Consider the following 56,719-nt stretch of genomic DNA (forward strand, 5'->3'; position numbering starts at 1 on the left):
CGCCCGGTTACATTCCGAACCCGGAAGCTAAGCCTTTCAGCGCCGATGGTACTGCAGGGGGGACCCTGTGGGAGAGTAGGACGCCGCCGAACAATATTTCAGGACCCCTGGTCCCAGCGTTCACGCTGGACCAGGGGTCCTTTTGTTTTTGCTTGATTTTCCCGATGCGCGGCAGAGTGCCGGCTGCGCGAGAATGACTGCAGTACCCGAAGACAGGAGTCACCCACATGTCCACCAACTCTCCCGACGGCCGTCCGGAGCGCGAGCCGCGTCGCAACGACGGTGGCGGTGGCGACCGGGGCGGCTTCCGCGGGCCGCGCCGTGACGACAACCGGGGCGGCGGCGGTGGCGGCTTCCGTCGCGACGACCGGCCTTCCCACCAGCGCGATGACCGTCGTGGCGACAGCCGTGGCGACAACCGCGGTGGCGGTACCGGTGGTGGCTTCCGCCGGGATGACAGCCGTGGTGGCGGTTCCGGCGGTGGTTTCCGTCGTGACGACAACCGTGGCGGTGGCACCGGTGGTGGCTTCCGTCGCGATGACAACCGCGGTGGCGGTTCCGGTGGTGGTTTCCGTCGTGACGACAGCCGTGGCGGTGGCACCGGCGGTGGCTTCCGTCGTGACGACCGTCGCGATGACAACCGTGGTGTTGGTTCCGGTGGTGGTTTCCGTCGTGACGACAACCGTGGCGGTGGCACCGGTGGCGGTTTCCGTCGCGATGACAACCGTGGTGGTGGCGCCGGTGGCGGTTTCCGTCGTGACGACCGTCGCGATGACAATCGCGGTGGCGGTTCCGGTGGTGGTTTCCGTCGTGACGACAACCGTGGCGGTGGCACCGGTGGCGGTTTCCGTCGCGATGACAACCGTGGTGGTGGCGGTTCCGGTGGCGGTTTCCGTCGCGACGACCGCCGCGATGACAATCGCGGTGGCGGTTCCGGTGGTGGTTTCCGTCGTGACGACAACCGTGGCGGTGGCACCGGCGGTGGCTTCCGTCGCGATGACAACCGTGGTGGTGGCGCCGGTGGCGGTTTCCGCCGTGACGACCGCCGCGATGACAATCGCGGTGGCGGTTCCGGTGGTGGTTTCCGTCGTGACGACAATCGCGGTGGTGGCGCCGGTGGTGGTTTCCGTCGTGACGACAACCGCGGTGGTGGCGCCGGTGGTGGCTTCCGTCGCGATGACAACCGTGGCGGTGGCGGCTTCCGGCGTGATGAGCGTCGTGACGAGCGGCCTCCCTTCCGTCGTGACGACCGTGACAACCGCGGTGGTGGCGCCGGTGGTGGGTTCCGTCGTGACGAGCGGCCCTCCTCCTTCCAGCGCGACGACCGCCGTGACGACAACCGCGGCGGCGGGGGCGGCTTCCGGCGTGAGGAGCGTCGTGACGAGCGTCCCCCCTTCCGTCGCGATGACCGTCGGGACGACAACCGTGGCAGTGGCACGGGTGGTGGGTTCCGTCGTGACGAGCGGCCCTCCTCCTTCCAGCGCGACGACCGCCGTGACGACAACCGCGGCGGCGGTGGCGGCTTCCGGCGTGAGGAGCGTCGTGACGAGCGTCCCCCCTTCCGTCGCGATGACCGTCGGGACGACAACCGTGGCGGTGGCGCCGGTGGCGGCTTCCGTGGGCGGGACGACCGGCGTGACGGCGACCGTGGTGGGTTCCGTGGGCGGGACGACCGGGGTGGCTACGGTGCGCGTGACGACCGTGACCGGGACCGTGGCGACCGTGCGCCGATCAAGCGCCTGCCGATCCCGCCGGAGGTCACCGGTGACGAGATCGACCCGGACGTGCGTCAGGAGCTGATGAGCCTGCCCAAGGGGCTGGCCGAGGAGGTCTCCCGCAACCTGGTCATGGTCGCCCAGCTGATCGACGAGGAGCCGGACCGGGCGTACGAGTACTCCCGGGTCGCCCTGCGGCTCGCGTCGCGTGTCGCGGCCGTGCGCGAGGCGGCCGGCTTTGCCGCGTACGCCACGCAGAAGTACTCCGAGGCGCTGGCCGAGTTCCGCGCGGCGCGGCGGATGAGCGGTGGCGTCGAGCTGTGGCCCGTCATGGCCGACTGCGAGCGTGGCCTGAACCGTCCCGAGCGCGCGCTGGCCATGGCCGGCGAGCCCGAGGTGCAGAAGCTGGACAAGGCCGGGCAGGTCGAGATGCGGCTCGTGGCCGCCGGCGCCCGTCGTGACCTGGGTCAGCTGGACGCCGCCATCGTGACGCTGCAGAGCCCCGAGCTCGCGTCCGGAGCCGTTCACCCGTGGACCGCGCGCCTGCGGTACGCCTACGCCGACGCGCTGATCGCCGCCGGTCGCGAGAGCGAGGCGCGGGACTGGTTCGCCAAGGCCCTGGAGGCCGACAAGGACGGCGTCACGGACGCCTCGGACCGGCTCGCCGAGCTGGACGGCGTCGAGTTCGTGGACGCTTTCGACGACTCGGAGGACGAGGTCGAGGACGAGGCCGTCGAGGGTGGGCTCGTCGATGACGTCGAGGACGACGTCGAAGACGTTGACATCGACGTTGATGTCGAGGGCGATGAGATCGATGACGCCGACGTCGTCGACGGCGACGACCGCTGATCCGGTGAACATGTGAGAAAGGGCGGCACCCCTCGGGGTGCCGCCCTTCTTCGTTTTCCGGGCTTCAGTCCAGCGCGAGGCTTCTCAGGACCAGGCCGGTCGCGGGCTTCGGGCCGAACGAGGTCGACTTGCGGGGCATCGTCACGCCCTGCCGCGCGAGGTCCCGTACGACCTCCTCCCGCACCGGATGCATGAGGACCGCCGTACCGCCGCGGCGTTCCGCCTGGGCGACCGCGGCCTGCGTGTCGTGGATGTAGGCGATGTCCTCGGGGGCGTCCGGGATGTGCCAGACGTGGTCCAGGAGAGTGGAGTGCAGGACCGTCGCGTCCAGGGTGCGCCAGGCCTCCGGGCGGTCCGTGCGGATCGTCCGGTCGAGGAGCGTGGGGTCCGGGTGGTCCAGGAGATGGAAGGCGCCGTCACCCGCGAGGAGGAACGCGTTGCCTTCGGCCGCCGCGGTGGCCAGGGCCTCCAGGGCCACCGGCAGGGCGCGCTCGATCCGGCGTACCCGGAAGGAGTCGCCGAGGGCCGCCAGGGCGTCCGCGACCGGCAGGCGGTTGAGGAGACGGTGGATGGCGCGGACCCGCAGGGGGTAGCGGGCGGTGTCGATGAGGAGGACCAGGCCGTAGTTCCAGGGGCCGGGAGCGGTGTGCTCCTCGCGCAGCCGCAGATACGTCGCCCAGCGGTGGTGGCCGTCGGCGATGAGGGCCTGGTGGCGGCGGAGTTCCTGGGCGACGGTGGCCTGGTCGGCCGGATCGGTGACCGCCCAGAGGCGGTGCTGGAAGCCGTCCTCCGTGGTCGTCGAGAGCAGGGGCTCGCGACGGACGGTCCGTTCGATGACGGCGTCGGCGCCGCCGTCGTCCTCTCCGACGTACGTGAGGAGCAGCGGTTCCAGATTGGCGGCCGTGGTCCGCATCAGGGCGGCGCGGTCCTCGACCACGTGCGGCATGACGTCCTCGTGCGGGAGGACCACGCCCTCGTCCGGGGTCGAGAGCTCCAGGGCGCCGATGATGCCTCGCTGGAGGATGCCGTCGCCGTTCTGCTCGTACACGTAGAGCGCGGGCTCCGGGTCCGGGGCGAGGACGCCGTCCGCGAGCCAGCGGTCGAGGGTGACGGCGGCCTTGCGGTGGCGGGTGCCGGCGGTGATCGCCTGCGGGAGGATCAGCCGGACGATGTTGTGGGGGTCGGCCGACTCCAGATGGAGAAGTCCGTCAGGTCGTACGACGACGTCGTAGGGCGGGGACGTCACGGCGGCGAGGCTGCCCACCCGTTCGGGGACGTAACGGAGTCCACGGAACGGGGCCAGGCGCAGCCCTGCGGCGTCGTCGCGGACAGCGTCGGCCGCGTGACCTGAGGTGTTCATCTCGACATCGTATGTGTGCACGGGCATGAGCGATGATCGGGGGAGCGGAGGAATTCCACCCGGCGAGGCGAGGAGAGTACGCGGTGACGGTGCGGATCGGGCAGGGGCGGCAGGACGGTGGCGGCAGGGCGCTCCCTGGGAGCAGCGCGGTGCCGCTGAGCGCGGCGTACGACACGGCTCTTCTCGACCTGGACGGGGTCGTGTACGCGGGCGGGGAGGCCATCCCGTACGCCGTCGAGGCGCTCGGGGTGGCACGGACCGGCGGGATGCACCTGGCGTACGTCACCAACAACGCGCTGCGGACGCCGGAGGAGGTGGCGACGCACCTCACCGAGCTGGGCGTGCCGGCGGTGGCCGGGGACGTGGTCACCTCGGCGCAGGCGGTCGCGCGGCTGATCGCCGACGAAGTGCCGCCGGGGTCGCGGGTGTTGGTCATCGGGGGTGAAGGGCTGCGGGTGGCGCTGCGCGAGCGGGGTCTCGTGCCGGTGGAGTCGGCGGATTTCGAGCCGGCGGCGGTCGTCCAGGGGTACGGAGGGCCGGACCTGCCGTGGGGGCGGTTCGCGGAGGCCGCGTACGCGGTGCAGCGGGGGGTGCCGTGGTACGCCTCGAACACCGACCTGACGATTCCGGGCGCGCGGGGGATCGGGCCGGGTAACGGGGCTGCGGTGGAGGTCGTACGGATCGCGGCCGGGGGGCGCGTGGAGCCGAAGGTCGCGGGGAAGCCGCTGCCGCCGATGCACCGGGAGACGGTGCTGCGGACGGGGGCCGAGCGGCCGCTGGTGGTGGGGGACCGGCTGGACACGGACATCGAGGGCGCGTTCAACGGTGGCGTGGACTCGCTGCTCGTCTTCACCGGGGTGACGGATGTGGCGCAGCTGCTGAGGGCGGCGCCGGAGCACCGGCCGACGTATGTGGCGGCGGATCTGCGGGGGCTGCTGGTGGCGCAGCCGGAGGTCGTCGCGGAGGCCGGGGGAGTCGTGGCGTGTGGGGGGTGGCGGGCGTCGGTGAGCGGGGGTGAGCTGGTGCTCGAGGCGGCTGCGGGAGCGGATGTGATGGACGGGGTGCGGGCGTTGTGCGGGGCCGCGTGGTCGGCCGCGGGCGACGGGGTGTGCGGGGCTGATGCCGGGAAGGCGTTGGCGTCGTTGGGGTGGTGAGGTTCCCCGCGGGAGCACGATAGTTGGGTAGGCTAACCTAACTCCGTGTTGGTTGAGAGTCCCTCCCGAGCGAGCGCGGAGCCGACGTCCGCCGCCCAGTCTCCGAAGCGCCGGAACTCCGTGCGTGCCGTCGGGTTGGTGGTGGCCGTCGCGGTCCTGCTGCTGGTCTGTGTCCTGAGCATCATGATCGGTGCCAAGCCGGTGCCGCTCGGGGACGTGTGGCACGGGCTGTTCCGGAACAGCGGCGTCGGCAACGACGTCGTCATCCATGACGTACGCGTCCCCCGTACTCTCCTCGGGCTGCTCGTCGGGCTCGCCCTCGGGCTCTCCGGGGCCGTGATGCAGGGGCTGACCCGTAATCCGCTCGCCGAGCCCGGACTGCTCGGGGTCAACGCGGGCGCCGCCGCCGCCGTCGTCACGGCGATCGCGTTCCTCGGGGTGTCCGACGTCAAGGACTACGTCTGGTTCGCCTTCGTCGGAGCCGCCGTCGTCGCCGTGGTCGTCTATCTGCTCGGGGGCAGCCGCAGCGCCACTCCCGTGCGCCTGGCGCTCGCCGGGACCGCCGCCACCGCCGCGCTCTACGGGTACGTCAACGCCGTCCAGCTGCTGAACTCCGCCGCCCTCGACCGGCTGCGGTTCTGGACCGTGGGGTCGCTCGCCTCCGCCGACATGGCGACCATCCGCCAGGTCGCCCCCTTCATCCTGGGCGGCGCCGTCCTCGCGCTCCTCATCGCGCGGCCGCTGAACGCCATGGAGATGGGCGACGACACCGCCCGGGCGCTCGGCGCGAACATCAACCGGACGCGGGTCATCGCCATGGTGTCCGTCACCCTGATGTGCGGAGCCGCCACCGCGGCCTGCGGGCCCATCGTGTTCCTCGGGCTGATGGTCCCGTACATGGTGCGGGCGATCACCGGGCCCGACATGCGCTGGATCCTGCCGTACGCGGCCGTCCTCGCGCCCGTGCTGCTGCTCGGCTCCGACGTCGTCGGGCGGCTCGTGGCCCGGCCCTCCGAGCTCCAGGTCGGCATCGTGACCGCCCTCATCGGCGGGCCCGTCTTCATCCGACTCGTACGCCGCAAGAGGATGGCCCAGCTGTGACCACCAAGACCCTGCGGGCCGGCGGCGGACTCTCCGTACGGTACGAGCCCCGGGCCGCGCTCTCCGTCCTCGGCCTGCTCGTGGTCGCCGTCGCCGTCGCCGTCGTCCTCATCGGCACCGGGGACTTCCCGATGACGCCCGGCGAGGTCGTCGACACGCTCCTCGGCAAGGGCACCGTCGTCCAGGAGTTCGCCGTCATGGACCTGCGGCTGCCGCGGGTCCTCGTCGCCGTCTTCGTCGGCGCCGCGCTCGCCGTCGGCGGGGCCGTCTTCCAGTCGGTGTCCCGCAATCCGCTCGGCAGCCCCGACGTCATCGGCTTCGGCCAGGGCGCCACCGTCGGCGCGCTCACCGTCATCGTCCTCTTCCAGGGCAGCGCCGCCGCCGCGGCCGGCGGGGCCGTCGTCGGCGGGCTCGTCACCGGTGTGACGATCTACCTGCTGGCATGGAAGAAGGGCGTGCACGGCTACCGGCTCGTCCTCGTCGGCATCGGCGCCGCCGCCATGCTCACCTCCGTCATCCACTACCTGATCACCAAAGCCGATCTGGTGGACGCGACCCGCGCCACCGTGTGGATGACCGGTTCCCTCGACGGGCGCGACTGGTCCCAGTTCTGGCCGCTGTTCGCCGTCTGCTGCGTCCTGCTGCCGCTCGTCCTCGGCCACGGCCGGGCCCTGCGCATGCTGGAGATGGGCGACGACGCCGCGTACGCCCTCGGGGTGAAGGTCGAGCGGACCCGGATCATCCTCATGGCCTCGGCCGTCCTGCTCGTCGCCGTCGCCACCTCCGCCGCCGGGCCGATCGTCTTCGTGTCGCTGAGCGCGCCCCAGCTGGCCCGTCGGCTGACCCGGGCACCCGGCCCCAACCTCGCCGCCTCCGCCCTCATGGGCTCGGCGCTGCTGCTCGGCGCCGACTGGATCGCCACCAACGCCTTCGGCGAGCGCCAGCTCCCGGTCGGCGTCGTCACCGGCATCCTCGGCGGCTGCTATCTGCTCTGGCTGCTCGTCACCGAACGCAAGGCGGGCCGGATATGACCAACGAAGACAAGAGGAGTACGGGTATGGGCGGTCGGCAGAAGCAGCGTCTCAGCGCGGAATCGGTCACCCTCGCGTACGAGCAGCGGGTCATCGCCCGCGACCTGTCCGTCGAGATCCCCGACAACTCCTTCACCGTCATCGTCGGGCCCAACGCCTGCGGCAAGTCGACCCTGCTGCGCGCCCTCTCCCGGATGCTGAAGCCCGCCGAGGGCCGGGTCCTGCTGGACGGGGCGTCGATCCACTCCCTGCCCGCCAAGAAGGTCGCCAAGACCCTCGGCCTGCTGCCCCAGTCCTCGATCGCCCCCGACGGCATCACCGTCGCCGACCTCGTCGCCCGCGGCCGCTACCCGCATCAGGGGCTGCTGCGCCAGTGGTCGCCGGAGGACGAGCGGATCGTCCAGGAGTCGATGGCCTCGACCGGCGTCGCCGAACTGGCCGACCGGTACGTCGACGAGCTCTCCGGCGGGCAGCGGCAGCGCGTCTGGATCGCCATGGCGCTCGCCCAGCAGACCCCGCTGCTGCTTCTCGACGAGCCGACGACGTTCCTCGACATCCAGCACCAGATCGACGTCCTCGACCTCTGCGCCGAGCTGCACGAGACGCAGGGCCGGACGCTCGTCGCCGTGCTGCACGACCTCAACCACGCGGCCCGGTACGCGACCCACCTCATCGCCGTCCGCGGCGGCGAGGTCGTCGCCGAGGGCCCGCCGTCCGAGGTCGTCACGGCCGAGCTCGTCGAGCGGGTCTTCGGACTGCGCTGCCAGGTCATCGAGGACCCGGAGACCGGTACGCCGCTGGTCGTGCCGGCCGGGCGCAAGGCCCGGGCCCGGAAGGCCGAGAGCGTGCCCGTCCTGCGGAAGTAGGGCCGTCGGAGCGGCGCTACAGGAGCGAGCGCAGCTTCAGCAGGTCGCGGAAGCCGGCCTCCAGCCTGACCCGGCCGGAGGCCCAGGCCTTCGCGAAGTTCAGCTCGCCGCCCACCATCGCCACCAGGTCGTCGCCGGTCATCGCGAGCCGGATCTGCGCCTTCGCCGGCGGCGGCCCCGGCACCGTGTCCACGACCTCGATCCGGCCGTCGGCGAGACGGCCCGTGAAGGTCGTGTCCAGGTCCGTGATGTGGCAGCTCAGGGTGCGGTCGAGCGCGGTCGCACCCCGCACGTCGCCGTCGGCCCGCGCGAGATTGTCCGAAAGTCTGTCCAGTGCGCCACGGCACTCAGTGATCGTCGCCATCGCCGTCGACCGTACCGCAGGGCTTCGCGATAGCGTCGGGGGATGAGCGATGCGACGACGGAGCCGGCACCCATCGAGGCAGAGGACACGGAGGTCACGGTGGACCACGAGCCCGCCGCGCCCGCGCCGCTCGGCGTCGCCCGGGAGCTCACCGGCCACGCCGCCGTCGACGCCCACCTGGCGCGTCTCGGCGAGGTGGACCACCTCCCGGCGGACGGACACCTGGAGGTGTACGAGGATGTACACCGTGGACTGCGCGCCGAGCTGACCTCGCTCGACGCGCACCCCGCCCCCCGTCCGCACGACAACAGGAGCTGAACCGAACGTGGCAGGAGTGGCACGCCGCCGTCTCGACGCCGAGCTGGTACGGCGCAAGCTCGCGCGCTCGCGCGAGCACGCCAGCCAGCTGATCGCCGCGGGCCGGGTGACCGTCGGCAAGACCGTCGCCACCAAGCCCGCCACCCAGGTCGAGACCGCCGCGGCCATCGTCGTCGTCCAGGACGACGACGACCCCGACTACGTCTCGCGCGGCGGCCACAAGCTCGCCGGGGCCTTCGAGGCCTTCGTCCCGCAGGGACTGCTCGTCGAGGGCCGGCGCGCCCTGGACGCCGGGGCCTCCACCGGCGGCTTCACCGACGTGCTGCTGCGCGCGGGCGCCGCCCACGTCGTCGCCGTCGACGTCGGCTACGGACAGCTCGCCTGGTCGCTGCAGAGCGACGAGCGCGTCACCGTGAAGGACCGGACGAACGTCCGCGAGTTGACGCTCGAGGCGATCGACGACGCCCCCGTCGACCTGGTCGTCGGCGACCTGTCCTTCATCCCGCTCGGCCTCGTGCTGCCCGCCCTGGTGGCGTGCACGGCGCCCGACGCCGACCTCGTCCTGATGGTGAAGCCGCAGTTCGAGGTGGGCAAGGAACGGCTCGGTACGGGCGGGGTCGTGCGGAGCACCGAACTCCGGGCCGACGCCGTGAAGAACGTGGCCCGGCGCGCAGCCGAGCTCGGACTCGGTGTCCTCGGCGTCACCGCCAGCCCGCTGCCCGGCCCGTCCGGGAACGTCGAGTACTTTCTGTGGCTGCGGGCAGGCGCACCCGCGCTCGATCCGGCGGACGTCGACCGCGCCGTGGCGGAGGGACCTCGTTGAGCTCAACGGCAGCACCATCGGGAACATCACGCACCGTCTTCCTGCTCGCACACACCGGCAGGCCCGCCGCCGTGCGCAGCGCCGAACTGGTCGTCCTGGGGCTGCTGCGCTGCGGCATCGGCGTCCGCGTCCTGGAGGCCGAGGCCTCGGACCTGCCGCTGCCGCCGTCCGTCGAGAAGGTGCCGGAGGCCTGCTCCGACGCCCTCGACGGCTGTGAACTCCTCGTCGTCCTCGGCGGCGACGGCACGCTGCTGCGCGGCGCCGAGTTCTCCCGGGCCTCCGGGGTGCCGATGCTCGGCGTCAACCTGGGCCGGGTCGGCTTCCTCGCGGAGGCCGAGCGGGACGACCTCGACAAGGTCGTCGACCGGGTCGTGACGAAGGCGTACGAGGTCGAGGAGCGGATGACGCTCGACGTCGTCGTGTACGAGAACGGCGACGTCCTGCACCGTGACTGGGCGCTCAACGAGGCGGCCGTCCAGAAGGTGTCCCCGGAGCGGATGCTGGAGGTCGTGCTCGCCATCGACGGCCGTCCGGTGACCGGCTTCGGCTGCGACGGGGTGATCTGCGCGACACCGACCGGCTCCACCGCGTACGCCTTCTCGGCGGGCGGACCGGTCGTCTGGCCGGAGGTCGAGGCCCTGCTCATGGTCCCCATCGGGGCGCACGCCCTGTTCGCCAAGCCGCTCATCACCACCCCCGAGTCGGTGCTGGCCGTCGAGGTCGAGCCGCACACCCCGCACGGCGTGCTGTGGTGCGACGGGCGGCGGACCGTGGAGCTTCCGGCGGGTGCGCGGGTCGAGGTGCGGCGCGGTGCCGTGCCCGTCCGGCTGGCCCGTCTGCACCACGCCTCCTTCACGGACCGGCTGGTCGCCAAGTTCGCCCTGCCGGTGTCGGGGTGGCGGGGCGCTCCGCACTGACGCGCTCCCCGCGCTCTCTCGGCCGGGCTCCCGTGCTTTCCGGTGCCTGAACGATCGGGGCGCCGGAGAGTTACGGCCGGGGCGATGTCGCATCGGACCAGGGAAACCTCGTATGGTCTGGGGCGTGCTGGAGGAGATGCGGATACGGTCGCTCGGGGTCATCGACGACGCGGTGGTCGAGCTGTCGCCCGGCTTCACCGCGGTGACCGGTGAGACCGGCGCGGGCAAGACCATGGTCGTGACCAGTCTTGGCCTGCTGCTCGGTGGACGGGCCGACCCGGCCCTGGTGCGGATCGGCGCGGCCTCGGCCGTCGTCGAGGGACGGATCAGCGTGCCCCCGGGCGCGCCCGCCGCCCTGCGCGCCGAGGAGGCCGGGGCCGAACTGGAGGACGGGGTGCTGCTCGTCAGCCGTACCGTCTCGGCCGAGGGACGCTCACGAGCCCACCTCGGCGGGCGCTCCGTGCCCGTCGGGCTGCTCGCCGAGCTCGCCGACGAGCTCGTCGCCGTCCACGGCCAGACCGACCAGCAGGGCCTGCTCAAGCCCGCCCGGCAGCGCGGCGCGCTCGACCGGTACGCGGGCGAGGCCGTCGCCGTGCCGCTCGCCGCCTACGGCGAGGCGTACAAGCGGCTGCGGGCCGTCACCGGCGAGCTGGAGGAGATCACCACCCGGGCCCGGGAACGGGCCCAGGAGGCCGATCTGCTGCGCTTCGGGCTCACCGAGATCGAGGCCGTCGCCCCGCGCGCCGGGGAGGACGTCGAACTCGCCGCCGAGGCGGAGCGGCTCGGCCACGCCGAGGCCCTGGCCTCCGCCGCCGCGCTCGCGCACGGCGCGCTCGCGGGCAACCCCGAGGACCCCGAGGCCGTCGACGCGACGACCCTCGTCGCGGGCGCGGGCCGGGCCCTGGAGGCCGTACGGTCCCACGACGCGGCGCTCGCCTCGCTCGCCGACCGGATGGGGGAGATCTCCATCCTGCTCGGCGACGTGGCCGGGGAGCTCGCCGGATACGCCGACGACCTGGACGCCGACCCGCTGCGGCTCGCCGCCGTCGAGGAGCGGCGCGCGGCCCTCACCCAGCTCACCCGGAAATACGGCCAGGACATCACGGCCGTCCTCGCCTGGGCCGAGGAGAGCGCGGCCCGGCTCGGCGAGCTGGACGGCGACGACGACCGCGTCGAGGAGCTGACCGCGGAGCGGGACCGGCTGCGCGACGAACTGTCCGTCCTCGCCCAGGGGCTCACCGACGCCCGCACGGAGACCGCCGACCGGTTCGCCGGGGCGGTCACCGCCGAGCTCGCCTCGCTCGCCATGCCGCACGCGCGCGTGTCCTTCGCCATCAGCCAGACCGAGGACCCCGAGGGGGTCGAGGTCGGCGGCCGGCGGGTCGCCTACGGCCCGTCCGGGGCCGACGAGGTCGAGCTGCTGCTCGCCCCGCACCCCGGAGCGCCGCCGCGGCCGATCGCCAAGGGCGCGTCCGGCGGTGAGCTGTCGCGCGTGATGCTCGCGGTGGAGGTCGTCTTCGCGGGGACCGACCCCGTGCCCACGTACCTCTTCGACGAGGTCGACGCGGGCGTCGGCGGCAAGGCGGCCGTGGAGATCGGGCGGCGGCTCGCCAAGCTCGCCAAGACCGCGCAGGTCGTCGTCGTCACCCACCTTCCGCAGGTCGCCGCCTTCGCCGATCGGCAGCTGCTCGTGGAGAAGACCAACGACGGTTCCGTGACCCGGTCCGGTGTCACCGTCCTGGAGGGCGAGGAGCGCGTACGGGAGCTGTCCCGGATGCTCGCCGGCCAGGAGGACTCCGAGACGGCCAGGGCGCACGCGGAGGAGCTGCTCGCGACGGCCCGGGCGGACGGGTGAGGCGTCTCGTCTCCTTCGGGGTCGCCGCCGGGGTGACCCGGGCGGTGTACGAGGGGCTGCGGGGGACCGTGGGTGGTGCGCGGTGGACGCGGGTCAACCATGCCGGGCGGAGCGTCGGCCTGTACGCCGGGCCCGCGACCGCTCTCGGGGCCGCGGCCGGCAGCGGCAGCGGGCCGGTGGCGTTCGCCGTACTGGCGGCCGGGACGTGCGGGGCGTACGACGATGTGAAGGGCGATCACCGGCGCGGTTTCCGGGCGCACTTGGCGGCCTTGCGCGACGGCGAGGTGACCAGCGGGACCGTCAAGCTCCTCGGCATCGGCGCGGCCTCGCTGGCGGCCGGGGCGCTGCTCAAGGAACGGCCCGTGGACAAGGTTCTGGCCGGGGTCGTCATCGCCGGCTGCGCCCATCTGGTGAACCTCGTGGACGTACGGCCGGGGCGGGCGGGCCTGACCGTGCTCGCGCTCGGCGCGCCCGGCCTGTTGCGCGGGTCGCTCGCCGCCGCCCCGATGGGCGCGGCGGCGGCGGTCCTCGGCGAGGACCTCGGGGAGCGCACGATGCTCGGTGACACCGGCGCGCACGCGCTCGGCGCGGCCGTCGGCGGCGCGATCGCCGCGGGGAACGGGCGGTTCGGTCTCGCCGCGCACGCGGTGGGGCTCGTCGCCGCCGCGGTGTGGGGGGAGTGCGACGCCGCGTCGCGCGCTCACCCACGTGGGTGAACCCTGGGGTGGGTCGGGACGGCGGACGCCCTCCGTACAAGGGAACGACGCCACTTCGGTGCCGGAACGTGCGTACGGTCGGCGGTACGGGCTGGCATCCTTGGGCGCGTGACACAGCTCCGTACGGTCCAAGTGCTGGGCGGCGGCAGCGCGGGCAGTAGCTCCCACGTCCGATCACTCGCCTCGGGGCTTGTGGCGAGGGGCGTGCGGGTGACCGTGTGCGCCCCGGCAGAACTCGACCGTCTCTACGACTACCTCGGCGCCGGCGCGCACTTCGTGCCCCTGCCGCGCCTCGGGGACCCCGCGACCGTCACCGCGCTCCGTAACGCCTGCATCGGCGCGGACGTGGTCCACGCGCACGGGTTGCAGGCCTCCGTGCGGGCCGCGCTCGCGCTGTCGGCGCCGTGCGGGGGTCGGGCTTCCGGGGGGTCGGTGTCCGGTGGGACGGCCTTCGACGGGCCGGCGTCCGGCGCGTCGGCGTCCGGCGGGGGGCGCACGCCGCTCGTCACGACCTGGCACAGCCGGAACCACCTGGACGGGGCGCGGGGCGGCGTACAACGGCTCCTGGAGCGCAGGACCGTACGGGCCGCGTCCGTCGTCCTCGGCACGTCGTCCGAACTCGTCGACCGGGCGCGGCGGCGCGGGGCGCGGGACGCCCGGCTCGCGCCCGTGACCGTGCCGGCCGCGCGGGGGCCCGTCTGCCTCCACGACGGCAAGGCCCGTGCCGAACTCGGCGCGGTCGACCGGCCCTTGCTGATGGCCGTCGGGGCGCTCGAACGGGGACGCGGGTACGGGACGCTGCTCGACGCGGCGCGCTCGTGGCGGGACCTCGACCCGCAGCCGCTGCTCGTCATCGCGGGCGAGGGCCGCGAACGGGCCGCGCTGCAGCGGCGGATCACCGCGGAGGGGCTCGCGGTACGGCTGATCGGGCGGCGCGACGACGTGGCGGAGCTGCTGGCCGCGGCGGACGTCGCGGTCCTCCCGTCGCGCCGGGAGGCCCGCTCGCTGCTCGCGCAGGAGGCGCTGCGGCTCGGCGTGCCGCTGGTCGCGACGGCGGTCGGCGGGGTGCCGGAACTGGTCGGGGACGCGGCGGAGCTGGTGCCGTACGGAGACGCGGCGGCGCTCGCGCGGGCGGTACGGGGGCTGCTGGAGGACGCGGACCGGCGGATGGACCTGGCGGCGGCGGGGCGGGTGCAGGCGGGGACGTGGCCGACGGAGGACGAGACGGTGGCGCATGTGCTGAGCGTGTACGACGAGTTGGCGGGGCGCTGACGCGGTGGGGTGGGGCGGGGTTGTTTCCCCCACCCCGCCCCTTCCCGAAACTCTGACGAGACCGGGGGCTCCGCCCCCGAACCCCCGGGGCGGCGGCTTCGCCCCGCCGGGGGAGGGACGTGGGGCTTCGCCCCCGCCCCCAGGCGACGGCCACGCGCGGCTGACAAGGGAACGCCGGGCTCTGCCCCCGGCCGGCTCCGCGGCGGCTTCGCGTCGTCCGGTGGGTTCCCGGATCCCTGCCCGCTCCGCGGCGGCTTCGCGTCGCCCGGTGGGCTCCCGGATCCCTGCCCGCTCCGCGTCGGCTTCGCGCCGTCCGGTGGGCTCCCGGATCCCTGCCCGTTCCGCGGCGGCTTCGCGTCGCCCGCTTGTGGCGTCTGCCTAGGGCGGCCGCGGTGTTACGTCGTGTGGCGGCGGGCTCGTAGGGCCAGGGAGAGGGCCAGGACCGTCTGGGGGTCGTCCAGGTCCGTGCCCAGGAGATCGGAGATGCGGGCCAGGCGGTTGTAGAGGGTCTGGCGGTTGAGGTGGAGTTCGCGGGCCGTCTCCGCCTTGCGGCCCGCGTGGGCCAGGTACGTCTCCAGCGTCGGGAGCAGCGGCGGGCGGGAGGTGCGGTCGTGGTCGCGGAGGGGGCCGATCGCCCGGTCCACGAAGGCCGCCAGGTCAGGGTGGTCCCGTAGGCGCCAGAGGAGCAGGTCGATGTCCAGGCGGCGCGCGTCGTACCAGGGACGGTCCGACAGGCCCTGCGCGGCCGTCGCCGTCTCCGCCGCGTGCCGCAGGCCCGCCGACGCCGCCGCCCAGCTTCCGGCGACGCCCACGACGACCACCGGCGGGTGGACGCCCGCGCGCTCCAGACCGGCCCGCTCCACGCCCGCCCGGAGCGCCGCCGCGACCCGGTCCGCGACGGCCGTGCGCTCCGACTCCGAGCGCAGGCCCAGGAGGAGCGGGACACGTCCCTCGACCGGGCGGACGCCCAGGAGGACGGGGACGCCCACCGAGGAGAGTTCTTCGAGGACCGCTCGGGCCAGGAGGGCCCAGTTGCCCGACGGGGAGAGTTCCGATGCCAGGCGCATGACCACCGGCAGCAGCGGGCCGTCGCCCGGTTTGAAGCCGAGGACCCGGGCCTGGGCGGGGGCGGCCTCCGCCGTGATCCGGCCCTCCGCCAGGTCCGTCAGGAAGTCGCCCCGGCCGCGCGCGGCCAGCTCCTCCTCCTGGCGCGCCTGCATGAGGACCACCGCGAGGATGCCCGCCGCCCGCTCGGCCGCCATCCGGTGGACGGGGGAGAGGGCGCCGGAGACCGCGAGGAGGACCAGGCGGGCCCGTACCGAACCCGTACCGGGGCCGCCGCCCGGCACGTCGACGAGGACCGTACCGGTCGGTGGGCCGGATTCGCGGGCCGCGCGCTGGCCGCGCAGCCCGTCCCACACCTGGAGCGGGTCGGCGGGGCCGGACTCGGTGCCCGCCGCGTACAGGAGCTGGCCGTCGGCGGTCTCCAGGAAGACCGGGTTCGCGGCGAAGTCGGACAGGATGCGCAGGACCTGCGGGATCCCGCCGCCCCCGAGCAGGGCCTCCGTGCACTGCCGGTGCACCTCCTCGGCCTGGCGGAGGAGCGCGTAGTGGCCGTTGACGATCTCGGTGTGGATCTCCTCCGTGACCGCCACGAAGGGGACCTCGCGGTGGAGCTGGACGAGGGGCAGCCCCGCCGCCCGCGCGGTCTCCACTATCGTCGCCGGGAGGCGGGCGAAGCGCGGGCCCAGTTCGACGACGAGCGCCGCGATGCCCCGGTCGGCGAGCCGGCGGACGAAGGCCCGCTGCTCGGCCGGGCGGGTGCCCAGACCGAGGCCCGTCGTGAGGAGGAGTTCGCCGCCCTTGAGCAGCGACGCGATGTTCGGCACCTCGCCGGCGTGCACCCAGCGCACCGTGCGGTGCAGCCGGTCCCCGCCGGCGACGACCTCCGGGAGCCCGCCGCGCAGCCCCGGGAGTTCGAGCGCCCGCTGCACGGTGATCCCGCCCTGATTGTCCATGGGCCCGGACGCTACCCCGCGTCCGCGTTCCGGTGACATCACCGCTCGGTTACGGGACCGGACACTTCGTACACCGGGGCGACAACTCGTCGCCCCATGGCGGGAATTGTGCGACCGCATGTCGATTGTGGCCTGCATCACACGCGAGGATGCTCTCGCGCCATGGCAAAGAACTCCACCCCAGAGGTCCACCGGCTGAAGGCGAACTCCGTCGGTCTGGTCGGCGTCGTCTTCATGGCCGTGGCCACCGCGGCCCCGATCACCGCGATGACCGGCAACCTCCCCATCGCCGTCGGCTTCGGCAACGGCACCGGCGCACCCGCCGGCTATCTCTTCGCGACGCTCGTCCTGACCGTCTTCTCCGTCGGCTATGTCGCCATGGCCAAGCGGATCACGGCCGCGGGCGCCTTCTACGGCTACATCTCGCACGGTCTCGGCCGGATCGCCGGCATGGCCTCCGGCATGCTCGCGGTCCTCGCGTACATCGTCTTCGAGGCCTCGATCGTCGGCGTCTTCGCGTACTTCGCCCAGACGACCGTCGCAGATCAGCTCGGCGTCGACATTCCGTGGATCCTGTACGCGGCGGTCATGCTGGCCGTGACGGCCGTCCTCTCGTACTTCGACATCAACCTGACCGCCAAGGCGCTCGGCGTGATGCTCATCGCGGAGATCGCGGTCCTCTTCGCGGTCGCCACCGCCGTGCTGATCGCCGGCGGCGGACCCGACGGCATCCCGGTCGAGCCGATCAACCCCGTGAACGCCTTCACCGGTACCTCGGCGGGGCTCGGACTCTTCTTCGCCTTCTGGTCCTGGGTCGGCTTCGAGTCGACCGCGATGTACGGGGAGGAGTCGCGCGACCCGAAGAAGGTCATCCCGCGCGCCACGCTGATCTCCGTCATCGGCGTCGGTCTCTTCTACATCTACGTGTCGTGGATGACGATCGCCGGAAACGGCCTCGCCGGGTCCGTGAAGCTGTCCGCCTCCGCCTCGCCGCTCGACCTGTTCTTCGCCCCCACCCAGTCCTTCATCGGCGCCTGGGCCGTCGACGCCTTCCAGTGGCTGCTGCTGACCGGCTCCTTCGCCTGCGGCATGGCCTTCCACCAGTGCGCCTCGCGCTACCTGTACGCCATCGGACGCGAGGGCTTCCTCCACCCGGCGCTCGGCCGCACCCACGCGCGGTACGGCTCGCCGTACATCGCCTCCTACGTGCAGAGCGCGCTCGCCGTCGGCCTCGTCGTCGCCTTCTGGCTCACCGGCCAGGACCCGTACATCCACCTCTACACGCTGCTCGCCATCCTCGGCACGATGGCGATCCTCATCGTCCAGACCCTCTGCTCCTTCGCCGTCATCGGCTACTTCCGCAAGAACCACCCCGAGGACCGGCACTGGTTCAGGACCCTCACCGCCCCGCTCCTCGGCGGCATCGGCATGATCGCCGTCGTCGTCCTGCTGGTCGTCAACATGGAGACCGCGGCCGGGCTCGCCGCCGACTCCCTCTTCTTCAAGGCGATTCCCTGGATCGTCGGGCTGGTCTTCTTCGGCGGCCTCGGCCTCGGCTTCTACCTCAAGGCCAAGCGGCCCGAGCGCTACGAGATCATCGGCCGGATCGTCCTGGAGGACGCTGCCGAGCGCCCCGCCGAGGCAGCCCCCGCTCCCGCCGCCGTACCCCAGGGCTGAATCCCCGCTGTACGCCGGAGCCGAACCCCCCGTCGTACCCCAGAGCCGCATCACCGTCGTACCCCAGAGCCGCATCACCGTCGTACCGCAGAGCTGATTTCCCCTCCCCCTAGGAGCGCTCCATGGCACGCACCAACCCGATGCACCTCCTGAAGCGCCTCGTCGCCGAGCGCGCCGACGCCCGGCGCCTCGCCATCCCCGTCGACGAGCTCAGAGGCATGAGAGCTGACGCCTTCGGGCGCCGCTCCCTGCTCACGTACGCGGCCGCCGCCGGTCTCGCCGTCGGCGCCGCCGGGGCCGCCGGCCTGGGCGGGGCCGTCCCCGCCCGCGCCGCCACCCCGGACCCACCCGTCAAGAGCACCGCCAGGGTCGCCGTCGTCGGGGCCGGGATATCCGGCCTCACCTCCGCACTCACCCTCCAGGACGCCGGCCTGAGCCCCATCCTCTACGAGGCCGACCCCTCGCGGGTCGGCGGCCGCATGTGGACCCAGCGGAACCACTGGGCCTACGGCCAGACCTCCGAGATCGGCGGCGAGCTGATCGACACCAGCCACAAGAAGATCCTGGAGCTCTGCCGCCGCTTCGACCTCGACGTCGAGGACTTCCTCGGCGGCGGACCCAACGGGGCCGAGGAAGTCCTCTGGTTCGACGGCGCCTACTACCCGCGCCACCAGGCCGACGAGGACTTCAACGGGGTCTACCAGGCGCTGCGCCGCGACCTCTCCGAGGCGGGCGAGGTCTTCTGGAACCAGACCACCCCCACCGGCACCGCCCTCGACGACATGTCCGTGTACGAGTGGATCGAGACGCGGGTCCCGGGCGGCCACTCCTCGCCCCTCGGCAAGTTCATCGACGTCGCCTACAACGTCGAGTACGGCGCCGACACCACCGATCAGTCCTCGCTCGCCCTCGTCCTGCTCATGGGCTACCAGACCAATCCGGGCAACTTCAACATCTGGGGCCTGTCCAACGAGCGGTACCACATCGTCGGCGGCAACGACCGGCTCCCGAACGCCATCGCCGGGGCCCTCACCCCCGGCACCCTGCGCCGGGGTTGGTCCCTGACCGCCGTACGGGCCAATGCCGACGGCACGCTGACGCTGACCTTCACCGAGGCCGGCGCCACCCGTACCGTCACCGCCGACCACACGATCCTCTGTCTCCCGCTGCCGATCCTCAAGCAGCTCGACCTCTCCCAGGCGGGCTTCGACCCGCTCATGCGGAACCTGCTGCGGGACGCCCGCATGGGCCACTGCACCAAGCTCAACATGCAGTTCGGCACCCGCCCCTGGCGCGGCACCGGCCCCTGGCCCGGGGTCTCCGCCGGAGACTGCTTCACCGACAGCGAGGTCCAGCAGACCTGGGACACCACCAAGGTCCAGGGCGGCACCGGCGGCATCCTCCTCCAGTACGGCGGCGGCAGCCTGGCCCGGAACCTGAACCCGGCCGGGCCGTTCTCCACCGAGTCCGACCCGTACGTGCGCGGCCTCGTCACCCGCTACCTCGCCGGCATCGACGCCTTCTTCCCCGGCACCTCCCGGGCGTACACGGGCCGGGCCCAGCTCTCCGCCTGGCACAAGAACCCCTACGCCCTCGGCGCGTACTCCTGCTGGCCCGTCGGCTACCTCCACAGGTACGCGGGCTACGAGGGCACGGCGCAGGGGAACGTCCACATCGGCGGTGAGCACTGCAGCTACGACTTCCAGGGCTTCATGGAGGGCGGGGCCACGGAGGGCGAGCGGGCCGCCAGGGAGGTGATCGACGTCCTGAGGTGAGTCTCAGGCGGCCGGTGTGATGTTGTGGTTGAAGCGGAAGACGTTGTCGGGGTCGAAGGCGGCCTTGACCCGGGCCAGGCGCCGGTAGTTCTCGGCGCCGAAGCCCTCGACCACCCGCTGTTCGCCCTCGGAGCCGATGAAGTTCAGATACACGGCTCCGGTCGACCACGGCCTCGCATCGGCCCGCACGTCCCTGACCCACTGGATCGCCCGTTCGTCGTCGGCCGGGTCCACCCAGGTCGCGAAGGGGTGGACGACCCAGGGCGCGGAACGCCACGGGATCGGGTCGTCGGGCCGGCCGGCCGCCACCGCGCCGCCCAGCGGGAACAGCACGTGCTGGCAGGAGGTGGGGGGCGGGATCAGCTCCGCACGGGCGCAGTAGGCGTCCACCGCCTCGTCCGGCAACGCTCTCAGGTACTCCGCCGACCAGTAGTTCCGGAGGCCCGGCGGGTCGTCGAGCATGCACTGGAGATCGGCGTAGGCGATGTCCGTGACGATCTCGATCACGGGCTTCAGCGCGAACAGCGGCGCCGCGAGCTCGCGGACCTCGGCGACGGGACCGGCGTACGTGAACAGCGTCCCGCAGACCAGCTCGCCGACGAGGTGTTGGGGGACGAACGGTTCGGGCGGCGCGGGGAGGTAGATGACCCCGCCGCCGACGTCGTCGGGGGCGGACGCGAGGAGGTCGCGGAAGGTGCGTGCCGCTTCGGGCGCGGCCTCCGGCATGAAGAACAGCATCGCGATGCTCATCGCCGGCAGCTCGTGCAGCCGCAGGGTGAGCGAGGTCGCGACCCCGAAGTTCCCGCCGCCGCCGTGCAGGGCCCAGAAGAGTTCCGGGTTCCGCTCCGCGTCCGCGTGGACGTGCTTGCCCTCGGCCGTGATCAGCTCCGCCGCGAGGAGGTTGTCGCTGGCGAGGCCGAACTTCCGCTCCAGCCAGCCCGAACCGCCGCCCAGCGTGAACCCGCCGACGCCCGTCGTGGACACCCGGCCACCGGTCGTGGCCATCCTGAAGGGCTGGGTCGCGTGGTCGAGATGGCTCATCGTCGCGCCGCCCTCGACCCGTACCGTCATGTGCTCGGGGTCGGCGACGACCGCGTGCATCCGGCGCAGGTCGATCACGAGGCCGTCGTCGACGACGGACGTGCCGGCGACACTGTGCCCGCCGCCGCGCACCGCGATGGGCAGACCCGTCCCACGGCCGAAGAGGATCGCGTTGGAGACGTCCTCCGGGGTCGCGCACTGGGCGATGACCGCCGGCCGGCGGTCGATCATTCCATTGTGGATCGTCCGGGCCTCGTCGTAACCGGGATCGCCGGGGACGAGCACCACACCGGCGAGATCCTCCCGGAGCCCGGTGAGAGCGGCCTGCGGGACGCTGTGCGGGGGAGCCATGGGAGGGCCCCCCTTTCCTCGGGGGGGGGACAGGACCCTCTCAGGGTATTCCGGCGGGCCGCGCGCCGCGTCTCAGCCGCCGTACGCCCCGCTGGCCGTCAGGCGCAGCGCGGTGTCGATGAGCGGGACGTGGCTGAACGCCTGCGGGAAGTTGCCCACCTGGCGCTGGAGCCGCGGGTCCCACTCCTCGGCGAGCAGTCCGAGGTCGTTGCGGAGGGAGAGCAGTTTCTCGAAGAGGGTGCGGGCCTCGTCGACCCGGCCGATCATCGCCAGGTCGTCGGCGAGCCAGAACGAGCAGGCGAGGAACGCGCCCTCGTCGCCCTCCAGGCCGTCGACGCCGGCCTCCTCGCCGGCCGTCGGGTAGCGCAGCACGAAGCCGTCCTCCGTGGACAGCTCCCGCTGGATCGCCTCGATCGTGCCGATGACCCGCTTGTCGTCCGGCGGCAGGAAGCCCATCTGCGGGATCAGCAGCAGCGAGGCGTCCAGCTCCTTGGAGCCGTACGACTGCGTGAACGTGTTCCGCTCCGGGTCGTAGCCCTTCTCGCAGACGTCCCGGTGGATCTCGTCGCGCAGGTCGCGCCAGCGCTCCAGCGGGCCGTCGGCGTCCCCGGACTCGATGAGCTTGATCGTGCGGTCGACGGCCACCCAGGCCATCACCTTGGAGTGGGTGAAGTGGCGGCGCGGGCCGCGGACCTCCCAGATGCCCTCGTCGGGCTGGTCCCAGTGGGTCTCCAGGTACCTGATGAGCTTCAGCTGGAGCAGCGAGGCGTAGTCGTTGCGGGAGAGCCCCGTCATGTGCGCGAGGTGGAGGGCCTCGGTGACCTCGCCGTAGACGTCCAGCTGGAGCTGGTTGGCGGCGCCGTTGCCGACCCGGACCGGGCCGGAGTTCTCGTACCCCGGGAGCCAGTCGAGCTCCGCCTCGCCGAGCTCCCGCTCGCCCGCGATGCCGTACATGATCTGGAGGTTCTCGGGGTCGCCCGCGACCGCGCGGAGCAGCCAGTCCCGCCAGGCGCGGGCCTCCTCGCGGTAGCCGGTGCGCAGCATCGAGGAGAGGGTGATCGCCGCGTCCCGCAGCCAGGTGTAGCGGTAGTCCCAGTTGCGGACGCCGCCGATCTCCTCGGGCAGCGAGGTGGTCGGCGCGGCGACGATCCCGCCGGTCGGCGCGTACGTCAGCGCCTTCAGGGTGATCAGCGAGCGGACGACGGCCTCCCGGTAGGGGCCGTGGTACGTGCAGTGCTCGACCCACTCGCGCCAGAAGTCGGCGGTCGCCTCCAGCGAGCCCTCCGGGTCCGGCAGCGCGGGCGGCTCCTTGTGGGAGGGCTGCCAGGAGAGCGTGAAGGTGATCCGGTCACCGGGGGAGACGGTGAACTCGGAGTACGTGGTGAGGTCCTCGCCGTGCGTCTCCGCGTCCGTGTCCAGCCACACCGAGTCGGGCCCGGCGACGGCGACCGTGCGCTCGCCGACCTTGTGGACCCAGGGCACGATCCGGCCGTAGCTGAAGCGCATCCGCAGCGCGGAGCGCATCGCGACGCGGCCGGAGACGCCCTCCACGACCCGGATGATCTGCGGGGCTCCGTCGCGCGGGGGCATGAAGTCGGTCACCCGGACCGTGCCGCGCGGGGTGTCCCACTCGGACTCCAGGATCAGTGAGTCGCCCCGGTAGCGGCGCCGGTCGGCCGGGGGCGGCTCGGCGTCCTCGGCCACGGTGGGGCCGACCCGCCAGAACCCGTGTTCCTCGGTGCCGAGCAGGCCCGCGAAGACCGCGTGGGAGTCGAAGCGGGGGAGACACAGCCAGTCGACGCTGCCGTCCCGGCAGACCAGGGCGGCGGTCTGCATGTCCCCGATGAGTGCGTAATCCTCGATGCGCCCGGCCACGTGCTTCACTCCAGTCGAACGGCCACGTCCGCCCCGTGGGGCGCTTGCTCGGATGCGCCGGCTGGGTGTCAGCCGGGTCTGGTTGTCTCAGCGGTCAAGGGATCGTCGACGAGCGCTCGCGCCGGCCGAGGTGGCGGGGTGGTGCCGCCGGCCGGTCTGCTCGGCGGGCAATGTCCGAGCAGAATACGTCGCACCCTAGTGACCCGGTGATCACGCGGGTAACGTCGCTGCTCCGATCGGGTGAACAGGCCCGTGACCCCGTCGATGCCCCACCCTACGGCCCGCCCCCACCCCCTTCCGTAGCCGTCCGTGTACACCCGACTGCCGCGTGTGGCCGGAAGCGGCCTCTCGATGTCGCTGATACCCTGGTACCCCGTGGACCGGTGGGAAACGGCGACAGCCGAGGACCCCGAAACCGCAGCGACGGCACCCCCCGATTCTTCCGGAGGGGACGCCGGTACGCACCTCCAGAACGCGACCACGGGAGCCCCCTCTTGGCGATGCCGCCCAACACCACGACGACCAAGCACATCTTCGTCACCGGGGGTGTCGCCTCCTCCCTCGGCAAGGGACTGACCGCCTCCAGCCTGGGTGCGCTCCTCAAGGCCCGAGGCCTGCGGGTCACGATGCAGAAGCTCGACCCGTACCTGAACGTCGACCCGGGCACGATGAACCCCTTCCAGCACGGCGAGGTGTTCGTCACCAACGACGGCGCCGAGACCGACCTGGACATCGGCCACTACGAGCGCTTCCTCGACGTCGACCTCGACGGCTCGGCCAACGTCACCACCGGCCAGGTCTACTCGCAGGTCATCGCCAAGGAGCGGCGCGGCGAGTACCTGGGCGACACCGTGCAGGTCATCCCGCACATCACCAACGAGATCAAGTCCCGGATCCGCCGCATGGCGACGGACGACGTGGACGTCGTCATCACCGAGGTCGGCGGCACCGTCGGCGACATCGAGTCCCTGCCGTTCCTGGAGACCGTCCGCCAGGTCCGCCACGAGGTCGGCCGCGACAACGTCTTCGTGGTGCACATCTCGCTGCTGCCCTACATCGGCCCCTCCGGCGAGCTGAAGACCAAGCCGACCCAGCACTCGGTCGCCGCCCTGCGCAACATCGGTATCCAGCCGGACGCGATCGTCCTGCGCGCCGACCGCGAGGTCCCGACCGCCATCAAGCGCAAGATCTCGCTGATGTGCGACGTCGACGAGGCCGCGGTCGTCGCCGCCATCGACGCCAAGTCGATCTACGACATCCCGAAGGTCCTGCACACCGAGGGCCTGGACGCCTACGTCGTCCGCAAGCTCGACCTGCCGTTCCGCGACGTGGACTGGTCCACCTGGGACGACCTGCTGGACCGCGTGCACAACCCCGACCACGAGGTCACCGTCGCGCTCGTCGGCAAGTACATCGACCTGCCCGACGCCTACCTCTCGATCACCGAGGCCATGCGGGCCGGCGGCTTCGCCAACAAGGCCCGGGTCAAGGTCAAGTGGGTCACCTCCGACGAGTGCAAGACGCCGGCCGGCGCCAAGAAGCAGCTCGGCGACGTCGACGCGGTCCTCATCCCCGGCGGCTTCGGCGACCGCGGCGTGAACGGCAAGATCGGTGCGATCCAGTACGCCCGTGAGAACAAGGTGCCGCTGCTCGGCATCTGCCTCGGCCTCCAGTGCATCGTCATCGAGGCCGCGCGGAACCTCGCGGACATCCCGGACGCCAACTCCACCGAGTTCGACCCGGCCACCGCGCACCCCGTCGTCTCCACGATGGAGGAGCAGCTCGCGTACGTCGAGGGCGCCGGCGACCTGGGCGGAACGATGCGCCTGGGCCTGTACCCGGCGAAGCTCGCCGAGGGCTCGATCGTCCGCGAGGTCTACGACGACCAGCCGTACGTGGACGAGCGCCACCGCCACCGCTACGAGGTGAACAACTCCTACCGCGCGGAGCTGGAGAAGAAGGCCGGCCTGGTCTTCTCGGGCACCTCCCCGGACAACAAGCTCGTGGAGTACGTCGAGTACCCGCGCGAGATCCACCCCTACCTGGTCGCCACCCAGGCGCACCCGGAGCTCCGCTCCCGCCCGACCCGCCCGCACCCGCTCTTCGCGGGCCTCGTCAAGGCGGCCGTCGAGCGCAAGACGGGCAAGCCGGCCAAGTAGCCACGGGCGTTAACGTTGCCGGGGTACGGGTCCTCACGGACGCGTACCCCGGCTTTCGTATGTGGGAGGACAGCACATGCAGTTGCAGGACACCCCGGAGGAGTGGCGGGTCGCGGCGACGACGACCCCCTTCCAGGGAAAGAAGACCAGTGTCCGCACGGACGACGTGGTCATGCCGGACGGTACGGTCGCCCGCCGCGACTACCAGGTCCACCCCGGCTCGGTGGCCGTCCTGGCCCTGGACGAGCAGGACCGGGTCCTGCTGCTCAAGCAGTACCGGCACCCGGTGCGGCAGAAGCTGTGGGAGATCCCCGCGGGGCTCCTCGACGTGCCCGGCGAGAACCCGCTGCACGCCGCCCAGCGCGAGCTGTACGAGGAGGCCCACGTCAAGGCCGAGGACTGGCGGGTCCTGACCGACGTCTACACGACGCCCGGCGGCTGCGACGAGGCCGTACGGATCTTCCTCGCGCGGGACCTCGCGGAGGCGGAGGGCGTGCGCTTCGAGGTCTCCGAGGAGGAGGCCGACATGGAGCTCGCGCGGGTGCCGCTCGCGGAGCTGGTGCGGGGGGTCCTCGCGGGCGAGCTGCACAACAACTGCCTGGTGGTGGGCGTCCTGTCGCTGGCCGCCGCGCGCGCGGGCGAAGGCGTCGAGGCGCTGCGCCCGGCGGACGCGCCCTGGCCGGCCCGCCCGTTCGAGTCGTAGACCGTATCCGGACGAGGCCTAGGGCCTGTCCGACCCTGATCCGCCGGACAGGCCCTGGCGGTGTGACCATCGGCTGATCCGATCGGGGGACGTGCCCGCCGCGCTCCACCGGGTCCGTGCCGCGCCCTGAACTACGCTCGGAATCACCCGTGCGGAGACCCCCGCGGGATCGGCTCGTGCGCAGGTGGACGGGAGCGTGGCCCGTGACGGATCAGGCGGTGGCGGCGGCCGTGAGCCGGCGGTTCTTCGGCCGGCAGCGGGAGTTGAAGGCCCTGCGCGCCGACATCGAACGGACCGGCCTCGACACCCTCACGGGCCGCAAGGCACCCCGGGCCCGGGTCCTGCTCGTCGCCGGCAAGCCGGGCTCCGGGCGCACCGCCCTCGCCGAGGAGCTGGCCGACGGGCTCGCCGACCGCTACCCCGACGGGGTGTTCCGCGCCCGGCTCACCGAGCCCGGCGGGGACCCCGTGCCCACCGCCCGCGTCGCCCAGGAACTCCTGGCCGCGCTCGGCGTGGCCGAGCCGCCCGGCGCCGGCGAGGACGAGCTGACCGAGCTGGTCCGCCACGCCCTCGCCGGGCGCAAGGCCGTCCTGATCCTCGACGACGCCGTCGACGCCGAGCAGGCCGACCCGCTGATCCCCGACGACCCCGAGACCCTGGTCGTCGGCGTGTCGCGCGGGCCGCTCACCGGTATCCCCGACGTACGGCCCTGCACCCTCGGCGGACTCGACCCCAAGTCGGCCATCGAGCTGCTCACCGCCTTCACCGGCTCCGTCCGCATCACCGTCGACCCGCAGGCCGCCGAGAGCCTCGTCGAGGAGTGCGGGGGGATGCCCGGAGCGGTCGTCCTCGCCGGGGGCTGGCTCGCCGCCCGCCCCAAGGCCTCCGTCGCCGACCTCGCGAAGCAGCTGCGGGGGCTGACCGGTGACCCGCTCACCCGGACCTTCCTGCTCGCCCACGAGGCGCTGCCCGCGACCGCCGCCCGGATACTGCGATTCCTCTCCCTGGCCCCGCTCGGCCGGGCCGACGCCCACACCGCCTCCGCCCTGGCCGGCTGCTCGGTCTCCGCGGCGGCCACCACCCTCGTCGACTTCGCCGCCCTGGGGCTCGTCTCCGGTGGCGAGGACGGGCAGTACGAGGTCCCCGGCCATCTCGTCCCCCTCCTTCGCGCTCAGCTGGAGGAGCGCGACCGGCCCGCCGAGGTGCAGCTCGCCCGGGCCCGGATGCTGGAGCGGACCGTACGGCTCCTCCAGTCGTGCCGTGCGGTCACCGAACCCGAGGGCTCGGCCGCCCGGCTGAAACTGGCCGGTCTGCCGCGCGCCCTGCGCTTCCCGAACCGGGACGCCGGGGCCGACTGGCTCCGCTCCCGGCAGCCCGTCCTGCTCGCCTCCGCCCGCCTCGCCGTCGCCGACGGGGAGCTCGACACCCTGGCCCGCCGCCTGATCGCCTCGCTGGTCAGGGCGCTGGCCGCGCACCGGGGCGCCGAGGCGGCGGCGCCCGAGCTGTACGGCCTCCACCAGCTGGTCCTCGACGTGGCCGAGCGGCGCGGACTGCACCGCGAGCGGGCGGCCGCGCTGCTGAACCTGGCCGATCTCGATGCGAAGACCGGACGCACGAAGGACGCTCTGCTGCGATATCGGTCGGCATTGGATGCCGGGAGGGCAGCAAATGATCCGTATGCCACCGGTCGAGCAATGGAATCCGTAGGTGGCTCGTATCAGGAGCTGGGGGACTGGCAGCGGGCGGGCGACTGGTACGGGCGGGCGCTCGCCCAGCGCCTCGCCCGGGACGAGCGCCCCGACCAGGCGCGGCTGTACGGCCGCCTCGGCGCCGTACAGACCTACGCGGGGCGGTACGGCGAGGCGCTGCGGAACTGGCGGGCCGCCGCGGCCGGCTACCGCAGGCTCGCCGATCTCCCGGGCCACGCACGGGCGTTGAGCGAGGCGGCCCGGGTCCAGGAGTACGCGGGGCGGCCCGAGGAGTCGCTGCGGACCTGCGAGGAGGCGGTGGAGTGGGCCCGGCGGGCGCAGGACGGCCGGCTCCAGGCGGCGCTCCAGCTGCGGCTCGCCGACACCCTCGACCGGCTCGGCGACCCGGCCGCCGCCAGGCTGCACAGGGCCGCAGCCGAGCGATTGCTGGAAACGGAAGCCGCAGCCTACGAAATCCGCAGTGGGTTCGAGAAAGATTAGTACTTTGAAAGGCTAGACACCGGGAACTCCTTCATTAGACTGGGTCCGCCGCGTTCGAACGTGGTCTGCCCCGGTGCGCCGCAGTGCATCCGGGTATGTATCGCAGTACCCCAGTTGTCTTCCCCCAGATTCAAGGACCGTGATCGACGATGAAGGTCGGCATCCCCCGCGAGGTCAAGAACAACGAGTTCCGCGTGGCCATCACCCCTGCCGGTGTCCACGAGCTCGTCCGCAACGGCCACCAGGTCTTCATCGAGCAGAACGCCGGTGTCGGCTCCTCGATCACGGACGAGGAGTACGTCGCCGCCGGCGCCGAGATCCTCGCCACGGCCGACGAGGTCTGGGCCACCACCGACCTGCTGCTCAAGGTCAAGGAGCCCATCGCGGAGGAGTACCACCGCCTCCGCAAGGACCAGACCCTCTTCACGTACCTGCACCTCGCCGCCTCCCGCGAGTGCACGGACGCGCTGCTGGAGTCCGGCACCACCGCCATCGCCTACGAGACCGTCGAGACCGCGAACCGCGCCCTGCCGCTGCTCGCCCCGATGTCCGAGGTCGCGGGCCGCCTGGCCCCGCAGGTCGGCGCCTACCACCTGATGCGCTCGGTCGGCGGCCGTGGCGTGCTCCCCGGCGGCGTCCCCGGCACCCACGCCGGCGAGTGCGTCGTCATCGGCGGCGGCGTCTCCGGCTGGAACGCCACGCAGATCGCCGTCGGCATGGGCTTCCACGTGACCCTGCTCGACCGTGACATCAACAAGCTCCGTGAGGCCGACAAGATCTTCGGCACCAAGGTGAAGACGATCGTCTCCAACGCCTACGAGCTGGAGAAGGCCGTCGTCGAGGCCGACCTCGTCATCGGCGCCGTCCTCATCCCGGGCGCCAAGGCCCCGAAGCTGGTCACGAACGAGCTCGTCGCCAAGATGAAGCCCGGAAGTGTCCTTGTCGACATTGCGATCGACCAGGGCGGTTGCTTCGAGGACTCCCACGCGACCACCCACGCCGAGCCGACCTTCCAGGTCCACAACTCGGTCTTCTACTGCGTCGCCAACATGCCGGGCGCGGTCCCGAACACCTCCACCTACGCGCTCACCAACGCCACGCTGCCCTACATCGTGTCGCTGGCGAACAACGGCTGGGTCGAGGCGCTGCGCCGCGACGCCGCGCTCGGTCTGGGCCTCAACACCCATGACGGCAAGGTGGTTTACAAGGAGGTCGCCGAGGCGCACGGCCTCGAGCACGTCGAGCTGAGCACCCTCCTGGCCTGACCCCCGAGGCGCCGCCGTCAACCGGTGCCGTCAATGCCACACACCCGGCCGGACCTTGTTCGACAAGGTCCGGCCGGCTGTGCGTCCGGCCCCGTCCGGGGCCCGCGCAACTCGCCTCGAACGTAACCCTTTAACCGTTTCGCGCACCCCTGAAACGTGTGGATGCATGCCTGCGCACCCTTGACAGAGACGTGTTCGGTTGCCGACACATCCGGCCGGGTCCGGCGGATTGTGTTGCTGCGGAGCGGTGACACGCCATAGAGTCGCCAACCGTCGGCATGGTGCCACGCTGACCTATCGATAAATGTTCCTGGTGACATCCAAGGAGGTAAGACGACTTGTGAATGAGTCGACAATTACTCCCGGGAGCGGTGCGCCAGGTGCCCCGATCGGCTCCGTCGCGGTGCGGACCTTCGCGACGCACCAGCCCATGACGACAGCCCACACGATGAAGACGATGGACGGCCTACACGTGAACGCCACGGCCGGCAACGAGATGGGCCGAGAGTCCACCCACTTCGCCGCCTTTGACGAGGTGCCCGAGGGGCACTTCTACGACCCCGACGCCGAGTACGAGCCCGACCCGGAGTACGCGGCCACCCTCGCACCCGACGCTGCCCGCCAGCGCCGCGAGCGGATCGGCCCCACCGGACGGCCGCTGCCGTACTTCCCGATTCCGGGTCCCCTGACCGACCACGGACCCGCGAAGATCATCGCGATGTGCAACCAGAAGGGCGGCGTCGGCAAGACCACGTCGACCATCAACCTGGGTGCCGCGCTCGCCGAGTACGGACGACGGGTGCTGCTCGTCGACTTCGACCCGCAGGGAGCCCTGTCGGTCGGCCTCGGCGTGAACCCGATGGAGCTCGACCTCACCGTCTACAACCTGCTCATGGAGCGGGGCATGTCGGCGGACGAGGTACTCCTCAAGACCGCCGTTCCCAACATGGACCTGCTGCCGAGCAACATCGACCTCTCGGCCGCCGAAGTCCAGTTGGTCAGCGAGGTCGCGCGCGAGTCCACGCTCCAGCGCGCCCTGAAGCCGCTGATGAACGACTACGACTACATCGTGATCGACTGTCAGCCCTCGCTCGGTCTGCTGACCGTGAACGCCCTGACGGCGGCTCACAAGGTCATCGTGCCGCTGGAATGCGAGTTCTTCGCCCTGCGCGGAGTGGCGCTGCTCACCGAGACGATCGAGAAGGTCCAGGAGCGGCTCAACCCCGACCTGGAGCTCGACGGCATCCTCGCCACGATGTACGACTCGCGGACCGTGCACAGCCGTGAGGTGCTCGCGCGCGTCGTCGAGGCCTTCGACGACCACGTCTACCACACGGTCATCGGGCGGACGGTGCGCTTCCCGGAGACCACGGTCGCCGGCGAGCCCATCACCACGTACGCCTCGAACTCCGTGGGCGCCGCCGCCTACCGTCAGCTCGCCAGGGAGGTGCTCGCCCGGTGTCACGCCGAGTGAGTCTGCCCGGCGCCGACGAACTCTTCCGTACGACCGGGGGGACGGCGCTCCAGTCGTCCTCACCCCGCCGGGCCGTCCCGGCTCCGGCGGGTGAGAGCGACACGGCGGCGGCCGAAGGCTCCGCGGAACACACGGCGGCGGGCTCCGAGGCGGCCGAACCGCGCGCCCGGACGGCGGAGCCGGAGAGCCCCGCCCCGAAGCCGGCGAACGCGGCGCAGGTCCCGGCCCCGGCCGCCCGGCGGCGCGGCGGCCGTACCCCGAACCGGCGGCCCAGCGGCCGCGAGCGCCACGACGAGAAGATCACGGTCTACGTCTCCGCCGAGGAGCTCATGGACCTGGAGCACGCCCGACTCGTCCTCAGGGGCGAGCACGGTCTCGCCGTCGACCGGGGGCGGATCGTCCGGGAGGCGGTCGCCGTGGTCCTGGCGGACCTGGAGTCCCGCGGCGACGCGAGCATCCTCGTACGCCGCCTGCGCGGCCGCTGACGGTAGCCTGCGGGCTGCCGAGCTCTCCGTACCTCCTGGAACCCCATGCACCGCGTCTCTGACGAAACGTCCCGCCCGCCGGGCCGCCGCCCCCTGGGCCGCGGCCCGGGCGAGACGGTGCCGGCGGGGCCTTCGGCGGGGCCTTCGGCGGGGCCTTCGGCGGGGCCTTCGGCGGGGGAGCCCGTACCCGTCGCTCCCGTCGCTCCCGTAGCTTCCGTCGGTCCTCCGGTGGACGCCGAGCCCGGCGACGGGCGGTTCACGGTCCGGCTCGCGAACTTCGAGGGGCCCTTCGATCTGCTCCTCCAGCTGATCACCAAGCACAAGCTCGACGTCACCGAGGTCGCCCTCTCCCAGGTCACCGACGAGTTCATGGCGCACCTCCGCGCCCTGGGCCCCGACGGCGACCTCGACCAGACGACCGAGTTCCTCGTCGTCGCCGCCACCCTGCTCGACCTCAAGGCCGCCCGGCTGCTCCCCGCCGCCGAGGTGGAGGACGAGGCCGACCTCGCCCTCCTGGAAGCCCGCGACCTGCTCTTCGCCCGCCTCCTCCAGTACCGCGCGTACAAACGGATCGCGGAGATCTTCCAGGACCGCTGGGAGGCCGAGGGGCGCCGCCACCCCCGTACCGTCGGGCTCGAACCGCACCACGCCGAGCTGCTTCCCGAGGTCGTCATCTCCATCGGGGCCGAGGGCTTCGCCAGGCTGGCCGTCAAGGCCATGCAGCCCAAGGCCGAGCCCCAGGTGTACGTCGACCACATCCACGCCCCGCTCGTCAGCGTCCGCGAGCAGGCCGCTGTGGTCGTCGCGCTGCTGCGCGAGCGCGGCACGGCCCTCTTCCGGGAGCTGATCGAGGACGTCGGAGACGACACCCTCACCGTCGTCGCCCGCTTCCTCGCCCTCCTGGAGCTCTACCGGGAGAAGGCCGTCGCCCTCGACCAGGAGACCGCCCTGGAGGACCTCACGGTCTCCTGGACCGGCGGGGAGGCGGACCCGTCCGGGGCCGTGACCGACGAGTTCGACCAGGAGACCGCCGCATGAGCGACCTCAAGCCCTCCCTCGAAGCCGTCCTGATGGTCGTCGACGAGCCCGCCACCGAGCAGCACCTGGCCAAGGTCCTGGACCGCACCCCGCGCGAGGTGGCCGACGCCCTGCACGAGCTGGCCGACGAGTACACCGTCCAGGGCCGCGGCTTCGAGCTGCGGCGGGTGGCCGGGGGCTGGCGCTACTACACGCGAGCCGCCCACGCCGCGGCCGTCGAGGCCTTCGTGCTCGACGGGCAGCAGGCCCGGCTCACCCAGGCGGCTCTGGAGACCCTCGCGGTCGTCGCGTACCGCCAGCCGGTCAGCCGTTCCCGGGTCTCAGCGGTCCGCGGGGTCAACTGCGACGGGGTCATGAGGACCCTGCTCCAGCGGGGTCTGGTGGAGGAGGCGGGCGCGGAACCCGAAACAGGTGCGATCCTGTACAGGACGACGAACTATTTCCTGGAGCGGATGGGCCTGCGCGGCCTGGACGAACTCCCCGAGCTCGCGCCTTTCCTCCCCGAGGCGGAGACGGTCGAGCCGGACTCCCTGGAAGGCGTCCCGTCGTTCGATCCGGACGCAGACGTAGACGACAAGACGGAAATTTGATGCGAAGCAGCAGCGGCAGGAACAGCAGCGGAAACAACGGCGGGAGCCGTGGTGGCAACAGCGGCGGCCGCGGCGGCAGCGGCGGTGGCCGCGGCGGCAGCAGCAGCGGCGGCGGTGGCTACCGCGGCGGCAGCAGCGGCGGCGGCGCCGGTCGTGGTGGCAGCGGCGGCGGCGGTGGCGGTGGCCGCGGCGGCAGCAGCAGCGGTGGCGGTGGCTACCGCGGCGCCGGCGGCGGCCGCGACGACAGGCAGGGCGGCGGCAGCGCCAGGCCGCGCAACCCGCGTCCCGAAGAGCGCCAGTACGACGTCCCCGGCCTCGGCGGCTCCGCCGGCGGCCCCAAGAGCGGCCGCGGCGCCTCCGCGCGCGGTGGTGCCAAGGGCGGCCCCCGGCAGTCCCCGCAGCGCGGTGGCGGCCGTACCGAGCCCTCCCGCTCGCGCGAGTACGACGCCCGTACGGAGGAGCGCAACCGGGAGCGGTACGCCGGCAAGCCGGAGATCAAGACCCCCAAGACCTTCCCCGGCGCCGAGCAGGAGGGCGAGCGTCTGCAGAAGGTCCTCGCCCGGGCCGGCGTGGGCTCGCGGCGTGCCTGCGAGGAGCTCATCGAGCAGTCCCGCGTCGAGGTCAACGGCGAGATCGTCGTCGAGCAGGGCATGCGCGTCGACCCGGAGAAGGACGAGATCAAGGTGGACGGCCTGACCGTCGCCACCCAGTCCTACCTCTTCTTCGCGCTGAACAAGCCCTCCGGCGTCGTCTCCACCATGGAGGACCCGGAAGGCCGCCAGTGCCTCGGCGACTACGTCAACAACCGTGAGACCCGGCTCTTCCACGTCGGCCGGCTCGACACGGAGACCGAGGGCATCATCCTCCTCACCAACCACGGTGAGCTGGCCCACCGCCTCACGCACCCCAAGTACGGCGTGAAGAAGACCTACCTCGCCGCCATCACCGGCCCGCTGCCCCGCGAGGTCGGCCGGATGCTCAAGGACGGCATCGAGCTGGAGGACGGGTACGCCCGCGCCGACCACTTCCGCGTCGTCGAGCAGACCGGCAAGAACTACCTGGTCGAGGTCACGCTGCACGAGGGCCGCAAGCACATCGTGCGCCGGATGCTGGCCGAGGCCGGCTTCCCGGTCGACAAGCTGGTCCGTACGGCCTTCGGCCCGATCGCGCTGGGTGACCAGAAGTCGGGCTGGCTGCGCCGTCTGACCAATACCGAGGTCGGCATGCTGATGAAGGAAGTCGGGATGTAGTTCCCGCCCTTCTCCGCGAGAGGCCCGTGACCGCAGGTCGGTCACGGGCCCTTTCCGTGCCCTCTCGTGCTTGTGGCCGGGGCGCGTCCCCATTTATAGTCAGAGTGACTCTTAAGGAGGGAGCGGTGTGAAGCACTACGGCCACGGCCTCGTCCTCGGCGGCTTCTCCCCGCCGCACGCCGGCCACCACCACCTCGTCCGCACCGCGCGCGAGCGGTGCGAGCGCCTCACCGTGCTCGTCTGCGGCATCTCGGCCGAGAGCCTTCCCCTGGCCGACCGCGTCGCCTGGATGCGCGAGATCCACCCCGACGCCCTCGTCGTCGGAGCCGCCGACGACAGCCCCGGCGGCCTGCGGGACGCCGTGCGCGAGCGGGTCGACGCCGTCTTCGTCGCGGAGCCGTACGGGGAGCCGTACGGGGAGCCGTACGGAGAGTCGTACGGGGACGAGCTCGGCCGCCGTTTCGGCGCGGAGGCCGTCAGCGTCGACCCCGACCGCATCCGCTTCCCCGTCTCCGGCGCCGCCGTCCGCGCCGACCTCGCCGGCTCCTGGGACTTCCTGGAGCCGCCGGTCCGCGCCGCGCTCACCCGGCGCGTCGTCGTCCTCGGCGCCGAGTCCACCGGCACCACCACCATGGCCCTCGCCCTCGCCGACCACTACCGGCGGCGCGGCGGCGTCTGGGCCCGGACCCGGTGCGTACCGGAGTACGGGCGCGAGTACCGCGACCTCAAGCTCGCCGAACTCCGGGCCGAACGCCCCGGCGCCACCCGGTCCGACGTCACCTTCCGCTCCTCCGACTTCCCCGTCATCGCGCGGCGCCAGGCCGAACTGGAGGAGGAGGCGGCCCGCGACGGCTCGCCCGTGCTCGTCTGCGACACCGACGCCTTCGCCGCCACCATCTGGCACGAGCGGTACACGGGCATCGCGAGCGCCGAGACCGGGGAGGTCGCCTCCCACGGCCGCCAGCACCTCTGGCTGCTCACCGACCACCGGGGTGTCGAATTCGAGAACGTCGAGGGCACAGCGCTGCGCGACGGGGAGTACCTGCGGCCCTGGATGACCGCACGCTTCCTCACCCAGCTCGCCCACAGCGGCCGTCGGACGGCCGTCCTCAGCGGCCCGCACGAGGAGCGGCTCGCGGCGGCCGTCGCCGCCGTCGACGCGCTCCTCGCCGAGGGCCGCCACCTCGCCGACCCCCTGCCGGAGCGCCGATGAACACCGTCCCGCCCGCACCGGGCGGCTACGACAAGTACGCCTTCGAGCCCTTCGCCGTCACCGTCGACCTCGCCGTCCTCACCGTCCGCGAGGAACGCCTCCACGTCCTCCTCGTCCAGCGGGGCCAGGCGCCGCACGCGGGGGAGTGGGCGCTGCCCGGCGGCTTCGTCCTGCCCCGCGAGTCCGCCGAGACGGCCGCCCGCCGCGAACTCGCCGAGGAGACCGGACTGCCCGGCGCCACCGTCGCGGGACTCCACCTCGAACAGCTCCGCACCTACAGCGACCCCGACCGGGACCCCCGGATGCGGGTCGTCTCCGTCGCCTTCACCGCGCTCGTCCCCGGCCTGCCCGAGCCGCGCGGCGGCGGCGACGCGGCCGAGGCGCGGTGGCTGCCCTACGGCTCGTACGGGCCGCTGGCCTTCGACCACGACCGCATCCTCGCCGACGCCCGCGAACGCGTCGGCGCCAAGCTCGAGTACACGTGCCTCGCCACCGCCTTCTGCCCGCCCGAGTTCACCCTCGGCGAGCTCCGGCAGGTGTACGAGACGGTCTGGGGAGTCGAACTCGACCGCCCCAACTTCCGGCGCAAGGTCCTCGCCACACCCGGCTTCGTCCGGGCCGTGGACGGGCCGCCGCGCCGCACCGGCGGACGGGGGAAACCGGCCGCTCTCTACCGGGCGGGCGAGGCCACGGCCCTCCACCCGCCGCTCCTGCGACCGGAAGGACGTCCCTCATGACCCTGACCCCGACCCGTACGGCGGTGAAGCAGGCCGCGACCGGATCCCTCGTCGGCCTCGCGCTCGGCGACGCGCTCGGCTTCCCGACCGAGTTCAAGGACGTGCCGGCGATCCTCGCCGCCTTCGGCCCCTGGCGGGAGATGGACCTCCCGGTCGCCCGCGGGACGGCGTACGTCACCGACGACACCCAGATGACCCTCGCCTTCGCCCGGGGCATCCGCACGGCGATGGACCGGGGTGTCCTCGCCGCGGCGCGCCTCGCCCGGCCGGTCCGGGACGAGTTCGTCGGCTGGTACCACTCCCCGGAGAACAACCGGGCCCCCGGCAACACCTGCCTGCGTGCCTGCCAGCTCCTCGACGGCGACCTGCCCTGGCAGGACGCCAGCCAGATCGGCTCCAAGGGCTGCGGCGCCAATATGCGGGTCGCGCCGATCGGCCTCGTCCCCGGGCTGAGCGAGGAGCAGCGCGCGGGCGCCGCCCAGCTCCAGGCGGCCCTCACCCACGGCCACCCCACGGCGCTCGCCGCCTCCGACCTCACCGCCCGCGCCGTGTACCTCCTCGCCCAGGGCGTGGACCCGGCCGGGCTCGTCGGACAGCTGCGCTCGTACGCGTACGAGAACCGCTCGCGCTACCACGAGCACTGGCTCGGCGACCTGTGGACCCGCTCCCAGGACCCCTCCGCCCGGCACTTCGTCGAGCGCGGCTGGGACGAGTGCCTGGCCGTGCTGGAGCGGCTGGACGCCGTCCAGCGCACGGCCGACCCGGAGCTCGACCCCTGTGCGTACACCGGCGACGGCTGGATCGCCGAGGAGGCCCTCGCGACCGGCCTGCTCTGCTTCCTCCTCTTCCCCGCCAAGCCTCTCACCGCCCTGCGGAGGGCGGCCTGCACCCGGGGCGACTCCGACTCGATCGCCGCGCTCGCGGGCGCCTTCGCCGGCGCCCACCTGGGCGCGGACGCCTGGCCGAAGGAGTGGGCCGAGCGCGTCGAGTACCGGAGCGAACTGCTGACGTTCGGGGCGCTCTGGGACGCCTGAGCGGGGGCCGGCGTCCCGAGCGGGGTGCCGGGGCGTTGAGTGTCAGGGCGTCAGGGCGTCAGAGCGAGGCGCGGCGGGCGCGGATCAGGAAGTCCTGGACGCGGGCGTGGTCCGGGGCGGCGGGGAGCGGGCTCGTGTCGTGGGCGCGGTCCGCCTCGTCCTGGAGGCGGTTCATCCAGGACTCGACCTCCTGCCACGGCACCTCGCCCCGCTTGACCGCGAGGAAGCGGTCGCGCTCCGCGCCGACGTCGACGCGGAGTTCTCCCGTGCGCAGCAGGTCGCGGCAGCTCGTCAGGAGCCGCAGCAGGTGCATCGCGTGCTTCCAGCGCGGGTGCCCGTACTGGCGGACGTCCGCGTCCAGCTTGCGGCGCTGGCCGGCGGCGTAGCGGACGAAGGTCTGGTGGGCCTGCCGGGAGAGGAAGGCCCCGCGCAGGGAGAGGAGTTCGCGGCCCGTGTCGTCGACGTGCTCGACGACGGGGGAGTGCAGGCACTCCAGGGCGTTCGGGTTGTTGCGCAGGGCCAGCTCGCAGAAGCGCTCCAGCTCCCAGCTGAACTGGTCCTCGCCCGGGCCCTCCACATGGGCCGGGGGCTTGTCGAACCGCCAGAAGAGCGGCGTCGGGGCGAGGTAGACGCCCCGCACGTCGGTGTCGCTGCCCTCGGTCGCCAGACCGAAGGCGTGCGAGCCCATCACGCAGGAGTAGATCGTGTGGTCGCGCACCAGCTCGTCCGGGGTCATGCGGGTGAGGCTACGCGAGGGTGATCGATTCCCCCGAGACATTGATCTGCTTGGCCGGGAGGGGACGGGGAGCCGGGCCCGCGACCACCGAGCCGTCGGCGATGCGGTACTTGGAGCCGTGGCAGGGGCAGTCGATGGTGCCGTCCGCGACCTTGTTCACCAGACAGCCCTGGTGGGTGCAGACCGCGGAGAAGGCCTTGAACTCCCCGGCGGTGGGCTGCGTGACGACCACCTTCGCCTCGGTGAAGACGGTGCCGCCGCCGACCGGGATCTCGGACGTCGTCGCCAGCGGGGGAGCGCCGGTCGTCGTGGGCGACGTGGCCGGAGTCTCAGGAGTGGCGGATGCCGCGGGCGCGCTCGGTGTGGCCGGGGCGCTGGTGGTTGTGCCGCCGTCGCCCTCGCCGTCCGAGCCGCAGCCCGTCGTCAGGGCGGCGGCGGCGAACAGGACGGTACGGCGGTTCGTGGCGCGTGAAGTCATGGCGCCAGCTTGGCGGTGCCCCGGCCCGGGGTCCCGCAACACGCCTACGGGCGCGGCGTCAGCTCCCTCGCACGGCCGTCCGTGTCCCGGCGGACCTCCAGGACCGCCGTCACGGCGGCCCGCTCGATCGCTCCGTAGACGTGTGGGAAGAGGCGGCCCTCCGAGCCCTCCCAGCGGACCTCGCCGCTCAGCCGGGACTCGTCGATCACGAGGACCAGGAGCGGGCCGGGGACGGACCGGTAGGGGCCGTCGGCGATCGCCAGTGCCGAGGCCTCGTCGGCAGAGCAGTGGACGAAGCCCTCGGCGGCGAGCGACGGCGGGGCGTAGGGGGCGGTCGGGTCGGCGGGGTCGGCGGCCCAGTCGGCCCGCGGTACGACGTGCAGCAGCATGCCGACTGTTCTACCGCTCGACCGCGTCCCGACCGTGTCCGGGTGTGTACAGCGAGTGGCGGAACGAACCGGTATGGGTGAGATTGGGCGTGATCTGTACCGGACGAAAGGCAGAAGGATGGCAGGAAGCGACCTCGGCAGTCTCCTCGGAGGCGGCGGTCAAGGCGGTAGCGGCGGTGCCGGCGGCATCCTCGGCTCCCTGCTCGGCGCCCTCGGCGGCGACAAGAGCACCGGCGGCGGCGCGAACCCGCTCGGTGGACTCCTCGACATGCTGACGAAGTCCGGTCTCGTCGACCAGACCCAGTCCTGGGTCGGCACCGGCGAGAACCAGCCCGTCAGCGGCGCCCAGATCGCCGGCGCCCTCCCGGACGACACCCTCCAGAAGGTCGCGGCCGACGCAGGCGTCAGCCCGCAGGACGCCGCCGACCAGATCGCCCGGTCCCTGCCGCAGGCCGTCGACAAGCTGACCCCGAACGGCGCGGTGCCCCAGGGCTCCCTGGAGGACCTCATCCGCCAGCAGCAGCTCTAGAGGACGTCCCCGGCGCCCGCCCTCCGTCTCGGAAGGCGGGCGCCGCGACGCGTCCTCCCTCCGCTGACTAGGCTGAACGGAGCACTCGACGCAGGCGAAGGAGCACGACGTGGCGGTACGAGCGGTCCGAGGCGCCGTCCAGCTGGAGCGGGACGAGGCCGGACACATGCGCGAGCAGGTCGAGGAGCTGCTCACCGCCGTCCTCACGCGCAACGAACTCACCGCCGACGACCTCATCAGCATCTGGTTCACGGCCACGCCGGACCTGCACAGCGACTTCCCCGCCGCCGCGGCCCGCCGGATCGGGATCGTCGACGTACCGCTGATCTGCGCCCAGGAGCTCGACATCGAGGGCGCGATGCCGAGGATCGTCCGGCTCCTCGCCCACGTCGAGACCGAGCTGCCCAAGTCCCGGATCGCGCACGTCTACCTCGGTGCCGCGGCCGCCCTGCGCAAGGACATCGCCCAGTGAGAACAGCGCTCGTCATCGGCACCGGCCTGATCGGCACCTCCGCGGCGATCGCCCTGGCGGGCCGGGGCGTCACGGTCCACCTCCGCGACCACGACCCGGCGCGCGCCCAGACGGCCGCCGCGCTCGGCGCGGGCACCGACGAGGCACCCGAGGGGCGCGTGGACCTCGCGATCATCGCCGTACCCCCGGCGCACGTCGCCACGACCCTCGCCGAGGCGATGGCGGCCGGCCTCGCCCGCGGCTACCTGGACGTGGCGAGCGTCAAGGGCGGGCCGAAGCGGGAACTGGAGGCGCTGGGCCTCGACCTCACCGCGTACATCGGTTCGCACCCGATGTCCGGCAAGGAGCGCTCGGGCCCGCTCGCGGCGACCGCGGACCTCTTCGAGGGACGGCCCTGGGTCCTCACCCCGACCCGTGACACCGACACCGAGGTCCTGAACCTCGCCCTGGAGCTCGTCGCCCTCTGCCGGGCCGTGCCCGTCGTCATGGACGCCGACGCCCACGACCGGGCCGTCGCCCTCGTGTCCCACACCCCGCAGCTGGTGTCGTCGATGGTCGCGGCGCGCCTGGAGGAGGCCGACGAGTCGGCCGTACGCCTCTGTGGGCAGGGCATCCGCGACGTCACCCGGATCGCCGCCTCCGACCCGCGCATGTGGGTCGACATCCTCTCCGCCAACCCGGGCCCCGTCGCCGACGTCCTCGCGGGCGTCGCCGCCGACCTCGACGAGACGGTCCGCGCCCTGCGCTCCCTCCTGTCCGTCGACGAGGACAAGCGCCGGGACGGCGCCTCCGGCATCGAGGACGTCCTGCGCCGCGGGAACGCCGGCCGTGCCCGCGTCCCCGGCAAGCACGGCGCCGCCCCCACGGTCTACGAGATCGTCGCCGTCCTCATCAGCGACCAGCCGGGCGAGCTGGCCCGGATCTTCGCCGACGCGGGCCGTGCCGGCGTCAACATCGAGGACGTCCGCATCGAGCACGCCACCGGCCAGCAGGCGGGCCTGGTCCAGCTCATGGTCGACCCCGCGGCGGCTCCGGCCCTGAGCGCGGCCCTCCAGGAACGCGGCTGGGCGCTGCGGACGCCCTGACGGTACGGGGACGGGGCCGGCCGGCAGTCCGGGGGGCGGGGCCGACGGGCTCGCCGGGACCCCTCCCGCAGGCCTCCGGCACCGTCCCGGAGGGGGTCCGACGTGGGCTGGGCCGAACGGGTGCGTGGGACTCGGTAACCTTGTGGGGGCCCCTTGCATCTCCGCCGAGGCCCTACCGCTCCCCCAGGAAGGTGTTCCCACCGTGGAATCCGTGATCGTCGCCATCGACGGGCCGTCCGGCACGGGCAAGTCGAGCACCTCGAAGGCGGTCGCCGCCAAGCTGGGGCTGAGCTACCTCGACACCGGCGCCCAGTACCGGGCGATCACCTGGTGGATGATCAGCAACGGTGTCGACGTGACCGACGCCGAGGCCGTCGCCAACGCCGCCTCCAAGCCGGACATCGTCTCCGGCACCGACCCGGGCCGCCCCACCATCACGGTGGACGGTGTCGACGCCGCCGGACCCATCCGTACCGAAGAGGTCACCTCGAAGGTCAGCGCCGTCAGCGCCGTACCCGAGGTGCGGGCGCTCATCACCGACCTCCAGCGGTCCATCGCGAAGGGCGCCGAGCTCGGCATCGTCGTCGAGGGCCGGGACATCGGCACCACCGTCCTGCCGGACGCCGACCTGAAGATCTTCCTCACCGCCTCGCCCGAGGCCCGTGCCGCCCGCCGCTCCGGCGAGCTCAAGGGCGCCGACGTGCAGGCGACGAAGGAAGCCCTGATCAAGCGGGACGCGGCCGACTCCGGCCGCAAGACCTCCCCGCTGGCGAAGGCCGACGACGCCGTCGAGGTCGACACCACCGACCTCACCCTGGACCAGGTCATCGAGTGCGTCGTCACCCTGGTGGAGGAGAAGAGGGCGGGCGCGAAGTGACCCTGCCCTCCGCGAAGGGCGCCGTCGTCGGCCGACGCATCGGCATCGGCCTGATGTACGGCTTCTGGAAGCCGCGCGTCCTCGGCGCCTGGCGGGTGCCGGCCTCCGGCCCCGTCATCCTCGCCGTCAACCACGCGCACAACATCGACGGCCCCATGCTCATGGGCACCGCACCGCGCCCGGTGCACTTCCTCATCAAGAAGGAAGCCTTCGTCGGGCCCCTCGGGCCCTTCCTGGAGGGCATCGGGCAGGTCAAGGTCGACCGCGACAGCACCGACCGGAACGCGATAGGCAACGCCCTGGGCGTCCTGGAGCATGGCGGCGTCCTCGGGATCTTCCCCGAGGGCACCCGCGGCGACGGCGACTTCGCCTCGCTGCGCGCCGGCCTCGCCTACTTCGCCGTCCGCAGCGGCGCTCCGATCGTCCCGGTCGCCGTGCTGGGGACCACCGGGCGGGATGGGCGGGAAGAATCAGCGCGCCGCGGACGGTTGTTCAAGGCACTGCCTCCGCTGCGCGGCCGCGTCGACGTCGTCTTCGGCGACGCCTTCGACGCGGGCGACGGATCAGGGCGTCGCACCCGCAAGGCGCTCGACGAGGCCACCGTACGGATCCAGGGACAGCTCACCGCTCACCTGGAAAACGCCAAGCGTCTCACCGGGCGCTGAGCGAGACTTTCAGTAGTGGGCCCCGCGGCTCGGGGACCCACCGACCACGAATGATCAAGGAACGGACTTCATGAACGACCAGCACGACCACGGGGCACTTGGCGACGCCGAGTACGCGGAGTTCATGGAGCTCGCCTCGGAAGAAGGCTTCGACGCCGAAGAGATCGAGGGCGCGATCGAGGAGGCCGGGCACGGCCCCCTCCCCGTCCTCGCCGTCGTCGGCCGCCCGAACGTCGGCAAGTCGACCCTGGTGAACCGCATCATCGGCCGCCGCGAGGCCGTCGTCGAGGACAAGCCGGGCGTCACCCGCGACCGCGTCACCTACGAGGCCGAATGGGCCGGGCGCCGCTTCAAGGTCGTCGACACCGGCGGCTGGGAGCAGGACGTCCTCGGCATCGACGCCTCCGTCGCCGCCCAGGCCGAGTTCGCCATCGAGGCCGCCGACGCCTGTCTCTTCGTCGTGGACGCCACCGTCGGCGCCACCGACACCGACGAGGCCGTCGTCAGGCTGCTCCGCCGCGCCGGGAAGCCGGTCGTCCTCGCCGCCAACAAGGTCGACGGACAGTCCGGCGAGGCCGACGCCACCACGCTCTGGTCCCTGGGCCTCGGCGAGCCGTTCCCCGTCTCGTCGCTGCACGGCCGCGGCACCGGCGACCTCCTCGACGAGGTCCTGAAGAAGCTGCCCGAGGCCCCCGAGCAGCGCTTCGGCAACGCCGTCGGCGGCCCGCGCCGCATCGCCCTCATCGGCCGCCCGAACGTCGGCAAGTCCTCCCTGCTCAACAAGGTCGCGAACGAGGACCGGGTCGTCGTCAACGCGCTGGCCGGCACCACCCGCGACCCGGTCGACGAGCTCATCGAGCTCGGCGGCGTGACGTGGAAGTTCGTCGACACCGCCGGCATCCGCAAGAAGGTCCACCTCCAGGAGGGCGCGGACTACTACGCCTCCCTGCGGACCGCGGCCGCCGTCGAGAAGGCGGAGGTGGCCGTCATCCTCATCGACACCACCGACAAGATCTCGGTCCAGGACCAGCGCATCATCACGATGGCGGTCGAGTCCGGCCGCGCCATCGTCATCGCCTACAACAAGTGGGACGAGCTCGACGAGGAGCGCCGCTACTACCTCGAGCGCGAGATCGAGACCGAGATGCAGCAGGTCGACTGGGCGCCCCGGGTCAACGTCTCCGCCAAGACCGGCCGCCACATGGAGAAGCTGGTCCCGGCCATCCAGACCGCCATCGCCGGCTGGGAGACCCGCGTCCCCACCGGCCGGCTGAACGCCTTCCTCGGCGAGATCGTCGCGGCCCACCCGCACCCGATCCGCGGCGGCAAGCAGCCCCGCATCCTCTTCGGTACGCAGGCGGGCACCAAGCCGCCGCGGTTCGTCCTCTTCGCCTCGGGCTTCCTGGAGGCCGGCTACCGGCGCTTCATCGAGCGCCGTCTGCGCGAGGAGTTCGGCTTCGAGGGCACCCCGATCCACATCTCGGTGCGCGTGCGCGAGAAGCGCGGCCGGAAGAAGTAGTCGGCAGCGCGGTGTGACGGACACGGCTGAGGGCCGGGGCGACAAGCCCCGGCCCTCAGCCGTGTCACGGACGGTCCGGTGCGGTGTCCGCCGGATTGCCGTCCGCCGGAGTCAGAAGCCCCGGCGGGGACCCGGCGGGAGCGCCGCCGGAGTGTGGGGCTGCTGCGCCGTCCACACCGGCGGATGGGCGGAGGCGTACCGGTGGCCGGCGCCGTATCCCTGTCCGGCTCCGTACCCCTGGCCGTTGCCGTTGCCGTACAGCCCCGTGCTCGCGGTCGTGCCGAAGGCCCGGAACGCCACCTCCTCCTCGCCGCTGCGGTCACCCGGCAGCGTGCGGAACGACCGGCGGTACTCCGAGAACAGGGCGTCGTAGATCGGCGTGGCCGACTGGCCCGCCGTGACGTCCTGCGCGGGGCGCATGGAGGGGATCTGGCTCGGATACGGCTGGAGGAAAGGGTCGTATGGGTGCACGTACGTGCCAACGACCCCGCCGCCGGTCGGATGCGGGCGGCTCTCCGAAAGAGCCGCCCGCCGGGGCCGCGGCACGGTCGGAACCTCCGGCACCGCCGAGCCCCCGACGGCCCGCGGCGCGGCGGCCCCGAGGGCGCCGTGAGGACGGAGGGCGCCGCCCGCCGCCGAGGTCCCGGCCGCTGCAGGTGCCGATGCCCCGCCGAACCCTGGCGGCCCGCCCGGCTCTGCGGACCTGCCGAACTCGGCCGACTCGCTCGGCCGAGCCGGCCCGGGCGATCCGCCCGGCCTCGGCGGTCCGGTCAGTCCGGCCGGGCTGCTGAGCCCTGGCGGTCCGCCCAGTCCGGCCGGTCCGCCCAGTCCGCCCAGTCCGCCCGGTCCGGCCGGTCCGCTCGGCCGCGCCGGTCCGTCCTGGGCCCTTGCGGGTCCTATGTCGGGCCGGCCGTCGTCCATCAGGTACCGGCCAGCGGCATCGCGGCCGCCACCAGGCGTCCGTTCGCCGCGGCCTTCTCCAGGGCGTCGCGCAGCAGGTCCTCGCGCGGCTGCTGGCCGATGGAGCCCACCGGGGCGGCGAAGACCAGGACCGTGTGCGACTTGTTGGCCGCCGCGCGCCAGCCCTCGGTGACCTGGAGCGGCTGGTGCGCCTGCCACCAGGCGGCCTGGCCGGCGCCGTTCGGCCCCGGCTGCAGGACGGAGTGGAGCTGGCCCATGGCGACCAGGACCGACCAGCCCGGCAGGGCGGCCGGCTTCTCGTTGAGGTCGGTGACGGGCCGGAAGCCCTGCTCCGCGAGGAGCGGCAGGAACTCGTCGACGAGGCCGTCCGTGCCCGGGCGGGCCACGGGGGCGGTCGGCTCCACGACCAGCGCCGGGTGCAGCTCGCCCTCGATCAGGACGAGACCGCTGGTGACGCCGAGCACGGCCTGCTCGGGGTGGGCGGCGGACAGCGCGTCGGCGGCGTCCGAAGCCGTGATCGAGGCGACGGCGCCCTGGAGCTGCGCCTCGGCGACCTTGACGACCTGCGACGGGATGCAGCTGGCGTGGGCGAACGCGAGGACCGCGGTCTCCTCACCGACGAACAGCACCGTGCTGGTGCGCTCCTGCTCGGAGTCCCCCGGCGTGCGGCAGGAGGTGCAGTCGTAGCTGCCCGGGGCGTTGTCGCCGGCAAGCAGCCGGTCGGCTTCTTCGTCGCCGATCTCGGCGCGTACGTCCTCGTGAACGTCGAGCATGCGCGGCACGGGTGGCTCCCTGGACTCGGTACGGGGGGACGCCGGGCCGATCCCGGGCGTCTCATGCCGAGTTCAACGGGTCAGGATCCGCCGGAGTCACGCGTGGAAGCGAGGCAACTTGCCGTCGGCTCGTGCGGCGGGGCCGGTGACTCCGACCGGGTGGGGTGTGAACAGTGTTCCGCGCGGCACGGGCCGGGGGTGCCGGGCGGCTGCCTAGCCTGCCCCGATGTCGAAGATCCGATTCTGGACGGCCGGTCCCGCGGTGGCCGCGGCGGCGGCGCTGATCACCCTGACGCCGGTCGCCGCGCACGCCCGGGACGCGTCCGAGGAGCCGTGGGAGACCGCCGTCACGCCGACGGCGGCGGCGGTGGCGGGCGCGGTGCCGGGAGCGGCGCCTGGAGCGGTGGCGGGGACCGGGCCGGGGACCGTCGCGGAGTCGGTGGCGGAGACCGTGGCAGGAGTGGTGGCCGAGGCGGTCTCCGGGGCGGTCTCCTCCTCCGCCGACGCCGTGCGCGCGGCGGCCGCGGTGCCCGGCTACGCCTGCGCCGCCGACCAGTGGCCGTGGGGATGCGTCGCCGAGTGCGAGAGCAGCGGCCGCTGGCACGTCAACACCGGCAACGGCTTCTACGGCGGGCTGCAGTTCTGGCAGCCGACCTGGGTCGAGCACGGCGGAACGAAGTACGCGCCGCGCGCCGACCTGGCCACCCGCCCGCAGCAGATCACGATCGCGGAGGAGGTCCTGCGCACGCAGGGCTGGGGGGCCTGGCCCGTCTGCTCCAAGCGGTACGGACTGAGCGGCCGCGTCCACACCGTCCAGCCGGGGGACTCGCTCGGCTCGATCGCCCGGCGCTTCGCCGTCAAGGGCGGCTGGCAGGCGCTCTACGCGGCGAACCGGAGCCTCATCGGGCCCGACCCGAACCGGATCGTCGTCGGCACGATGCTGCGGATCGCGCCGCTCTAGCCGCTCCGACGTCAGTCCGCCGTGCCGTCGGCGAACTCGGGCGGCTCCCCGGCAGCCGCGCGGGAGCCGCGCCGCAGCTCGTGGACGAGCGAGCCGCGCGGCAGCCCCTCCGGTACGCGCTGCTCGGCGAGGAGCACGGCCGCCCCGCGCTCCACGGCGAGCGCCGCGAGCAGCCCGTACGTACGGGCCGCGACCGGCGGGGCCATGCCGAGCGACGGCTCGTCGACCAGCACCACGCGCGCGGGCCTCAGCAGGGCACGGGACAGGGCCAGCATCCGGCGCTCCCCACCGGAAAGGGTCCCCGCGGTCCGGGACAGCAGGGGTACGAGCTCGGGGTACGGGGCGGGGGCGTCCGGCGTCGTGAGCGCGAGGTTCTCGGCGACGGTGAGCCCTTCGTACACCGCCCGCAGATCCGGTACGAAGCACAGCCCGCGGCGCGCCCGCGCGTGCGGCGGCAGCCCGGTCACGTCGGCGCCGCGCCACAGGACCCGGCCGGAGGAGAGCCGTACCGTGCCGGCGAGGGCCCGCAGGGCCGTCGTGCGGCCCGCGCCGTTCCGCCCCAGGAGCACGGTGACGGTGCCGGCGGGCACGGGCAGGTCGAGGCCGTGCAGGGCCTCCAGCGGGCCGTAGCGGACCCGGGCCGCACGCAGCTCGATCTCGACGCTCATGACAGGATCCGGCCGCCTTCCATGGTGTGCACGGTGTGGGCGATTCCGGCGACGAGGTCCGGATCGTGCTCCACGACGAGGACGGTCAGGCCGTCGGCGGCGAGCGCGGCGAGGATCCGGGCGAGCGCGGCGGTCTCGTCGGCGTCGAGGCCGGCGGCGGGTTCGTCGAGGAGGAGCGTGTGCGGCTGCCCCGCGAGCGCGCGGGCCAGCTCGACGCGGCGCAGCGTCCCGGTGGGCAGGTCGGCGGCGGCGCGGTGCCGTACGGGGCCGGCGAGGTCGAACAGGCGGAGGCTCCGCTCGACGGCGGCGGGATCGGCGCGGACCCTGCCCTGTTCGGCGCCGAGTCGGACGTTCTCCTCGACCGAGAGCGACGGGAACACGGCGAGCCGCTGGAAGGTCCGGGCGATCCCGAGACGGGTCCTGGCGTGTGCGGAGCGGGAGGTGATGTCGGCGCCGTCGAGCGTGATCAGGCCCTGGTGGTGCCGGGGGCGGAGGGTTCCGGCGAGACAGTCGAAGAGGGTGCTCTTGCCGGCGCCGTTGGGGCCGACGAGGGCGGTGATGCGGGCGGGGGTGAGGGTGAGGGTGACGTGGGAGAGGGCGGTGATCCCTCCGGGGTAGGTGAGGGTGAGGTCGTCAGCGCGGAGTTCCGGGGCGGGTGCGGGGGCCGGTGCGGGCCGGTGGGGGTGCGTCCGGCCTCCGGCCGGACTGGGGGTCCCACCCGCACCACCCGTGCTGGTTGTCGACAGAGGTGCGGGTTTCCCCGTGGGGGGTGCGGCGCCGTCGGCGGGTGGCGGGCCGTGGGCGTGGGCCCGGTCTTCGGCCGGCCCGGGGTTCTCACCCGCCGTGCGGGTCGTCGACAGAGGTGCCGGTTTTCCCGTGAGGGATGCGGCGCCGTCGGCGGCTGCGGCGTCCCCACCCGTCAGGGGTGCGGGTCTCTCCCTGGAGGGTTTCGCGCCGTCGGCGGCCTTCGCCGGGCTGGGGAGCAGCAGGGTCGTCAGTGGGGGGAGGCGGCCCGATTGCGTGGCCAGGAGGCCGATCACGGCTGCCGCCGCGCCCGCTTGGGGGCCCGCGTCCAGGGTGACCAGGAGCGCGGCCGCCGCCAGGGGCGTGAGCAGGCTGTCGGCGCCCAGGACCAGGACGGCCGCGAACCAGAGCAGGCCGCGTACCGGGTCGTACGCCTCCGGGTCGAAGGCGCGCAGGCCCATGCCCAGGAGCCCGCCGCCGAGGGCCGCCAGGGCCGCGCCCAGGACGAAGGCGAGGAGCTTGAGGGCAGGGACGGGGACGCCCGCCGCCTCCGCGCCCGGCTCGTGGTCCCGCAGGGCGGCCAGCGCGCGGCCCGTGTGGCCCCGGCGCAGCGCCGCCACCAGGGCCAGACAGCCGGCCAGCAGGACCAGTTCCAGGGCGTAGAAGGCGCGGTCGTCCGTGAAGCCTGTCGGGCGGCCCAGGGACAGGCCCGCCGTCGCGTACGGCTGGGTGAGCACGAAGCGGCTCACCGTCACGCCGGTCGCCAGGGTGGCCAGGGCGAGGGCCAGGCCGTGGCGGCGGATCGCCGGCCAGGCCGTCACCAGGCCCACCACCGCCACCATCGGCACCGCGAGACCCAGGGCCAGGAGGGTGGGGACGCCCGCCGTCGCCAGCAGCGCCGTCAGGAGCGCGCCCAGGCCCGCGTACGCCGCCTGACCCAGGGCGATCTGGCCGCCCCGGCCCGCCACCACGACCAGGGACAGGAGGATCACGGCGAGCGCCGGGACCTGCACCGCCGTGTGCAGGTCGGAGCCCGCGAAGCCGAGGGGGAGGAGGAGCAGGACGCCGATGACCAGCCAGAGGGGGGTGGGGACGCGGGGGGTGCGGGGCGGTGGGGGCAGGGCGTCCCGGCCCTTGCCGCCGACGCCCGGCAGGACCAGCGCCGCCACCAGGAGCGCCACCACGAACAGGTTCGCCCCGAGCGCCTGCACCAGCGGTCCCGCCCACCCCTCCGGGTGCAGCCGAGTCATCTGCGCCTGGGCCACGCCGATCGCGACCGCCGCCGCGACCGCGACCGGCAGCGAGCGCATCCGGGCGATCACCGCGACCGCGATCACCTCGACGACGAGCAGCGGCATCCCGTACGGGTCGAGCCGTACGTACGGAGCGAGCAGCACCCCCGTCATCCCGGCGGTGAACGAGCCGAACGCCCACCCCGCCGCCGCCACCCGGTCGGCGTCCACCCCCGACAGGACGGCGAGCGGGCGGTTGTCGACCACCGCCCGCAGCTCCCGGCCGAACCGCGTCCACCGGGTCACCGCCGTCACCAGGCAGGCGAGCGCCACCACCGCCCCCAGCTGCGCCCACGGGTCGTCGCCGAGCAGTACCGGCGCGTCGTCCCGCGCCCCGCCGCCCCACAGCAGTGCCGCGCCGCCCACGAGCAGGACGAAGACGCCGATGGAGGCCACCAGGGTCTGTGCCGGGTTCGAGCCGAGGAGGGCGAGGGGACGGAACACACCGCGGTCGAGGATCAGCCCGAGGCCGGGGGCGACGATCAGGAGGGTGACCAGGGCGCCCAGGGGCAGCGGCCAGCCCCACACCACCACCAGCTGCCGCAGGACGTACGCGCAGATCATGGCGACGGCGCCGTGTGCCAGGTTCAGCACCCCCGTCGCCCGGTAGGTGACGATCAGGCCGATCCCGGTGAGCGCGGCGGCGCTGCCGACGGCGATGCCGGCGAGCGTCAGCTCGTACGTCAACGAGGCCATGGTTCACAGACCGGGCAGGGGTCCAGGGGCGCGTCGCCCACGAGCGTCGCCTCCGCCTTGCCCGCCACCAGCGGGCAGTCCGGGCGGTGGGCCAGGGTGCCGCCCGGGACCCTGAGGCACGGGCCGTCCGAGGAGGGCGGGGGAGTCTCCTCCGGCTCGGGCGGGGCCGGCTCCGGAGCGCTCACCGGCAGCAGGAGCGTCGCCGCGATCAGCACGGCGCCCGCCACGATCAGCGCCGCCCCCGGCACCGTGCACGAGGCCAGATAGGGCAGCTGCCGCTCGGCGAAGCGCTCGCCGGAGATCCCGTACCAACCGAGCACGCACAGCACCGCGCCCCCGGCGGCCGCCGCGACACCGCCCCACAACAAGATCCGGGATCTCGGCACCGGGCCTCCCTCGTCTCTCCCTTTCCTTGCACTATGCCCCGGTTCGCCCCACCCTGGAAGCATCAGGCCGTGCGGCCTGGAGAGACACCCGGTGGTGAGCCAGATGGTTCTCGAACGACTCGGCGGACGCCCCCGGCTCGCTGCCCTGGCGGCCGTCGCCGTCCTGGCCTTCGTGCCCGCCGTCGCGGGCTGCTCCGATGACGGGACCGCCGGCAACCAGGTCTACGAGACGCCGCCGCCCGGGACGACCGCCCAGCCGCCGGGAGCCGACGAGCCCGCCGACCCGGCCGCCGCCGAGGAGGAGATCACCCGGAACTGGACGGCGTTTTTCGACCCGAAGACCTCCGCGGCCGACAAGGTGAAGGTGCTGGAGAACGGCGCCGCGTTGCAGCCGGTCCTCGCCGCCTTCGTCGGCAACGAGAACGCCGCCACGACCTCGGCGAAGGTCACGGGCGTCGAGTTCACCTCGGCCACCGAGGCCAACGTCACCTACGACCTGCTCGTCGGCGGGTCCCCCGCCCTGCCCGACTCCCAGGGCACCTCGATCCTCCAGGACGGCACCTGGAAGGTCTCCGTGAAGACCCTCTGCGGCCTGGTCGAGCTGAGCGGTGTCACCGTTCCGGGCTGCTGAGGCGATCGCGGCGCTGCTCCTGGCCGTGTTGCTCACCCTCCTCGTGGGGTGCGGCAGCCGGCTCCCGGAGCGCGCCTTCGAGACGCGGCCCACCGCCACCCCCTCCGGCGGTGAGCCGCTCCGCGTCGGGATCATCACCAGCGCCACGAGCCCGGTCGGCGGGCAGTCCCTCACCGGCCCGCGCGACGGCGCCCGCGCCTACTTCGACGCGCTCAACGCCCGCGGCGGCCTCGACGGGCGCCGGATCGAGGTCGAGACCTGCGACGACGGCGGCAGCGGCGTCGGCAACAACGCGTGCGTGCACCGGCTGATCGACGAACGGAAGGTCTTCGCGCTCGTCGCCACCACCGCCCTGAACTACGCGGGCGCGCCGCTCGTCGCCAAGGCCGGCGTCCCCGACATCGGCGGCCAGCCCCTCACCCCCGCCTACGACACGTACCCGCACCTCTACGGGATCTACGGCAGCTCCGCCCCGCGCACCGGCGGGAAGCCCGGCTGGGACGGGACGCTGTACGGCGGGACCGAGGTCTACCGCTGGTTCGAGCGGGAGAAGGGGGCGCGGACCGCCGCCGTCGTCTCGTACAACCAGGCCGCGTCCGCCGCGTACGCCCGGCTGGTCTCCGACGGGCTGCGCGCCGAGGGCTACCGGGTCGTCGACGAGCAGGTCGACTTCGCCCTGCCCAACTTCCGCGCGGTCGCCGCCGATCTGCGGGACCAGGACGTCGATCTGCTCTTCGACGCGATGGACACCCACGGCAACGTGCGGCTCTGCGAGGCGATGGAGGCGCTCGGGGTCCGCGTCGACGCCAAGGTCACCAACGTCCAGAACTGGTCCTCGTCCGTCGCCCGCGACTACGCCCGCGCCCCCGACTGCCTGAGCGCCCTCTATGTGACCGGAGCCAGCCGCAACCACCAGGACACCGGCCATCCGGCCGTCCGCGAGTTCCGGGAAGCGATGGGGCAACGACCCTTGTCCCAGTGGCAGTTGGAGGGGTGGGCGGCGGCGATGTGGTTCACTGACGCGGCCCGCTCCTGCCTGGCGGGGGGCGGGCTCACCCGCGGGTGCGTCGAGGAGTTCCTGAACCGTCCGGAGCCGTACACCGCGCGCGGACTGCTGCTGCCCGTCCGCTTCGAGCACCTCGCGGCTCCGCCCGAGACCCGCCACACCTGTCTGTCCGTGGCCCGCTGGGAGGACGGCCGGGGCTGGGAGAGCCAGGGCGACATGACGGAGAACTGCGCGACCGTGCCCCAGCTCGGCTACCGTCCGTGACGCGGGGCCCGTGGACACCGGCCGTGAAACGGGGGTCCGCGGAACATCGCCCGTGAAACGGGGGTCCGTCCCGGCAGTACAGTCGGCGCGACCGACCGACAGACCGACTGACCGGGGGGAACGGGCCGCGCGATGCGTATCTCCTTTCTGCTTCACAACGGTTACCACTACGGCGGCACGATCCGGACGACGTTCACGCTCGCCGAGGAACTGGCCACGCGCCACGAGGTCGAGATCGTCTCGGTGTTCCGCCACCGCGACCGGCCGATCCTCGGCCTCCCCTCGGACGTGACGCTGCGTCATCTCGTCGACCTGCGCGAGGACAGCCCCGGCTACGACGGGGACCACCCGGACCTCCACCGGCCCGCCGAGGTCTTCCCGCGCGGCGACGGCCGCTGGAAGCAGTACAGCGCGCTCACCGACACCCGGATCGGGGAGTACCTGCGCGGGGTCGAGGCCGACGTCCTCGTCGGCACCCGCCCCGGACTCAACGTGCACCTGGCCCGGCAGGCCCGGCGCGGGCCGGTCCTCGTCGGCCAGGAGCACCTGGTCCTGGCCGGCCACAGCCGACGGCTCCGGCGGGACATCCGGCACGAGTACCGGCTCCTCGACGCCGTCACGACGGTCACCGAGGCCGACGCCCGCGCCTACCGGAGGCTGGGGCTGCCCGGCGTACGGATCGAGGCCGTGCCCAACAGCGTGCCCGCGCCCGCCCTGCCGCCCGCCGACCCCGCGGCGAAGACCATCGTGGCGGCCGGCCGGCTGACCCGGGTCAAGCGGTACGACGTGCTCGTCGACGCCTTCGCCGAGCTGGCCCCGGACCACCCGGAGTGGACGCTGCGGATCTACGGCACGGGCGACGCGGCCGAGGACCTCAAGGGCGCGCTGGCCCGGCAGATCGAGGAACGGGGCCTCGGCCGGCAGGTCTTCCTCATGGGCGCCGTCCATCCGATGGAACCGGAATGGGCCAAGGGCTCGATCGCCGCGGTGACCTCGCGGCGGGAGTCCTTCGGGATGACGATCGTGGAGGCGATGCGCTGCGGGCTGCCGGTGGTCTCGACCGACTGCCCGAACGGGCCGCGCGAGATCATCGAGGACGGGGTCGACGGGCGGCTCGTGCCGGTCGACGACGTGGCCGCCGTCGCGGGCGCGCTGCGCGGTCTCGTCGAGGACGACGAACTGCGCGCGAAGACCGCGCGGGCGGCGCTGGCCTCCTCGGAACGCTTCGACCCCGTCCGGATCGCGGCCCGGCACGAGGCGCTCTGGACGGAACTCGTCGACCGGGGCGCGAGCCGGCGCACCCACTCCGCCGGGCGCGTGAAGCGGCACCGCGAGATCGGCCGGGCCGTCGACGCGGTCTACGTCGTGAAGGCGAAGGCCGGCCGCCTGGTCCGCGGCCTGCTCAAGCGACTCCGGAGTCTCCGCTGACGGCTTTCGTCCGCCGGCCTTCGCCGCCGCATCGAGGACCGTAACTGTCCGCGAGGGCTGAGAGACTCGGGGCATGTTGGAGACCTCCGCACGGCTGCTGCGTCTGCTCTCGCTGCTCCAGGCCCACCGGGAGTGGTCCGGTGCCGATCTCGCCGACCGGCTCGGGGTGACCTCGCGTACGGTACGGCGCGACGTCGACCGGCTGCGCGAGCTCGGCTACCCCGTGCACGCCAGCCCCGGCACCGGCGGCGGCTACCAGCTCGGGGCCGGGGCCGAGCTGCCGCCGCTGCTCCTCGACGACGAGGAGGCCGTGGCGGTCGCTGTCGGCCTGCGCACCGCGGCGGGCCAGGGGGTCGAGGGCATCGGCGAGACCTCCGTACGCGCCCTCGCCAAGCTGGAGCAGGTCCTGCCGGCGCGGCTGCGGAGGCGGGTCGGCGCGCTCACCGACTTCACCGTGCCCATGCTCCGTACCCCTCGGGAACGGGTGGACCCGGCGGTGCTCACCGAGCTGGCCAACGCCTGCCGGGACAGCGAGCGGCTCCGCTTCGCCTACCGCGACCACGGCGGCACCGCCACCCGCAGGACCGTCGAACCGCACCGGCTGGTCTGCACGGAGCGGCGCTGGTACCTGGTCGCCTGGGACGTGGACCGCGACGACTGGCGGACGTTCCGGGCCGACCGCATCGAGCCCAAGCCGCCGCACGGCCCGCGGTTCCCGCCCCGCGAACCGCCTGCCGACGACCTTGCCGCGTACGTGTCGAAGGGGGTGTCCGGCGCGGCGTACGCGACGGAGGTCATCGTCCGGCTGTTCGTCCCGCTCGACGAGGCCGCCGCGATCGTCGGCCCGATGGACGGGGTCCTGGAGCCCGAGGGCGAGGGGAGTTGCCTGCTGCGGGCGGGCGCGCACAACCTCCACGTGGCGGTGGTGCACGTGATGCTCATGGGTCTCGACTTCGAGGTGATCGAGCCGCCGGAGCTGACGGAGCGGGTCCGCGAGCTCAGGGACCGGCTGTCCCGTGCTCTCGATCGGACGGACCGTCGGACGGACGGCCGGACGGCGGGGGAGACGCCGGGGGGCTCGTGAGCCGCATCCGCTCGTAGGCCGCGAACTCCGGGTGGTGCAGGTCGAAGGCCGGCGACTCGGAGCGGATCCGCGGCACGGCTTCGAAGTTGTGCCGGGGCGGCGGGCACGAGGTCGCCCACTCCAGCGAGCGCCCGAAGCCCCACGGGTCGTCCACGTCGACCTTCGCGGCGTACCGGTGGGTCCACCACACGTTGTAGAGGAACGGCAGCGTGGAGGCGCCCAGCAGGAAGGCGCCGATCGTCGACACCGTGTTGAGCGCCGTGAACCCGTCCGCGTCCAGGTAGTCGGCGTACCGCCGGGGCATGCCCTCCGCGCCGAGCCAGTGCTGCACCAGGAACGTCAGGTGGAAGCCGATGAACAGCGTCCAGAAGTGGACCTTCCCGAGCCGCTCGTCGAGCATCCGGCCGGTGAACTTGGGCCACCAGAAGTAGAAGCCGGCGAAGGTCGCGAAGACGACCGTGCCGAAGACCGTGTAGTGGAAGTGGGCCACGACGAAGTACGAGTCGGTCACCTGGAAGTCCATCGGCGGCGAGGCGAGGATCACCCCGGTCAGCCCGCCGAAGAGGAACGACACCAGGAAGCCCACCGACCACAGCATGGGCGTCTCGAAGGAGAGCGAGCCCCGCAGCATCGTCCCGGTCCAGTTGAAGAACTTCACCCCGGTCGGCACCGCGATCAGGAACGACAGGAGCGAGAAGAACGGCAGCAGCACCGCGCCCGTCACGAACATGTGGTGCGCCCAGACCACCACCGAGAGACCGGTGATCGCCATGGTGGCCGCGATCAGCGTCGTGTAGCCGAAGATCGGCTTGCGGGCGAAGACCGGGATGATCTCGCTGACGATCCCGAAGAACGGCAGCGCGATGATGTAGACCTCGGGATGGCCGAAGAACCAGAAGAGGTGCTGCCACAGCAGCGCCCCGCCGTTCTCGGGCTGGAAGACCACGGAGCCGAGGCGCCGGTCCGCCTCCAGGACGAGCAGCGCCGCCGCGAGGACGGGGAAGGCGACGATCACCAGAACCGCGGTGAAGAGGACGTTCCAGGTGAAGATCGGCATCCGGAACATGGTCATGCCAGGAGCCCGCATCGCGATGATCGTGACGAGGAAGTTCACCGAGGTCAGGATCGTGCCGAAGCCCGAGAGCGCGAGTCCCATGATCCAGAGGTCGACGCCGACGCCGGGCGACCGCTCCAGGCTGTTGAGCGGGGCGTAGCCGGTCCAGCCGAAGGCGGCGGGGCCGCTCGGGGTGAGCAGCGAGCCGATCACCATCAGGCCGCCGAAGAGGAACAGCCAGTACGAGAACATGTTCAGCCGCGGGAAGGCGACGTCGGGAGCGCCGATCTGCAGCGGCACCAGCTCGTTGGCGAAGCCGGCGAACGTGGGCGTGGCGAAGAGCAGCAGCATGATCGTGCCGTGCAGCGTGAAGGCCTGGTTGAACTCCATGTTCGACACGAGCTGGAGCCCCGGGCGGGCCAGCTCGGCCCGCATCAGCATCGCCATGAGCCCGGCCAGCAGGAAGAAGAGGAACGAGGTGACCAGGTACAGGTGGCCGATCTTCTTGTGGTCGGTCGTCGTGGCCCAGTCGATCAGGACGCGGCCGTGCCGCTGCCGGGCCGATTCGACGGTCGCTGTCGCTGTCTCGGTGCCCATCGCTGCCTCCCCCTGGGTCCTGCTCGCCGGGCGTCGGGACATGATGCGTGCGGCGGGCCGGCGGGGGAGGGAGGCGGACGGGGCGGCTGCTCCGGTCGGCGGACACGGACCCGGCGGAGTCCGCGTAAGCATTGTGTAAGGGAAGCGTGAGGGCGCCGCGTGCGAGGTCCGGGAAATTCGCCGTGCGGCGCGGGGGAACGGGGAATTCCCCGGGATTTGCCGGTGCCGCGATCCTCTTCGTGCGAAGTG

50 protein-coding genes and 1 rRNA gene are annotated in these 56,719 nt (G+C 73.0%); 37 read left to right on the forward strand and 14 right to left on the reverse strand.

Annotated features, from left to right (window positions below; genetic code table 11):
- Nucleotides 1–92 (forward strand): 5S ribosomal RNA (gene rrf / locus ACIBG6_RS35335); the annotation flags it as partial.
- A gap of 1,647 nt (nt 93–1,739) precedes the next feature.
- Nucleotides 1,740–2,564, forward strand: coding sequence for a hypothetical protein (locus ACIBG6_RS35340; RefSeq protein ID WP_399226978.1), 825 nt, complete (start codon nt 1,740–1,742; stop codon nt 2,562–2,564).
- Nucleotides 2,565–2,628: 64 nt separating this feature from the next.
- Here the strand turns inward: ACIBG6_RS35340 and ACIBG6_RS35345 are convergent, their stop codons facing one another.
- Nucleotides 2,629–3,924, reverse strand: a complete 1,296-nt coding sequence (locus tag ACIBG6_RS35345) for a DUF1015 domain-containing protein (RefSeq protein ID WP_399226824.1) — start codon at nt 3,922–3,924, stop codon at nt 2,629–2,631.
- A gap of 83 nt (nt 3,925–4,007) precedes the next feature.
- Here ACIBG6_RS35345 and ACIBG6_RS35350 point away from each other — a divergent pair, with 83 nt between their 5' ends.
- The 4 genes from ACIBG6_RS35350 (at nt 4,008) to ACIBG6_RS35365 (ending at nt 8,076) form a co-directional block, all read left to right on the forward strand.
- Nucleotides 4,008–5,078: an HAD hydrolase-like protein gene (locus ACIBG6_RS35350; protein ID WP_399226825.1), complete on the forward strand. Its 1,071-nt coding sequence runs from the start codon at nt 4,008–4,010 to the stop codon at nt 5,076–5,078.
- Between the two features lie 141 nt (nt 5,079–5,219).
- A complete protein-coding gene (locus tag ACIBG6_RS35355; protein ID WP_399226979.1) occupies nt 5,220–6,179 on the forward strand; it encodes an iron chelate uptake ABC transporter family permease subunit in 960 nt (319 codons plus the stop codon).
- Nucleotides 6,176–7,210: a FecCD family ABC transporter permease gene (locus ACIBG6_RS35360; RefSeq protein ID WP_399226826.1), complete on the forward strand. Its 1,035-nt coding sequence runs from the start codon at nt 6,176–6,178 to the stop codon at nt 7,208–7,210. Before ACIBG6_RS35355 ends, ACIBG6_RS35360 begins: the two co-directional genes overlap by 4 nt.
- Nucleotides 7,211–7,236: 26 nt before the next feature.
- Nucleotides 7,237–8,076 (forward strand): ABC transporter ATP-binding protein, encoded by an 840-nt coding sequence (locus ACIBG6_RS35365; RefSeq protein WP_399226827.1) that lies wholly within the window; start codon nt 7,237–7,239, stop codon nt 8,074–8,076.
- 16 nt (nt 8,077–8,092) lie between these two features.
- Here ACIBG6_RS35365 and ACIBG6_RS35370 read toward each other — a convergent pair whose 3' ends face one another.
- A complete protein-coding gene (locus ACIBG6_RS35370; RefSeq protein ID WP_329624245.1) occupies nt 8,093–8,440 on the reverse strand; it encodes an SCP2 sterol-binding domain-containing protein in 348 nt (115 codons plus the stop codon).
- A gap of 42 nt (nt 8,441–8,482) precedes the next feature.
- Here ACIBG6_RS35370 and ACIBG6_RS35375 point away from each other — a divergent pair, with 42 nt between their 5' ends.
- The 6 genes from ACIBG6_RS35375 (at nt 8,483) to ACIBG6_RS35400 (ending at nt 14,341) form a co-directional block, all read left to right on the forward strand.
- On the forward strand, nt 8,483–8,758 hold the full coding sequence (locus tag ACIBG6_RS35375; protein WP_399226828.1) for a hypothetical protein: 276 nt from the start codon (nt 8,483–8,485) through the stop codon (nt 8,756–8,758).
- Nucleotides 8,759–8,765: 7 nt separating this feature from the next.
- Entirely contained in the window at nt 8,766–9,581 is an 816-nt protein-coding gene (locus ACIBG6_RS35380) for a TlyA family RNA methyltransferase (RefSeq protein ID WP_399226829.1), read from the forward strand.
- On the forward strand, nt 9,578–10,498 hold the full coding sequence (locus ACIBG6_RS35385; RefSeq protein WP_056650727.1) for an NAD kinase: 921 nt from the start codon (nt 9,578–9,580) through the stop codon (nt 10,496–10,498). The genes ACIBG6_RS35380 and ACIBG6_RS35385 overlap by 4 nt, the downstream gene beginning before the upstream one ends.
- Before the next feature lie 112 nt (nt 10,499–10,610).
- Nucleotides 10,611–12,353: a DNA repair protein RecN gene (gene recN / locus ACIBG6_RS35390; RefSeq protein ID WP_399226830.1), complete on the forward strand. Its 1,743-nt coding sequence runs from the start codon at nt 10,611–10,613 to the stop codon at nt 12,351–12,353.
- The gene (locus tag ACIBG6_RS35395; RefSeq protein WP_399226831.1) at nt 12,350–13,069 is read left to right on the forward strand and encodes a hypothetical protein; all 720 of its coding nucleotides are present in this window, start codon (nt 12,350–12,352) and stop codon (nt 13,067–13,069) included. Before recN ends, ACIBG6_RS35395 begins: the two co-directional genes overlap by 4 nt.
- Nucleotides 13,070–13,177: 108 nt before the next feature.
- Nucleotides 13,178–14,341, forward strand: a complete 1,164-nt coding sequence (locus tag ACIBG6_RS35400; RefSeq protein ID WP_399226832.1) for a glycosyltransferase family 4 protein — start codon at nt 13,178–13,180, stop codon at nt 14,339–14,341.
- A 395-nt stretch (nt 14,342–14,736) separates the two neighbouring features.
- Here the strand turns inward: ACIBG6_RS35400 and ACIBG6_RS35405 are convergent, their stop codons facing one another.
- Entirely contained in the window at nt 14,737–16,359 is a 1,623-nt protein-coding gene (locus tag ACIBG6_RS35405; RefSeq protein ID WP_399226833.1) for a PucR family transcriptional regulator, read from the reverse strand.
- Nucleotides 16,360–16,521: 162 nt separating this feature from the next.
- Here ACIBG6_RS35405 and ACIBG6_RS35410 point away from each other — a divergent pair, with 162 nt between their 5' ends.
- Together ACIBG6_RS35410 and ACIBG6_RS35415 are read left to right on the forward strand one after the other, a co-directional pair.
- A complete protein-coding gene (locus ACIBG6_RS35410) occupies nt 16,522–18,036 on the forward strand; it encodes an APC family permease (RefSeq protein ID WP_399226835.1) in 1,515 nt (504 codons plus the stop codon).
- A gap of 122 nt (nt 18,037–18,158) precedes the next feature.
- Nucleotides 18,159–19,811 (forward strand): flavin monoamine oxidase family protein, encoded by a 1,653-nt coding sequence (locus ACIBG6_RS35415; protein ID WP_399226836.1) that lies wholly within the window; start codon nt 18,159–18,161, stop codon nt 19,809–19,811.
- A 3-nt stretch (nt 19,812–19,814) separates the two neighbouring features.
- Here ACIBG6_RS35415 and ACIBG6_RS35420 read toward each other — a convergent pair whose 3' ends face one another.
- Complete coding sequence (locus ACIBG6_RS35420) at nt 19,815–21,203, reverse strand: FAD-binding oxidoreductase (RefSeq protein ID WP_399226837.1); 1,389 nt, start codon at nt 21,201–21,203, stop codon at nt 19,815–19,817.
- 72 nt (nt 21,204–21,275) lie between these two features.
- On the reverse strand, nt 21,276–23,078 hold the full coding sequence (locus ACIBG6_RS35425; RefSeq protein ID WP_399226838.1) for a glycoside hydrolase family 15 protein: 1,803 nt from the start codon (nt 23,076–23,078) through the stop codon (nt 21,276–21,278).
- A gap of 500 nt (nt 23,079–23,578) precedes the next feature.
- On the opposite strand from ACIBG6_RS35425, the gene ACIBG6_RS35430 reads away from it, so the two are divergent.
- The 12 genes from ACIBG6_RS35430 (at nt 23,579) to ACIBG6_RS35485 (ending at nt 37,215) form a co-directional block, all read left to right on the forward strand.
- Nucleotides 23,579–25,237 carry a CTP synthase gene (locus ACIBG6_RS35430; protein WP_399226839.1) on the forward strand — a complete coding sequence of 553 codons (1,659 nt, stop codon included), beginning with the start codon at nt 23,579–23,581 and terminating at the stop codon, nt 25,235–25,237.
- Between the two features lie 76 nt (nt 25,238–25,313).
- Nucleotides 25,314–25,940, forward strand: a complete 627-nt coding sequence (locus ACIBG6_RS35435; RefSeq protein WP_399226840.1) for an NUDIX domain-containing protein — start codon at nt 25,314–25,316, stop codon at nt 25,938–25,940.
- A gap of 203 nt (nt 25,941–26,143) precedes the next feature.
- Nucleotides 26,144–28,129 (forward strand): tetratricopeptide repeat protein, encoded by a 1,986-nt coding sequence (locus tag ACIBG6_RS35440; protein WP_399226842.1) that lies wholly within the window; start codon nt 26,144–26,146, stop codon nt 28,127–28,129.
- 149 nt (nt 28,130–28,278) lie between these two features.
- Complete coding sequence (gene ald, locus ACIBG6_RS35445; RefSeq protein WP_399226843.1) at nt 28,279–29,394, forward strand: alanine dehydrogenase; 1,116 nt, start codon at nt 28,279–28,281, stop codon at nt 29,392–29,394.
- Nucleotides 29,395–29,842: 448 nt separating this feature from the next.
- Nucleotides 29,843–30,868 (forward strand): ParA family protein, encoded by a 1,026-nt coding sequence (locus ACIBG6_RS35450; RefSeq protein ID WP_037631020.1) that lies wholly within the window; start codon nt 29,843–29,845, stop codon nt 30,866–30,868.
- Nucleotides 30,865–31,353 carry a hypothetical protein gene (locus tag ACIBG6_RS35455; protein WP_399226980.1) on the forward strand — a complete coding sequence of 163 codons (489 nt, stop codon included), beginning with the start codon at nt 30,865–30,867 and terminating at the stop codon, nt 31,351–31,353. Before ACIBG6_RS35450 ends, ACIBG6_RS35455 begins: the two co-directional genes overlap by 4 nt.
- A gap of 45 nt (nt 31,354–31,398) precedes the next feature.
- Nucleotides 31,399–32,391: a segregation and condensation protein A gene (locus tag ACIBG6_RS35460; protein ID WP_399226844.1), complete on the forward strand. Its 993-nt coding sequence runs from the start codon at nt 31,399–31,401 to the stop codon at nt 32,389–32,391.
- Nucleotides 32,388–32,981, forward strand: a complete 594-nt coding sequence (gene scpB / locus ACIBG6_RS35465) for an SMC-Scp complex subunit ScpB (protein WP_399226845.1) — start codon at nt 32,388–32,390, stop codon at nt 32,979–32,981. Before ACIBG6_RS35460 ends, scpB begins: the two co-directional genes overlap by 4 nt.
- The gene (locus ACIBG6_RS35470) at nt 32,981–34,231 is read left to right on the forward strand and encodes a pseudouridine synthase (protein ID WP_399226846.1); all 1,251 of its coding nucleotides are present in this window, start codon (nt 32,981–32,983) and stop codon (nt 34,229–34,231) included. The genes scpB and ACIBG6_RS35470 overlap by 1 nt, the downstream gene beginning before the upstream one ends.
- Before the next feature lie 127 nt (nt 34,232–34,358).
- Nucleotides 34,359–35,444: an AAA family ATPase gene (locus tag ACIBG6_RS35475; protein WP_399226847.1), complete on the forward strand. Its 1,086-nt coding sequence runs from the start codon at nt 34,359–34,361 to the stop codon at nt 35,442–35,444.
- Nucleotides 35,441–36,181, forward strand: coding sequence for an NUDIX hydrolase (locus tag ACIBG6_RS35480; RefSeq protein ID WP_399226848.1), 741 nt, complete (start codon nt 35,441–35,443; stop codon nt 36,179–36,181). Before ACIBG6_RS35475 ends, ACIBG6_RS35480 begins: the two co-directional genes overlap by 4 nt.
- Complete coding sequence (locus ACIBG6_RS35485) at nt 36,178–37,215, forward strand: ADP-ribosylglycohydrolase family protein (RefSeq protein WP_399226849.1); 1,038 nt, start codon at nt 36,178–36,180, stop codon at nt 37,213–37,215. Before ACIBG6_RS35480 ends, ACIBG6_RS35485 begins: the two co-directional genes overlap by 4 nt.
- Before the next feature lie 58 nt (nt 37,216–37,273).
- On the opposite strand, the gene ACIBG6_RS35490 is transcribed toward ACIBG6_RS35485, so the two are convergent.
- From ACIBG6_RS35490 to ACIBG6_RS35500, 3 genes are read right to left on the reverse strand one after another with little or no spacing between them, the layout of a single operon-like run.
- Nucleotides 37,274–37,951, reverse strand: coding sequence for a DNA polymerase beta superfamily protein (locus ACIBG6_RS35490; protein ID WP_399226850.1), 678 nt, complete (start codon nt 37,949–37,951; stop codon nt 37,274–37,276).
- A 10-nt stretch (nt 37,952–37,961) separates the two neighbouring features.
- A complete protein-coding gene (locus ACIBG6_RS35495) occupies nt 37,962–38,429 on the reverse strand; it encodes a Rieske (2Fe-2S) protein (RefSeq protein ID WP_399226851.1) in 468 nt (155 codons plus the stop codon).
- 44 nt (nt 38,430–38,473) lie between these two features.
- Nucleotides 38,474–38,818: a DUF952 domain-containing protein gene (locus ACIBG6_RS35500; protein WP_399226852.1), complete on the reverse strand. Its 345-nt coding sequence runs from the start codon at nt 38,816–38,818 to the stop codon at nt 38,474–38,476.
- 118 nt (nt 38,819–38,936) lie between these two features.
- Here ACIBG6_RS35500 and ACIBG6_RS35505 point away from each other — a divergent pair, with 118 nt between their 5' ends.
- From ACIBG6_RS35505 to der, 6 genes are all read left to right on the forward strand, one after another.
- Nucleotides 38,937–39,347, forward strand: a complete 411-nt coding sequence (locus tag ACIBG6_RS35505) for a YidB family protein (RefSeq protein ID WP_399226853.1) — start codon at nt 38,937–38,939, stop codon at nt 39,345–39,347.
- A gap of 109 nt (nt 39,348–39,456) precedes the next feature.
- Nucleotides 39,457–39,819 (forward strand): chorismate mutase, encoded by a 363-nt coding sequence (gene aroH / locus ACIBG6_RS35510; RefSeq protein ID WP_399226855.1) that lies wholly within the window; start codon nt 39,457–39,459, stop codon nt 39,817–39,819.
- Nucleotides 39,816–40,904, forward strand: a complete 1,089-nt coding sequence (locus tag ACIBG6_RS35515) for a prephenate dehydrogenase (RefSeq protein WP_399226857.1) — start codon at nt 39,816–39,818, stop codon at nt 40,902–40,904. The genes aroH and ACIBG6_RS35515 overlap by 4 nt, the downstream gene beginning before the upstream one ends.
- A 211-nt stretch (nt 40,905–41,115) precedes the next feature.
- Complete coding sequence (gene cmk, locus ACIBG6_RS35520) at nt 41,116–41,781, forward strand: (d)CMP kinase (RefSeq protein ID WP_399226981.1); 666 nt, start codon at nt 41,116–41,118, stop codon at nt 41,779–41,781.
- A gap of 53 nt (nt 41,782–41,834) precedes the next feature.
- Complete coding sequence (locus tag ACIBG6_RS35525) at nt 41,835–42,446, forward strand: lysophospholipid acyltransferase family protein (RefSeq protein WP_399226982.1); 612 nt, start codon at nt 41,835–41,837, stop codon at nt 42,444–42,446.
- A 70-nt stretch (nt 42,447–42,516) separates the two neighbouring features.
- The gene (gene der / locus ACIBG6_RS35530) at nt 42,517–43,965 is read left to right on the forward strand and encodes a ribosome biogenesis GTPase Der (RefSeq protein ID WP_399226858.1); all 1,449 of its coding nucleotides are present in this window, start codon (nt 42,517–42,519) and stop codon (nt 43,963–43,965) included.
- A 111-nt stretch (nt 43,966–44,076) separates the two neighbouring features.
- On the opposite strand, the gene ACIBG6_RS35535 is transcribed toward der, so the two are convergent.
- Both ACIBG6_RS35535 and ACIBG6_RS35540 read right to left on the reverse strand, forming a co-directional pair.
- On the reverse strand, nt 44,077–44,385 hold the full coding sequence (locus ACIBG6_RS35535; protein WP_399226859.1) for a hypothetical protein: 309 nt from the start codon (nt 44,383–44,385) through the stop codon (nt 44,077–44,079).
- Nucleotides 44,386–44,885: 500 nt separating this feature from the next.
- Nucleotides 44,886–45,668 (reverse strand): hypothetical protein, encoded by a 783-nt coding sequence (locus tag ACIBG6_RS35540; RefSeq protein ID WP_317594027.1) that lies wholly within the window; start codon nt 45,666–45,668, stop codon nt 44,886–44,888.
- Nucleotides 45,669–45,885: 217 nt separating this feature from the next.
- Here ACIBG6_RS35540 and ACIBG6_RS35545 point away from each other — a divergent pair, with 217 nt between their 5' ends.
- On the forward strand, nt 45,886–46,620 hold the full coding sequence (locus ACIBG6_RS35545; RefSeq protein ID WP_399226860.1) for a transglycosylase family protein: 735 nt from the start codon (nt 45,886–45,888) through the stop codon (nt 46,618–46,620).
- A gap of 11 nt (nt 46,621–46,631) precedes the next feature.
- Here the strand turns inward: ACIBG6_RS35545 and ACIBG6_RS35550 are convergent, their stop codons facing one another.
- The 3 genes from ACIBG6_RS35550 to ACIBG6_RS35560 are packed head-to-tail and all read right to left on the reverse strand — an operon-like array spanning nt 46,632 to nt 50,406.
- Nucleotides 46,632–47,288 carry an ATP-binding cassette domain-containing protein gene (locus tag ACIBG6_RS35550; protein WP_399226861.1) on the reverse strand — a complete coding sequence of 219 codons (657 nt, stop codon included), beginning with the start codon at nt 47,286–47,288 and terminating at the stop codon, nt 46,632–46,634.
- Nucleotides 47,285–50,020, reverse strand: a complete 2,736-nt coding sequence (locus ACIBG6_RS35555; RefSeq protein ID WP_399226862.1) for an ATP-binding cassette domain-containing protein — start codon at nt 50,018–50,020, stop codon at nt 47,285–47,287. Before ACIBG6_RS35555 ends, ACIBG6_RS35550 begins: the two co-directional genes overlap by 4 nt.
- The gene (locus tag ACIBG6_RS35560; protein WP_399226863.1) at nt 50,008–50,406 is read right to left on the reverse strand and encodes a hypothetical protein; all 399 of its coding nucleotides are present in this window, start codon (nt 50,404–50,406) and stop codon (nt 50,008–50,010) included. The genes ACIBG6_RS35555 and ACIBG6_RS35560 overlap by 13 nt, the downstream gene beginning before the upstream one ends.
- 103 nt (nt 50,407–50,509) lie before the next feature.
- Between ACIBG6_RS35560 and ACIBG6_RS35565 the strand changes: the two genes are divergently transcribed.
- The 4 genes from ACIBG6_RS35565 to ACIBG6_RS35580 all read left to right on the forward strand — a co-directional run bounded on the left by ACIBG6_RS35565 (nt 50,510) and on the right by ACIBG6_RS35580 (nt 54,819).
- Nucleotides 50,510–51,037, forward strand: a complete 528-nt coding sequence (locus ACIBG6_RS35565) for a hypothetical protein (RefSeq protein WP_399226864.1) — start codon at nt 50,510–50,512, stop codon at nt 51,035–51,037.
- Nucleotides 51,015–52,307: an ABC transporter substrate-binding protein gene (locus ACIBG6_RS35570; RefSeq protein WP_399226865.1), complete on the forward strand. Its 1,293-nt coding sequence runs from the start codon at nt 51,015–51,017 to the stop codon at nt 52,305–52,307. Before ACIBG6_RS35565 ends, ACIBG6_RS35570 begins: the two co-directional genes overlap by 23 nt.
- Before the next feature lie 132 nt (nt 52,308–52,439).
- The gene (locus ACIBG6_RS35575) at nt 52,440–53,735 is read left to right on the forward strand and encodes a glycosyltransferase family 4 protein (RefSeq protein WP_399226866.1); all 1,296 of its coding nucleotides are present in this window, start codon (nt 52,440–52,442) and stop codon (nt 53,733–53,735) included.
- 73 nt (nt 53,736–53,808) lie between these two features.
- Entirely contained in the window at nt 53,809–54,819 is a 1,011-nt protein-coding gene (locus tag ACIBG6_RS35580) for a helix-turn-helix transcriptional regulator (RefSeq protein WP_399226867.1), read from the forward strand.
- Here the strand turns inward: ACIBG6_RS35580 and ctaD are convergent.
- Nucleotides 54,734–56,470, reverse strand: coding sequence for a cytochrome c oxidase subunit I (gene ctaD / locus ACIBG6_RS35585; RefSeq protein ID WP_399226868.1), 1,737 nt, complete (start codon nt 56,468–56,470; stop codon nt 54,734–54,736). The two genes, ACIBG6_RS35580 and ctaD, sit on opposite strands and share 86 nt — an antisense overlap.
- Nucleotides 56,471–56,719 lie beyond the last annotated feature (249 nt).

Source organism: Streptomyces sp. NPDC050842 (genome assembly GCF_044456565.1).
Lineage (GTDB): Bacteria > Actinomycetota > Actinomycetes > Streptomycetales > Streptomycetaceae > Streptomyces.

Bases quoted from the DNA above. Each gene is read 5' to 3' on its own strand.
- ACIBG6_RS35555 (WP_399226862.1), bottom strand. From the start codon at position 50,020: ATGGCCTCGTTGACGTACGAGCTGACGCTCGCCGGCATCGCCGTCGGC.
- ACIBG6_RS35535 (WP_399226859.1), bottom strand. From the start codon at position 44,385: ATGCGCCCCGCGCAGGACGTCACGGCGGGCCAGTCGGCCACGCCGATC.
- ACIBG6_RS35415 (WP_399226836.1), top strand. From the start codon at position 18,159: ATGGCACGCACCAACCCGATGCACCTCCTGAAGCGCCTCGTCGCCGAG.
- ACIBG6_RS35500 (WP_399226852.1), bottom strand. From the start codon at position 38,818: ATGCTGCTGCACGTCGTACCGCGGGCCGACTGGGCCGCCGACCCCGCC.
- ACIBG6_RS35575 (WP_399226866.1), top strand. From the start codon at position 52,440: ATGCGTATCTCCTTTCTGCTTCACAACGGTTACCACTACGGCGGCACG.
- ACIBG6_RS35435 (WP_399226840.1), top strand. From the start codon at position 25,314: ATGCAGTTGCAGGACACCCCGGAGGAGTGGCGGGTCGCGGCGACGACG.
- scpB (WP_399226845.1), top strand. From the start codon at position 32,388: ATGAGCGACCTCAAGCCCTCCCTCGAAGCCGTCCTGATGGTCGTCGAC.
- ACIBG6_RS35550 (WP_399226861.1), bottom strand. From the start codon at position 47,288: ATGAGCGTCGAGATCGAGCTGCGTGCGGCCCGGGTCCGCTACGGCCCG.
- ACIBG6_RS35450 (WP_037631020.1), top strand. From the start codon at position 29,843: ATGAAGACGATGGACGGCCTACACGTGAACGCCACGGCCGGCAACGAG.
- ACIBG6_RS35580 (WP_399226867.1), top strand. From the start codon at position 53,809: ATGTTGGAGACCTCCGCACGGCTGCTGCGTCTGCTCTCGCTGCTCCAG.
- ACIBG6_RS35470 (WP_399226846.1), top strand. From the start codon at position 32,981: ATGCGAAGCAGCAGCGGCAGGAACAGCAGCGGAAACAACGGCGGGAGC.
- recN (WP_399226830.1), top strand. From the start codon at position 10,611: ATGGTCTGGGGCGTGCTGGAGGAGATGCGGATACGGTCGCTCGGGGTC.
- ACIBG6_RS35430 (WP_399226839.1), top strand. From the start codon at position 23,579: ATGCCGCCCAACACCACGACGACCAAGCACATCTTCGTCACCGGGGGT.
- ACIBG6_RS35365 (WP_399226827.1), top strand. From the start codon at position 7,237: ATGGGCGGTCGGCAGAAGCAGCGTCTCAGCGCGGAATCGGTCACCCTC.
- ACIBG6_RS35505 (WP_399226853.1), top strand. From the start codon at position 38,937: ATGGCAGGAAGCGACCTCGGCAGTCTCCTCGGAGGCGGCGGTCAAGGC.
- ACIBG6_RS35490 (WP_399226850.1), bottom strand. From the start codon at position 37,951: ATGACCCCGGACGAGCTGGTGCGCGACCACACGATCTACTCCTGCGTG.
- ACIBG6_RS35370 (WP_329624245.1), bottom strand. From the start codon at position 8,440: ATGGCGACGATCACTGAGTGCCGTGGCGCACTGGACAGACTTTCGGAC.
- ACIBG6_RS35345 (WP_399226824.1), bottom strand. From the start codon at position 3,924: ATGAACACCTCAGGTCACGCGGCCGACGCTGTCCGCGACGACGCCGCA.
- ACIBG6_RS35375 (WP_399226828.1), top strand. From the start codon at position 8,483: ATGAGCGATGCGACGACGGAGCCGGCACCCATCGAGGCAGAGGACACG.
- ACIBG6_RS35495 (WP_399226851.1), bottom strand. From the start codon at position 38,429: ATGACTTCACGCGCCACGAACCGCCGTACCGTCCTGTTCGCCGCCGCC.
- ACIBG6_RS35485 (WP_399226849.1), top strand. From the start codon at position 36,178: ATGACCCTGACCCCGACCCGTACGGCGGTGAAGCAGGCCGCGACCGGA.
- ACIBG6_RS35565 (WP_399226864.1), top strand. From the start codon at position 50,510: ATGGTTCTCGAACGACTCGGCGGACGCCCCCGGCTCGCTGCCCTGGCG.
- ctaD (WP_399226868.1), bottom strand. From the start codon at position 56,470: ATGGGCACCGAGACAGCGACAGCGACCGTCGAATCGGCCCGGCAGCGG.
- ACIBG6_RS35545 (WP_399226860.1), top strand. From the start codon at position 45,886: ATGTCGAAGATCCGATTCTGGACGGCCGGTCCCGCGGTGGCCGCGGCG.
- der (WP_399226858.1), top strand. From the start codon at position 42,517: ATGAACGACCAGCACGACCACGGGGCACTTGGCGACGCCGAGTACGCG.
- ald (WP_399226843.1), top strand. From the start codon at position 28,279: ATGAAGGTCGGCATCCCCCGCGAGGTCAAGAACAACGAGTTCCGCGTG.
- ACIBG6_RS35410 (WP_399226835.1), top strand. From the start codon at position 16,522: ATGGCAAAGAACTCCACCCCAGAGGTCCACCGGCTGAAGGCGAACTCC.
- ACIBG6_RS35405 (WP_399226833.1), bottom strand. From the start codon at position 16,359: ATGGACAATCAGGGCGGGATCACCGTGCAGCGGGCGCTCGAACTCCCG.
- ACIBG6_RS35480 (WP_399226848.1), top strand. From the start codon at position 35,441: ATGAACACCGTCCCGCCCGCACCGGGCGGCTACGACAAGTACGCCTTC.
- ACIBG6_RS35460 (WP_399226844.1), top strand. From the start codon at position 31,399: ATGCACCGCGTCTCTGACGAAACGTCCCGCCCGCCGGGCCGCCGCCCC.
- ACIBG6_RS35525 (WP_399226982.1), top strand. From the start codon at position 41,835: ATGTACGGCTTCTGGAAGCCGCGCGTCCTCGGCGCCTGGCGGGTGCCG.
- ACIBG6_RS35420 (WP_399226837.1), bottom strand. From the start codon at position 21,203: ATGGCTCCCCCGCACAGCGTCCCGCAGGCCGCTCTCACCGGGCTCCGG.